Origin of the sequence: Naasia lichenicola (assembly GCF_004801885.1) — a bacterium.
GTDB lineage: Bacteria > Actinomycetota > Actinomycetes > Actinomycetales > Microbacteriaceae > Naasia > Naasia lichenicola.
This window is the reverse complement of the sequence record NZ_SSSM01000006.1, coordinates 1-57,671: the sequence shown is the minus strand read 5'-3', so window position 1 is coordinate 57,671 and position 57,671 is coordinate 1. Positions and strand designations below refer to the sequence as shown.

Sequence of the window (57,671 nt, the reverse complement as noted above, 5' to 3'; positions counted from 1 at the left end):
GAGGCGGAGCCACCGCTCGGCTCTTCCGGTTGCTTCGCAGCGCGCTCGGGGGCCGGTGCCGGCTGGTCCACCCGCGGCCCGTACTCCCCGTAGCGGGGTGCGGGACCCGACGTGGGACGATCGCTCACTGCTGCTCGCCCGAGGCCGCCGCGCTCGCAGCAGCCGCCTCGGCCGCCCGCCCCGATGCGGTGGTGCGGATCCGTCCACCGACCCCACGGGCGTCGGTGTTCCCGTTGAGGTCGCGGCGCAGCTCCTTGGGCAGGGAGAAGATGAGGTCCTCCTCCGCCGTCTTCACCTCTTCGACGTCTCCGTATCCGGCGCCGGCCAGCAGCCCGAGGACCTCGTCGACCAGCTCTTCGGGCACCGATGCGCCACTCGTGACCCCGACCGTGCGGACTCCGTCGAACCACTCCTGCTTGAGCTCGCTCGCGTAGTCCACGCGGTAGGCGGCCTTGGCGCCGTGCTCGAGGGCGACCTCGACGAGGCGGACGGAGTTGGACGAGTTGGCGGAGCCGACGACGATGACGAGATCCGAGTCGCGAGCCACCTTCTTGATCGCCACCTGCCGGTTCTGGGTGGCGTAGCAGATGTCGTCGCTCGGCGGATCCTGCAGGTTCGGGAAGCGCTCGCGGAGGCGTCGGACCGTCTCCATGGTCTCGTCGACGGACAGCGTGGTCTGGGACAGCCAGACGACCTTGTCGGGGTCCTTGACCTCGATGGTCGCGACGGCGTCGGGAGAAGTCACGAGGGTGATGTGCTCGGGCGCCTCGCCCGCAGTGCCTTCAACCTCTTCGTGGCCCTCATGGCCGATGAGCAGGATCTCGAAGTCGTCGCGCGCGAAGCGCACCGCCTCGCGGTGCACCTTAGTGACCAGCGGGCATGTCGCATCGATGGCGTGCAGCCCGCGATCGGCGGCGCCCTGGACGACGGTCGGCGCGACACCGTGCGCGCTGAAGACGATGGTGGAGCCGGTCGGCACCTCGTCGACCTCGTCGACGAAGATCGCGCCGCGCTTCTCCAGCTCGGTGACGACGTGGATGTTGTGCACGATCTGCTTGCGGACGTAGACGGGCGATCCGTAGTGATCGAGGGCCTTCTCGACGGCGATGACAGCGCGGTCGACGCCGGCGCAGTAGCCCCTCGGCGCGGCCAGCAGGACCCGCTTGCGACCGATGACGGGGGTATCCTCTAGCCTGCTCTGCACACCGCTCTGCGTGCCCGGAATCCGGGGCATGCCGAGGCCGATGGTCGTGTCTGTCACCCCCTGATCCTACTTCGGGCCGGTTCCGAGTCCGTCGGGAGCCCATCCCCGCGGCGGACCGCCTCGACGCGGCGCCCAGCCGTACCGCCAGTACCCGCCCTCAGCACCCGCCCTCAGCACCCGCCGATCGGAGAGGCACCGCATGACCGACTCCCCCGCCACCCTCGAGACGCCATGGCCGGTCCGACTGCTCTCCAGCAAGCTCAAGGGCTGGATCGATCGACTCGGCACGGTCTGGGTCGAAGGCGAGATCACCCAGTGGGGCGTCTCGGGCGGCAACGTCTACGGCAAGCTCAAGGACCTCGAGCAGCCCGCCACGGTCAGCTTCCAGATCTGGTCGTCCGTCAAGGCCAGGATCCCCTCCGACCTCAAGCAGGGCGATCGGGTGATCGCGCTCATCAAGCCCGACTTCTGGGTCAAGGGCGGATCGCTGACCATGCAGGTCTACGAGATGCGGCACGTCGGGCTGGGCGACCTGCTCGAGCGCCTCGAGCGCCTCCGCGCCGCCCTTGCGGCCGAGGGGCTCTTCGCCGCGTCGCGGAAGCGCCCGCTGCCCTTCCTGCCGCGGATGATCGGCCTGGTCACCGGTCGCGACTCCGATGCGGAGAAGGATGTGATGCGCAACGCGCAGCTGCGCTGGCCCTCCGTCGAGTTCCGCACGATCTATGCGATGGTCCAGGGCGACCGAGCAGCGAGCGAGGTGACCCGCGCCATCCGCACGCTCGATGCCGATCCCGAGATCGACGTGATCATCGTGGCCCGCGGCGGCGGCGACTTCCAGAACCTGCTCCCGTTCAGCGACGAGCAGCTGGTGCGCGCCGCGGCGGCGACCACCACCCCCCTCGTCAGTGCGATCGGCCACGAAGCGGATCGCCCTCTGCTCGACGAGGTGGCCGACCTGCGCGCCTCGACTCCCACCGACGCCGCCAAGCGCGTGGTCCCCGACGTCTCCGAGGAGCTCGCCCGGGTAGACCAGGCGCGATCCAGGATCCGCAGTCGTGTCACCCACAAGGTGTCGATCGAGGTCGATCGGATCACCGCGCTCCGCTCCCGGCCGGCGCTGGCACGCCCCTCGTGGCTCGTCGATCAGCGCGCCGATGAGCTCACCCGGTGGGTTTCGCGCGGCGAGGAGGTCACGATGCGTCTGGTCGAGCGCGGCGAGACCCAGACGATGCAGCTGGCGACCCGCGTGCGCGCGCTGTCACCGCAGAGCACGCTCGCGCGGGGGTACTCGATCGCGCAGCGTGCCGACGGCAGGCTCGTGCGAACCGTCGACGATGCGCCGGAGGGCGAGGTGCTGGCGGTGAGGCTGGCCGACGGCTCGATCGGCGCCGTCAGCACGGGCGCCCACGGGGCGGATCAGGCGCACGGCAGCGTCGTCGGAGGGGCGGAATAGAATGCCACCCGTGAGTTCAGACAGCCCCGCGACCGCTCCGTCGATCAGCGAACTCAGCTACGAGCAGGCGCGAGACGAGCTGATCCGCGTCGTCGGGCAGCTGGAACAGGGCGCCGAGACGCTCGAGCACTCCCTCCAGCTGTGGGAGCGCGGCGAGGCTCTCGCGCAGCGCTGCGAAGAGGTGCTCGTCGGTGCGCGCAGCCGCCTCGACGCCGCCCGCGCCGCCAAGGCGCCCGCCGGCGAATGAGCAAGCCCGTGCCGACAGCGGAGCGACCCGACCACGTGTGCCAGCCGACGGTCGCCGCGTGAGCCCCAAGCAGAAGCAGCCCGCGATCGTCGCCGAGCTCGGCCGCCCGGAGACGGCGGAGGAGACAGCGGCCCGCAAGGCCGAGGACAGCCGCAAGCACCGCTCGAAGCAGACCTCCACCAACCTCTGGCTGTCGCTCCTGGCCACGCTCGCGATCGCCGTCGTGCTCGTCCTCCTGGTGCCGCGCAGCGATTCCCCCGCCGATCCCGACATCGATTACACCGCCCTGGCCGTCGACGCCCAGGAAGCGGTCGACGCTCCGCTCGCGGTGCCTGTCCTCCCCGACGGCTGGAAGGCGAACGCCGCCGAGCTGCGCACCAGCACGACCGGCGGCGTCACCTCCTGGTACGTCGGCTTCATCACGCCCGAGCGCGACTTCCTCGCATACAGCCAGGGCGTCGACGGCAACAGCACCTGGCTCGCGAACCTCCTCGACGATCACCGTGTGACAGGTCAGACGACCATCGGCGGCCAGCAGTGGGACGTCTACGACGATCGAGACGACTCGGATGCCGGCAACCTCGAGTACGCCCTCGCGACCGACGTCGACGGGCAGTTCTATGCGGTCTACGGCACCGCCGAGGATGCGGAGTTCACGACCCTCGCCACCGCCCTCGCCGAGCAGATCGGAGCACCGTGACCGCCCAGAAGACCCCCGCCTCCGTGTGGGCCGAGATGGTGCGCGGCAACGAGCGCTTCATCGCGGGCGCACCCCAGCATCCTCGCCAAGACATCGAGCGCCGCGCCGAGCTCGCCCACATCCAGCAGCCCCAGGCGGCGCTGTTCGGCTGCAGCGATTCGCGCCTGGCGGCCGAGATCATCTTCGACAAGGGACTCGGCGACCTCTTCGTCGTTCGCAATGCCGGACAGGTCATCTCCGACTCGGTGATCGGCTCGCTCGAATACGCCGTCGCGGTGCTCCAGGTGCCGCTCATCATCGTGCTCGGCCACGACGAGTGCGGCGCGGTCCGCGCGGCGATCGACTCGCAGGGTCCCGATGCCCCGGCGCTGCCCGTGCACATCGAGAGGCTCGTCAGCCAGATCGTGCCGGCGGTGCGCGCCTCCGCCCCTGTGAGCGATGACGGCACCATCGACACCCGGCTGATCGATGCGCACGAGGTGGGCAGAGTCCATCTCCGCGACACCGTCAAGGCGCTGCTCGAGCAGTCCGAGCTCATCTCGGGGGCCATCGCCGACGGTAGCCTTGCCATCGTCGGCGCCAACTACCGGCTCCTCGAGGGCCAGGCGCAGCGCGACCTCGTCGTCGGCATCGTCGACTGAGGCGCTCGCACGGCACATTTCGCACGACACGTTCGCACGACCAGTTCCGCAAGATTCTCACCCCTCACCGATCAGGAGGACCACGCAGTGGTGGACACGGAGTACCGCACCGAGCACGACACGATGGGCGAGGTGCGGGTTCCCCTGAACGCGCTCTACGCCGCGCAGACCCAGCGGGCGGTGGAGAACTTCCCCATCTCGGGTGCCGGCCTCGAAGACGCGCAGATCGTGGCGCTCGCCCGCATCAAGCGCGCTGCCGCGATCGTGAACACCCAGCTCGGCCGCCTCGACGCCGACATCTCCCAGGCGATCGTCGGCGCCGCCGACCAGGTCATCGCCGGCGGCTACTTCAGCGAGTTCCCGATCGACGTCTACCAGACCGGCAGCGGCACCTCCTCGAACATGAACATGAACGAGGTGCTCGCCACCCTCGCGAGCACGGCGCTCGGCTCCCCCGTGCACCCCAACGACCACGTCAACGCCTCGCAGTCCTCCAACGACGTGTTCCCCACCTCGGTGCACATCGCCGTCACCGAGGCGCTGCTGACCCAGCTGGTCCCCTCGCTCGAGCACCTCGCGGAGTCGCTCGAGACCAAGGCCGAGGCCTGGAAGTCCATCGTCAAGTCGGGCCGCACCCACCTGATGGATGCCACCCCGGTCACCTTCGGCCAGGAGTTCGGCGGCTACGCCCGGCAGATCCGGCTCGCCATCGACCGCGTGCAGGCCACCATCCCGCGCGTCGCCGAGGTGCCGCTCGGCGGCACCGCGACGGGCACGGGCATCAACACCCCGCTCGGCTTCCCGCAGAAGGTCATCCAGGTCCTCGCCGAGGACACCGGCCTGCCGATCACCGAGGCCCTCGACCACTTCGAGGCGCAGGGCGCCCGCGATGGACTGGTGGAGGCCTCGGGAGCGCTGCGCGTGCTCGCCGTGAGTCTCACCAAGATCTGCAACGACATCCGCTGGATGGGCTCGGGCCCCAACGCCGGCCTCGGCGAGCTGCACATCCCCGACCTCCAGCCCGGCTCGTCGATCATGCCCGGCAAGGTCAACCCGGTCATCCCCGAGGCGGTGCTCATGGTGAGCGCCCGCGTCATCGGCAACGACGCCACCATCGCCTGGTCGGGAGCATCCGGCTTCTTCGAGCTGAACGTGGCGATCCCCGTGATGGGCACCGCACTGCTCGAGTCGATCCGCCTGCTGGCGAGCGCCACGCGACTGCTCGCCGACAAGACCGTCGATGGCCTCGAGCCGAACGTCGAGCACGCGCTCGCCCTGGCCGAGTCGTCGCCCTCGATCGTGACCCCACTGAACAGGATCATCGGCTACGAGGCAGCAGCCAAGATCGTCAAGCACGCCGCCGCGCACAAGCAGACGATCCGGGAGGCGGTTCTCGACCTCGGATACGTCGATCGCGGCGAGCTGACCATCGAGCAGCTCGACACTGCGCTCGACGTGCTTTCGATGACCCGTCCCGGCTGAGCTCCGCTCGCCGCGGTATGAAGTGGCTCCCCGCTGCGGATCTTTCCGTAGCGGGGAGCCTTGTTTCATAGCGGCGAGGAGCTGAGCAGCACCGCTGCCCAGAAGCCCAGCAGCAGATAGGGCCCGAACGGCATGCGGGTTCCGCGGCGTCGACGGACGACCAGCAGCACGATGGCGGCGATCCCGCCGCTGAGGAACGCCAGCATCGGGCCCAGCAGAGCGGCGTCGACGGAGATGGCGCCGAGGACGAGGCCGAGCACTCCCCCGAGCTTGACGTCGCCCATGCCCATGCCGCCGGCGAGGTTGAGCAGCAGCAGGAAGCCGAACCAGGCGGCGCCCGCGATGAGCGCCGCAGCGGGCAGACCGCCGTCGGCCACCCAGGTCAGGACGACGCTCACACCGGCGGCGGCATACCCGGGCAGCACGAGGACGTTCGGCAGCCGGTGCACGGTGAGATCGATTCGGACCAGCGCCGGGGTCACGGCCGCCAGGTAGAGCACGCCGACCAATGCGGGCGACCATCCGACAGCGATGAGCCCCACCACGGCCAGCGCCATGCCTGATCCGACCTCGAGCGTGGGGACGGCCCAGCGGCGGACCCCACGGCGACGGAGCCGAACGGCGGTGCCCGCCGACGAGTCGGTCGATTCGGATGCGGATGCGGATGCGGATGCGTCAGCTGATGCCCCGGCGGACGAGGACTCGGAGACCCGATGCGCGATCATGCCCGCACGGTAGCCGGACGACGACGTCGAATGCGGGAGTTATCCACAGCCCCGGATGCCGAACTGCCCAGTTCTGCCGCTCGCAGAGCACGTCAGGCGGCAGAACTGGGCAGTTCAGGTGGTCGGGTCGGCGGTCGCGGCTAGGCGAGCTCGTTCGACTCCAGCATCTCGGTCACGAGCGCGGCGATGGCGGAGCGCTCCGAGCGGGTCAGCGTGATGTGACCGAACAGGCCGTGGCCCTTGAGCGTCTCGATGACCGATGCGACGCCGTCGTGCCGACCGACGCGCAGGTTGTCGCGCTGCGCCACGTCGTGGGTGAGCACCACCCGGGAGTTCTGGCCGATCCGGCTGAGCACCGTGAGCAAAACATTGCGCTCGAGCGACTGGGCCTCGTCCACGATCACGAACGCGTCGTGCAGAGAGCGACCTCGGATGTGGGTGAGCGGCAGCACTTCCAGGATGCCCCGCTCGACGACCTCCTCGACCACGTTGGGCGAGACGATCGCGCCGAGGGTGTCGAAGACGGCCTGACCCCACGGGTTCATCTTCTCCTGGGCGTCGCCCGGCAGGAAGCCGAGCTCCTGGCCGCCCACCGCGTAGAGCGGGCGGAAGACCATGATCTTGCGGTGCTGCTGCTTCTCGAGCACGGATTCGAGTCCGGCGCAGAGCGCCAGCGCCGACTTCCCGGTGCCCGCGCGTCCGCCGAGCGAGACGATGCCGATTTCGGGGTCGAGGAGCATGTCGATGGCGAGCCGCTGCTCGGCGGAGCGACCGTGCAGGCCGAAAAGCTCGCGGTCGCCGCGGACGATCCGCAGCTCGTTCTTCGACGTCACTCGGCCAAGAGCCGATCCGCGTTCCGACGAGATGACGAGCCCGGTGTTGATGGGCAGGCCGTTCACGGCGTCGGTCGTGAGGCGCTCGTGGTCGTAGAGGTCGGCCACCTGGTTGCCGGAGAGGGCGATCTCGGCGATGCCGGTGTAGCCCGAGTCGACGGCGAGCTCGGCGCGGTACTCCTCGGCAGGGATGCCGATCGAGGAGGCCTTGACGCGCATCGGCAGGTCCTTCGAGACGATGACCACGTCGAGGCCGTCGTTCTTGAGGTTCATCGCGACCGCGAGGATGCGGGAGTCGTTGTCGCCCAGCTGCAGACCGGACGGCAGGGCGGACATGTTCGAGTGGTTGAGCTCCACCCGGATGGATCCGCCGTCGTCGCCGATTGGGATGGGGAAGTCGAGCCGTTCGTGGTGCACGCGCAGATCGTCGAGATTGCGCAGTGCCTGGCGTGCGAAGTACCCGATCTCCGGGTCGTTCCGCTTGGCCTCCAGTTCCGTGATGACGATCACCGGCAGCACGACGGCGTGCTCGGCGAACCGGAGGATCGCCTTGGGATCGGACAGCAGGACGGATGTGTCCAGCACGTAGGTTCGCTCACCGGTCGAGCTGCGTCCGGAGACGTGCCCCATGCTCTCGGTGCTGCGATTGGTGCCGGACGTCGAACGGGCCTCAGATGCCACAGTCTCTCCCACCCCGGGGTGCGAGCTGCTCGCACTCCGTGTATTCGAGACGGCCACGGTGGAGACGTCAACGAAACGTACTTATGTGGCCGTTTCGATCGAGTCACTTACTCGATGAGGGAACGTTACGACACGTTGGTCCATGTCGGGTACTCCCACGCGTTTCGGCACGTTACGAGAAGATTAACGATTGACCTCGGGCGCGGAATGCGCCGCTGACCTGGGATTCATCTGCGCCGACGTCCGCGCAAGCCCTCCCGACCTGCCGACAGCGGTCAGCGCATCCGGATCGCGGAGCCGTAGCTGGTGAACGCGGCGCGCAGCATGTCGAGGGTCTCCTGGCCGGTCGCAGCGTGCGGGGCGAGACGCACCCTGCCCTGGCGCACGGTGGCGGCGACGCCGTGGTTGAACAGCGACGCGGTCATCACCGTGAGGTGCTCGGCGGGCGGTTCGACGATGACGATGCCGGCGCGCTCGTTGGGGGCCCGCGATGAGACGATCGGGATGGCGAACTCGTCGGCCAGGTCGATCACCCGGCTGACCCGATCGGAGACGGCCTCGTTGATCGCCGGGATGCCGACCGATGCCACCTCCTCGAGCGCGGTTGCGAGCCGGCCTGCTGCGAGGGGGTCGCTGCTCGTGACGCGATAGGCCGCGGCGCCCTGCACGGGGTCGAGCACCTCGTCCCACGGCGTGAGATCTGTCCGCGATGTGCCGCGGTAGCCCGAGAAGACCGGGGTGAGCTGGTCGACAGCGCGATCGCTCATCGCCAGGTAGCCCGTGCTCCACCCGGCGCGCAGCCACTTGTGGCCGCCGCCGACGATGATGTCCGCCACGCCCCAGGGCGCATCGACCACGCCGAAGCCCTGGATCACGTCGACGATGAGCAGCCGGTCGCCGATCACCTGGCGGATGCCGTCGATGTCGGCGAGGTATCCGGTCCGCGGATCGACGAGGCTGACCGCAACGGCCACGGTGGTGGAGGTGAGCTGCTCGCGGATCCGGCCCGGGGTGACCCTGCCGTGATCGGTGTCGAGCCAGACGGGCGCCACGACGCCGAGGGTCTGCTCGGCGCGCACCGCCGCGAAGGTCAGCGCCGGGTAGTCGGCCGGCGAGAGCAGCACTCCACCGGTGAGGCCGAACATGGCGTGCATGAGGCCCGTGCTGGTGTCGGGCTGCAGCACGACCTGGTCGGCGCGGAAGCCCGTGAGCCCCGCGAGTGCCGCTCGCGCCCGCTCGTCCTCGTCCGCGAGCTGGTCGACGGCACCGAATCTGGCGCGGCCCACCAGCTCGTTCAGGGCATCGGCCTCGGCGGCGACCGCGGCGGACAGCGGACCGAACGATGCGTAGTCGAGGAAGCCGGGTTCCTCTCGGAATCCTGCGGCGAAGTCGTCGATGGTCGTCGTCATGGCACCCGACAGCCTACGGGGGCCCGACACGCCGGTCCGGAGCGGCCACCCTCTGCGGCGGATCCGGGCTGTGGGTCAGGCCTGAAGATCAGGGCTGCAGGTCAGCTGCCGTAGCGGCGGTGGCGCTTGCCGTAGTCGCGGACGGCACGGAGGAAGTCGACCTCGCGCAGGTCGGGGCCGAGCGCCTCGACGAAGTAGAGCTCGCTGTGTGCGCTCTGCCAGAGCATGAAGTCCGACATCCGCTGCTCGCCGGAGGTGCGGATGACGAGATCCGGATCGGGCTGACCGCCGGTGTAGAGGTGCTCGCTGATCAGCTCGGGGGTCAGCACGGCCGCGAGGTCCTCGATGGTGCCGCCCTGCAGATGGTGCGACGCGACGATGCTGCGCATCGCGTCGGCGATCTCCTTGCGCCCGCCGTAGCCGACGGCGAGGTTGACGTGCAGCCCGCTGTGGTCCGCGGTGGCCAGCTCGGCGGCGGCCAGCTTGGCCACGAGCTCGTCGGGCAGGCCCGCATTGGAGCCGACCTGCTTGACCCGCCAGTCGCGGAACTTGGACAGGTCCGCTGCCAGATCGCCGATGATCTCGAAGAGCGCGTTGAGCTCGGCCGGATCGCGGCCGGTGAGGTTGTCCGTGGAGAGCAGGTAGAGAGTGGCCACCTCGACGCCGAGATCGTCGCACCAGACGAGGAACTCGCCGATCTTGTCGGCGCCCGCGCGGTGGCCGTGCGCAGCGGTCTCGAGACCGAGCTGCTTGGCCCAGCGGCGATTTCCGTCGAGGATCATGGCGATGTGCCTCGGGACGGTCTCCGGGCTCAGCTGCTTGCGGATCCCGCGCTGATAGAGCGCGTAGATCGGATTGCGCGGCGTCTGCGCTTGGCGTGCGAGCACGCCATCACGTTAGTCGCAAGCATCGAGCCCCGCCGCCCACCACGTCGGGGACCTGCGAGTGCCGGGCGGGCGGCCTCCATGACGGCCCGAGTTCCAGCGTGTCTGCGAGAGCCCCAAGTACAGTGTCCGGGTGAACAGCCCCCGCCCCGACTCCGACGGCCGGTCCGGACGCGCGCGCGTCTCCTCTCAGTCGGCGCAGGGTGCGGACGCCGCGACGGGCGACGGCGACCGGGAGACCCGAGGGGGGTCGCTCCTCGAGCCGGTGGGCGACGGGGCAGATCTGCCACAGATCCCTCTGCTCGAGGACGAGCTCGACCACGCTGTTCCCGAACAGCGGCCCACCTGGCGAGGCTGGATCCATGCGGGGATGTTCCCGCTCGCCATCGCAGCCGGGATCGTGCTGATCACCCTCGCCGACGGCGCCGTCGCGAAGACGGCGAGCGCGATCTTCGCCGTCACATCACTGCTGCTGTTCGGCAACTCCGCGCTGTACCACCGCTTCGACTGGAAGCCGAAGGCGAAGCGGCTCCTCAAGCGGATCGACCACTCCAACATCTTCCTGCTGATCGCCGGAACGTACACTCCGCTCGCCCTCCTGGCGCTCCCACCGGCTAAGGGCAATCTGCTGCTGACGCTCGTGTGGGTCGTCGCGTTCCTCGGCATCCTCTTCCGGGTGCTGTGGATCGGTGCGCCGCGCTGGCTCTACGTGGCCCTGTACCTCGGTCTGGGCTTCGTCGCCGTGATGTACACGGGCGACCTGTTCGCGGCGAACGCCGTCATGATGGCGCTCATCTTCATCGGCGGACTGCTCTACACGGTGGGCGCGCTCTGCTACGGCTTCAAGCGGCCCAACCCGTTCCCCGGCAGGTTCGGCTTCCACGAGATCTTCCACGCCTGCACCGCGCTCGCGTTCGGCTGCCACTGGACGGCGACGCTGCTCATCGCGCTGAATCCCGCCTTCAACGGCTGAGGGCCTTTCGCGAGTTGCCCGGTTCTGCCGCTCAGGGAGCCTTCGAGTCCCCGGCGCCGCGACCGTCACCGCTGGCCTGGCCGTCACCGCTCGCGCGGCCGTCACCGCCGACGCGGAGCTCGTTTGCCATCCGCGCCTCGGTGGCGAGACCGTCGCGGAGCCGCACGCGGCGCACGCGGCGCACCATGTCGAGGATGAGCAGCACGGTCAGCAGCGCGATCGCGAAGATCACGATGAATCCTGCGGGCCCAGGCGTGACGATGGTCTCGTCGAACTCGGGGGCCGGCGAGGGCGTCGGCGTCGCCACCGTGCGCAGTGCGGAGTCGACGTGGACGCTGATCGCGAGCACTGCTGTTGCGAGGTCGAGCACCGGAATCCTCCTGGTCGACCGACTCGGCGCGTCGCTGCGATGTGCGCAGCGCCATGACGAGGGCCGGTGGGCTCCCGGGCGAGCGCCCGGGATTGAGCTTGTAGCGTTGCATTCAGAGTAGTTGGCGCACGACGGGAGCTTCGTGGCAGGGACGGCATCGCCGAGCACCCCGACGACGGAATCGTCGCCGGGCGGGGAGCTCGACGCGCGCTACGGCCGATCCACCGGACGACGGAAGCGCTCGCGCCTGCTGGTGCTGGGCGCCGCGATCGTCTTCGTGGCGCTGTTCGCGGCCTGGGTCGTCTGGGGCGGACTCGACGGCACCACGGCGGACATCGACGTCCGCGACACCGGCTACGTGCTCACCGACAGCACCGCCACGGTGCGATTCGAGATCACCATGGACCCCGGCACCGCGGCCACCTGCGCCGTCCAGGCCCTCGACGACAGCTTCGAGATCATCGGCTGGAAGATCGTCGAGATCCCCGCCTCGACCGAGCGCACCCGCGGTTTCGTCGAGACCGTTCGCACCGTGATCAGGCCGAACACCGGCTTGATCTACCGCTGCTGGCTCGCGTAGGCTCACATATTCGCCATCCGGACCTCCGCTGTCCGGCCCGGCCCGAACGCCGGCGAAGAGGCAGCTTCACAGCGGCTCCCTCCCCCGTTCCGATCGCACCATTCCGTCCCGCCACCCCGATCCATCCCCCAGGAGCAGTCATGCCGCAGGAAGCCCAGGTCACCTGGCTCACGCAGGAAGCCTTCGACCGTCTCTCCGCAGAGCTCGAGAACCTCAGCGTCGAGGGTCGCGGCGAGATCGCCAAGAAGATCGAGGCGGCGCGCGAAGAGGGCGACCTCAAGGAGAACGGCGGCTACCACGCCGCCAAGGAGGAGCAGGGCAAGATCGAGGCCCGCATCCGCCAGCTCACCCAGCTGCTGCGCACGGCCGAGGTCGGGCACGCGCCCACCTCTTCCGACACCGTGCAGCTCGGCACCGTCATCACCGCGACGATTGCCGGTGACGAGAGCCAGTTCCTCATCGGCAATCGCGAGATCGCCGGGGACAGCGACCTCGATGTCTACAGCGAGCAGAGCCCGCTCGGCCAGTCCATCCTCGGCCTCGCCGTCGGCGCCAAGACCTCCTATGTGGCACCGAACGGCCGAGAGATCGCCGTCGAGGTCCTGCGCGTCGACCCCTACACCGGCCAGTAGCACGTACGTTCCAGCTTGATACCTACGAAATTCCGTAGGTATTCGGCCGGAACGTACACACTCCTCCTCTACCCCGTTCACAGGGTGCGTGGATACGGTGAGCAGGTGCGATCCAGCAAGGACCGATCCCCACGGGGACGCAGATTCCTGCTGAGCGCGATCGGGGCCCTCGGCATCGCGGCGTCGGTCTCGTTCGCTGCTCCGGCGTGGGCCGAGGATCCGGTCGAATTCGGCGGTGCCGACATCGTGGACACGGCGAACGCGCTGAGCGGCACGGAGACCTCGCAGGTGCAGAGCGCCATCGACGAGCTCCAGCAGAAGACCGGCACGACGCTCCTGGTCGCCTACATCGACACCCCCACCAGCCCGTCCGACATCGAGGACTGGAGCAACGAGGTCGTCGACAGCAACGGGCTCGGCACCGGCAACGCCCTGCTCGTGGTAGCGGTCGAGGCCCGCCAGTACTGGTTCTCCGCCGACTCGTCCGTCGAGCTCTCGGACACCCAGCTGCAGGACATCGAGAGCGACGACATCGTGCCGTACCTGGCCGACGACGACTGGGCGGGTGCCGCCATCGGAGCGGCGACCGGCATCGCCAGCGGTCTGGGCAGCTCGCTCTCGGGGTCCACCGGATCGAGCACCGGTTCCGGAACAGGATCCGACACGGGATCGGACGGCGGGTCCGGAGGTTTCAACCTGCTGCCGACCGTGCTCATCCTCGGCGGCTTCGCCGCGCTGATCGTCATCATCGTCGTCTCCGTCAGCAGGCGCCGGCGTCGCACCCAGCCCGACGCGGTGGCGGGTCCGAGCCAGCGCGACCTCGACCTGCAGTCGGGCAAGCTGCTCGTCGAGCTCGATGACGCGGTCAAGACCAGCGAGCAGGAACTCGGCTTCGCGGTCGCCGAGTTCGGCGAGCAGCAGACCGCTGCCTTCAGCGCCGCGCTCACCTCGGCACGCGGGAAGCTGCGTGAGGCGTTCCGGCTCAAGCAGCAGCTCGACGACGCGCATGCCGACACCGACCAGCAGAAGCGCGAATGGACGACGCAGATCATCGCGCTCTGCGAATCGGCCGATGCCGAGCTCGACGCCCAGACCGATGCGTTCGACAAGCTGCGTGAGCTCGGACGCAACGCCCCGGCGGCCCTCACCGCGGTGACGGGCGACCTCGAGCGGACCACGGCACGGATCGACGCATCCGAGGCGCAGCTGACGGTCCTGGCCGCCCGCTACGCGCCCAGCGCACTCGAACCCGTCGCCCAGAACGTGGCGCAGGCCAGGAAGCTGGTGGGCTTCGCCACGGCGGAGAGCAGTCGCGCAGCCGCCAGCCTCCGCTCGGGTGCCGCGGGCGAGGCGGCCGTCGCGGTCCGCAACGCCCAGCAGAGCGTCGCGCAGGTCGGACAGCTGCTCGACACCGTCGACCGCACGGGGCCGGATCTCGAGGCGGCCACCGGAAAGCTCGACGACGCCGCCCGCGAGCTGACCTCGGATCTCGACGAGAGTGCCGCTCTGACCCCTGCCGCGAAGGCGCTGACACCACCCGAGCTGGACGCACTGGTCGCCGACGCCCGGAAGACGCTGGCCGCAGCCGGCAGCGGCGGCGATGCCCGTCGCGATCCGGTCGCCGCCCTCACCGCCATGGTGGCCGCCGAGGCGCGGGTCGACGCGGCCCTCGCACCCGCGCGGGAGAACGCCAAGCGCATCGAGCGGGCACGCGCCACCCTGGAACGAGCCATCGCGGGCGCGCGCAGCCAGATCGACACCGCGAACGACTTCATCACCACGCGCCGCGGCTCGGTCGGAGACGGAGCACGCACCCGGCTCGCCGAAGCCCAGCGGCATCTGGATCAGGCGATCTCGCTCGGCTTCAACGACCCTGAGGCCGCCATCGCCGATGCTCAAGCCGCGTCATCGCTCGCCGTGAGCGCCCTCAACTTCGCCAAGACCGACGTCGGCGACTTCTGGACCAGCGGGTCAGGTGGGTACGGCAGCGGCTCGAGCTGGTCCGGCGGATCCCGCTCCAACTCGTCTTCGGGCGATGACGTCGCTGGCGCGGTGCTGGGCGGGATCATCGGCGGCCTGTTCTCCGGCGGCGGCTCGGGCGGCGGCTATCGCTCCAGCGGCCGCAGCAGCGGCGGCTTCGGGGGGTTCAGCGGCGGGAGCAGCAGCCGGCGCAGCGGAGGCGGCGGCTCGTTCGGCGGCGGATCCCGGAGCTTCGGCGGATCCCGCAGCGGCGGCGGACGACGCGGCGGAGGCGGCCGCTTCTAACTCCCCCACCTGACCCATTCGATCAGCACGCATCACCACCCGAATCCGCAACCCAGAAAGAGAAGGAACCATGGTCAAGCAGTCGATCTTCGGTCGCATCGCCCAGCTCACCCGCGCGAACATCAACGCGCTCCTCGACAACGCCGAGGACCCCCAGCTCATGCTCGACCAGCTCGTGCGCGACTACACGAGCAGCATCGCCGAGGCGGAGAGCGCCGTCGCGCAGACGATCGGAAACCTCCGACTGCTCGAGGACGATCACCGCGAGGATGTCGAGAACGCCGCCACCTGGGGCCAGAAGGCGCTCGCCGCCAGCCGCAAGGGCGACGAGCTGCGCGGCGCCGGCAATGCCGCCGACGCGGACAAGTTCGATGCGCTCGCCAAGGTGGCGCTGACTCGCCAGCTCCAGTCCGAGAACGAGGCGAAGCAGGCCGAGCCGACCATCGCCTCGCAGACCGCGGTCGTCGACCAGCTGAAGTCGGGCCTCACCAAGATGCGGGAGAAGCTCAACGAGCTCTCCTCGAAGCGCGACGAGCTGATCGCCCGCCAGAAGACCGTCCAGGCGCAGAGCCAGGTGAACGACGCGCTGAAGAGCGTCGACATCATGGACCCGACCAGCGAGGTGAGCCGCTTCGAGGACAAGATCCGCCGCGAGGAGGCCAAGGTCCGCGGGCAGCAGGAGCTCGCGGCGTCCAGTCTCGACGCCCAGTTCGAGGACCTCGAGGACATCGGAGAGCTGACCGAGGTCGAGGCCCGCCTCGCTGCGCTGAAGGCCGGCAGCGCCGCCCCGAAGGCCGTCACCTCCTAGGCCTTCATTCCCCCCGGCTGCACCCTTCACGGATCAGGCGATCCTCACCGTTCAGGCGATTCTGCGTTTTCGCCCATGGATCAGGTGATTTTCGCCTGATCCGTGTTCAAGGACCTGTTACGTGAAGTTTCCCCGCCAGGATGAACAGATGAGCCAGCACGTCGACCTGATCCTCACCGCCGCCACCGTGCACACCCTGCAGGAGGAGGTGGATGAGGCGACGCCGGTCACCGCGATCGCCATCGCCGACGGCAGCATCGTCGCCGTCGGCTCGTCCGTGGACGCCGCCGCGTGGGGCGACGCGCGCACGGAGCGGATCGACTTCCCCGGCGCGACCATCACGCCTGGTCTGATCGACGCTCACTCTCATGCGATCTCCGGGGCTACGCACACCGCGCGCGGCGTCGACCTCTTCGGCCTGCTGACCCTCGACGGCATCGTCGATCGCCTTCGCGAGTACGCCGCGACGATCCCCGAGGACGAATGGGTGCTGGGCTGGGGTCTGGACCCCAACGCGTTCGCGGGCGCCACCCCCACCGGCGAGATCGTGAGCCGCGCCATCGGCGATCGCCCCGGCCTGGTCCGGATGTTCGACGGCCACTCGGCGCTCGTCACTCCCGCCGCCCTGGCCGCGGCAGGCATCGACGGCCCCGTGGAGTTCCCGACCCGATCGGAGGTGGTCTGCGATTCCGATGGAGTCCCGACCGGTCTGCTCCTCGAGGCGGAGGCCGAGTTCGCCGTCCTCGGCGCGGCTCCCGCGTTCGACGCCGCTGCCGCTGCCGCCGCCGCGCACCGCGTGCTCGCCGGCATGGCCGCGTCCGGCCTGACCTCCACCTACATGCTCGACTTCCAGATGGACTCGATCGAGGTGCTCGAGCGGATGGAGCAGCTCGCTCCCCTGCCTCTCCGCCTGCGCGCCTCCCCGGTCTTCAGCTCAGGGCTCGACTTCGAGGCCGAGCTGCAGCGCGTGCTCGACCTGCAGGGCACGGGCGGCGAGCGCTGGATCATCGACGGCGTCAAGCTCGTGCTCGATGGCACCGTCGACAACGGAACCGCGTGGCTGCACGAGCCTGACACCCACGGCGAGTCGACCGACAGCCTGTGGTTGGACATCACGGAGTACCGCCGAGCCGTGCATGCTCTGGCCGAGCGCGGCATCGCCACGGCCACGCACGCGATCGGAGACGCCGCGATCCTCGAGGCTGTCACCGTGATCTCCGAGATCCCGGCCGAGCAGCGCGCGCTCGCCCGGCATCGGATCGAGCACATCGAGACGATGCCCGCCGGCACCATGGAGAAGATGATCGCGGCGGAGATCGTCGCGAGCATGCAGCCCACGCATTCGACGCTGTACGTCTGGGGCGATCACACCGACAACTGGAGCGAGCGCCTCGGACACGAGCGGGCTGCCGTGAACGGCTGGCGGATGCGCGAGCTCTACGACTCAGGCATCACGGTGGCTCTCGGATCCGACTGGCCCATCGCGCCGTACGATCCGCGCACGATCATCGCGGACGCCCAGCTGCGCCGCCCGCATGACCGTCCCGAGCTGCTCAAGGTCCTCCCCCAGCAGGCGCTGACCGCCCGCATGGCGCTGGAGGGCTACACGACCTCCGCCGCGTTCGCGGTCGGCTGGGACGATCGCACGGGCCGGATCGCCGAAGGCCTCGACGCCGACTTCACCGTCTGGGCCGCCGACCCGCTGACCACTCCGGCCGAGGATCTGGCCGACACCGCGATCCTGGCGACTTTCATCGCCGGCACCCGCGTCTAGCCCAGCGTCGAATTGCCAGATTCGGCTCTCAACACGGCGATTTGAGAGCCATAAGTGGCAATTCGGCGCTTCGACAGGGCGGGTCAGGAGCCGACGACGTGCGGGTCGTAGCCCGCAGCGCGTAGGGTCGCGACGACGAGCTCACGATGCTCGAGGCCGCGCGTCTCGATGCTGACCTCGAGCTGGACCTCGCTGATCTGCAGGCCCTTGCCATGGCGGGTGTGCAGCACCTCGACGACGTTGGCGTTGGCCTCGGCGATGAGTCGCGAGATCTCTGCGAGCTGGCCGGGCCGATCGGGTAGGCCGATCCGCAGGCTGAGGTAGCGATCGCCCGCGGCGAGACCGCGGCTGATGACGCGCTCCATCATGAGCGGATCGATGTTGCCCCCCGACAGCACCACGACGGTGTTGCCGAGGTCGCCGGCGATCTTCCCGGCGAGCATCGCCCCCACGCCCACCGCTCCGGCGGGCTCGACGACGAGCTTGGCGCGCTCGAGCAGCACGACCAGCGCGCGGGCCGTCTCGTCGTCGGTGACCGTGACGACCTCGTCGACGGCGTCGCGGATGATCCCGAAGTTCAGCGCGCCCGGACGCGCCACGGCGATGCCGTCGGCGATCGTGGCTGTCACTTCGACAGTGGTCGGCGCCCCGCTCGCGAGCGACACCGGATACGCGGCAGCGTTAGCCGCCTGCACGCCGATCACCCGGATGGTCTTGCCGACGGTCGCCGCCTTCTGCTTCATGGCACTCGCCACGCCGGAGATCAGGCCTCCGCCACCGATCGGCACGATCACCGTGTCGACCTCGGGCATCTGCTCCCAGATCTCGAGTCCGAGCGTGCCCTGGCCCTCGACCACGTCCATGTGGTCGAACGGCGGGATGAACACGGCCCCGGTGCGCTCCGCATACGCGGCGGCGGCGCGCAGGGTCTCATCGAAGATGCGCCCCTCGAGCACGACCTCGGCTCCGTAGTCGCGGGTGGCCTGCAGCTTGGGCAGCGCGACTCCGAGCGGCATGTAGATCGTGGCGGTGATGCCGAGCTCACGCGCCGCGAAGGCCACGCCCTGGGCATGGTTGCCGGCTGAGGCCGCCACGACGCCGCGCGCCCGCTCCGTCTCGGAGAGCTTGGAGAGGCGGTTGTAGGCTCCGCGGATCTTGTATGAACCGGTCCGCTGCAGGTTCTCGCACTTGAGGTAGACGGGGCTGCCGAGCACCTCGGCCAGGAACCGCGAGCTCTCGAGCGGGGTCTTCTGGGCGACGACCGCGACGGTGTCGCGGGCGAGCTCGAAGTCCGCCAGCGACGGGCCCCCGTAGGTCGGCGCTGTCTGCGACAATGCGGGCTGGGCACCCGCGATGGTGGTGACGGAGTCAGGCATCTGGGACGACGTCCTCGAGTTGTGGTTTCGGCTTCTCTCGCCAGTCGCCCTGGGCGATGTACTTGATCATCACATTGAGCGCGGCGACCACGGGAACGGCGAAGAACGTGCCCGGGATGCCCGCAAGTATCGCACCACTGCCTACGGCGAGCACGACGGCGAGCGGATGCACTTTGACCGCGGTGCCCATGATCAGGGGCTGCAGCACGTGGCCCTCGATCTGCTGCACGAGGATCACGACGCCGAGCATGATGAGCGCCACGACCGGCCCGTTGTAGACGAGGGCGATGAACACGGCGAGGACGCCGGTGAAGAGCGCCCCGAGGACCGGCACGAACGAGCCGAGGAACACGAGCACGGCGATGGGGATCGCAAGCGGCACCTGGAGGATGAGCGCGCCGATCCCGATGCCGATCGCGTCGATGAACGCCACCAGGATCTGCACGCGGACGAAGTTGCCGACCGTGAGCCAGCCGGCCTGACCTGCGCCGTCCACCGCCCTGCGCGCCCGTCTCGGGAACAGCCCCACCACCCAGGCCCAGATGCCGCGCCCGTCGATGAGGATGAACAGGGTGCTGAACAGCACGAGCAGCAGCCCGGTGAGCACATGGCCGAGGCTCGACCCCACCGAGAGGGCACCCGAGACCACGACCTGGCTGTCCTGCTGGATGGCGTTGCCGATCTGGGTGATCGCGTCGTTGAACTGCGCCTGGGTGATGTGGAACGGTCCATTGAGGAGGTAGGCCTGCAGGTCGGAGTACGACTGCATCGCCTTGTTCCTGAGCTCGCCGAAGCCCCGCGCCACCTGGGTCACCACGAGGAAGACGAGGCCGGCGATCGCCGCGAGGGTGCCCAGCTCCGCGACGAGGATGGCCAGCCATTTCGGCCAGTGGTGCCGGATCAGGAAGTTCACGAGCGGCACCAGCAGCGCCGCGATGAGAACCGCGATCAGCACCGGGATGACGACGAGATAGAGCTGGACGATGAGGAACAGCACCAGGGCCAGTACCGCCGTGACCACCAGGATCCGCCACGACCAGGCGCCGGCGATCTGCATGCCCGGTGGGACCGCGCCGGGCAGCGCGCGTCGATCGGAGGGGGATCCGCTGTCCAGCGGCACGCTTCTGCTTGTCGTGCCGTCCTGCACCGTGCTGTCCTCGGCCCCGTCGGGCTCGTGCGCCATAGGCGGAAGTCTACGGAGGGCTGGCTGAATCCCTGATGTCCGCGGCAATCGCTATCGTCAGTCGGGTGAGCGGTGTCGACGAGCTGAGCGCGGCCCAGGCGCGCAGGATGGCGCTGGCCGCACAGGGGTTCGGCCGTCTGCGGCCCGCTGCGATCGGCACCCGACAGCTCAAGCTGACCCTCGACAGGCTCCAGATCCTGCAGATCGACTCGGTCAACGTCTTCGAGCGCAGTCACTATCTCCCGTTGCATGCCCGGCTCGGCGGCTACGACCGTGCGCTGCTCGACCGGCTGCTCTTCTCCCCCGCTCACGGCTACATCGAGTACCTCCCGCACGTCGCGTGCTTCATGCCGGTCGACATGTGGCCGCTCTTCCGGTGGCGGATGGACGCCTACCGCGAGAAGCACACGCGCCAGGACGCATGGGTGCAGCAGAACGGCGCCATGCTCGACTGGCTGCGCACCGAGCTGGCCGCCCGTGGGCCGCTCGCGGCCAGCGAGATCGAGCACGAGTCCAACGTGCGCCGCGGGCCATGGTGGGGCTGGTCCGACGTCAAGGAGGGTCTCGAGTACCTCTTCTGGTGGGGCGAGGTCGCGAGCGCGGGGCGCAGCCGCTTCGAACGCCGATACGCGCTCGCCGAGCAGGTGGTCCCGGCCGAGATCAGGGAGATCGAGGTCGCTCGACCCGACGCGATCCGGGAGCTCCTCCGCCGCGCGGCCGTCTCCTACGGGGTCGGCACGCTGCGCGACTTCGCCGACTACTACCGGCTGAAGGGCCCCGAGGTCGCCGTCGCGGCAGCGGAGCTCGAGGACGCCGGAGACCTGGTCCCGGTGCGCGTCGCCGGATGGGAGCGCAACGGCCGGCCCATCCCGGCCTGGCGCCACCGCGATGCCCGCCTTCCGCGCCGGATCTCCGACGGCGCCCTCCTGTCTCCGTTCGACCCGATCGTCTGGGAGCGCAGCCGGACGGAGCGGATGTTCGGCTTCCACTACCGGATAGAGATCTACGTCCCGCAGCCCAAGCGCGTGTACGGCTACTACGTGCTGCCTGTGCTCCTCGATGACGAGATCGTCGGGCGGATCGACCTGAAGAGCGACCGCCAGGCCGGCGTGCTGCGCGCGCAGGCATCGTGGTCCGAGGGTTCAGCCGGCCATCGGCAGGTCGAGCGAATCGCCGAACTGCTCAGGTCGGCGGCACGGTGGCAGGGTCTCGAGGGAGGGGTGGTCATCGAGCCGCGCGGCGACCTCGCGGCTCCCCTGCGTGCCGTGATCGGCGGCTCCTAGAAGGAGCCGCCCATCTTCTCGAGGCGGGCGACGCGATCCGCGATCGGCGGATGCGTGCTGAACAGCCTCTCGAGCGCGCCCTTCTTCAGCGGATCGGCGATCCACAGATGGGCCATCGACGAATTCTGCTTGCGCAGCGGCCGGCCGTAGCCTTCGAGCTTCTCCAGCGCGCTGGCCAGGGCGTCGGGGTGACGTGTGGTCAGGGCCCCGGTCGCATCCGCGAGGTACTCGCGCTGCCGGGACACGGCGAGCTGGACGAGGGACGCGACGATCGGCGCGAGCACCGCGGCGACGAGCCCGACGACCAGCAGGATCATCCCGCCGCCGTCGTTGCTGTTCCCGCCGCGGTTGCGGCCGCCGCCGAAGAAGGCCATCCGCAGCAGGATGTCGGAGATGAGGCCCACGGCCACGACCAGTCCGTAGACGACCATGGAGACCCGGATGTCGTAGTTGCGCACGTGCCCGAGCTCGTGCGCCATGACGCCCTCGAGCTCGGCGTCGTCCATCAGGGCCAGCAGACCGGTCGTTGCCGCGACGACCGCGTGCTCGGGGTCGCGTCCGGTCGCGAAGGCGTTCGGAGCAGGATCGTCGACGATGTAGACCTTCGGCATGGGCGTGCCGGTGGCGATCGACAGGTTCTCGACGATGCGGTACAGGCGCGGGTTGTCGACCTTCTGGATCTCGACCGCGCCGGCCATGGCGAGCGCCTGCCGGGTCGCCATGAAGTACTGGAACCACGCGTAGAGAGCCGCGCCGACGACCACGACGATGGCGATCGTGTAGTTGCCGGGACTGTAGAGGTAGCTGACGACCAGACCCAGGACGCCGATCAGGATGAAGAAGAACACCATGATGAAGACGGTGTTGCGCTTGTTCTTCGCTATTGCGGAGTACACGGGGCCTTCGGTCTATGGAGCGGTGCGATAACAGGAGCTGAGAGGACGAGGAGCTACACGGTCAGCGACTCTGCGCCGTCGGCGGCCCTTCATGGTTCGATACGCCGCGCAAGCGTGCGCGGCTACTCACCATGAAACCCTGCGGCGCTGGCGCGCCGCGGGCGGATCAGAACTGGACGCGGGGCGGTTCGGCGATGGCGGCCGGCTCGGAGACCTCGAAGAAGTCGCGCTGGGTGAATCCGAGACCTCGGGCGAACAGGTTGTTCGGGAATATCTTGACCTTGGTGTTCAGCTCCCGCACGCCGCCGTTGTAGAACCGCCGCGAGGCCTGGATCTTGTCCTCGGTGTCGACCAGCTCGCTCTGCAGCTGGAGGAAGTTCTGGCTGGCCTGCAGCTGCGGATACGCCTCGGCGACCGCGAAGATGCTCTTGAGCGCGGACTGCATGTGATTCTCAGCCTCGCCCGCCTGGGCGGGGGTGCTGGCGCTCAGCGTCTCCGCTCGCGCCCGGGTGACCGCTTCGAAGACGCCCTTCTCGTGCGCGGCATAGCCCTTCACCGACTCGATCAGGTTGGGAATCAGATCGGCACGGCGCTTCAGCTGGACCGTGATGTCGCTCCACGCCTCATCGACCCGGACACCCAGCGTGACGAGCGAGTTGTACGTCGCCCACAGGTAGATTCCGACGATGACGACGAGCGCGACCACGATGAGAATCGGGATCAGGATTTCCATGCGGCCACTATAGCTGTGCGTTTCTCAGCTACTGAGGCAACTCAGCGGGCTCGAAGGACAGCCGTAGGAGACATCGATCCCACGATCAGCATTCAGTCGCCCAGGACCCGATCCAGATAGCCGTTGGCGAAGGTCCGCGACGGGTCCAGGCGATCGCGGGCGGCCGTGAACTCGTCGAAGCGGGGGTACAGCCGACGGAGCGATTGCGCGGTCTGGGTGTGCAGCTTCCCCCAGTGCGGACGCCCGCCGACCGCGCGGCAGATGTCCTCGACGCCGGCGAAGTATTCGCGATGGTCGTCCCGGTAGTAGCGATGCACCGCGACGTAGCCCGTGGCTCGCCCGGAGGCGGTCGACAGCATCAGCTCGTCGGCGGCCGTGAAGCGCAGCTCGACGGGGAATGAGATCCGCAGGTCACGGCGGTCGATGAATGCACGGATCTGGCGGACGACCTCGGGAAGCGATTCGGCGGGCACCGCGTACTCCTGCTCGACGAATCGAACGGTCCGGGAGGCGACGAAGACCCGGTGCGACCAGTCGCTGTAGGTGCGCTGGGCGACGGCCGCATTCGCGAGCCGATTCATCCCCGGGATCAATCCGGGAGCCACGGTGCCGAGCGCGCAGACCGCACGGAAAACCTCATTGCTCAGCAGCTCGTCGTCGACGAAGCTGCGCAGCCGCGACGGCGGTTCGGGGATCGCCCCGGGTTCGAGCCGGGTGTTCGTCTTCACGAGCGCGGCGGATGTATGCGGAAACCAGTATGCGTCGAGGTGGTCGACGAGTCCGGCTCGCTCGACGATCGATTCCAGCAGCTCGTCGAGCGGCTCGGGACGCTCGTCGGCGCGCAGGACGAGGGCCGGAACGCAGCGGAGCGTGACCTCGACGATGATCCCGAGAGCACCGAGGCCGAGGGCGACCGCGGGCAGCAGCTCGGGGTTCTCCTGCTGCGAGACGCGGAGCAGCGATCCATCGCCGATGACGAGCAGCACGGCGCTGACCTGGGTCGAGATCCCGCCGAACCGGGTGCCGCTGCCGTGCGTGCCCGTCGAGATGGCGCCGCTGATGCTCTGCCGGTCGATGTCGCCGAGGTTCTGCATGGCCAGGCCGTGCGGGGCGAGCAGAGCGGGGATCTGGAACAGCCGGGTGCCTCCGGCGAAGGTGGCCTCACCGGTCGCCCGATCGACACCTAGGAGGCCGTCCAACCCGTCGAGCTGCAGCTGGATGCCCGGCGCCACGGCGATGTCGGTGAAGCTGTGTCCTGCTCCGACCGCCTTGACCCGCTGACCTCGGGCGGCCGCATCGCGGACGATCTCCTGCACGGCGTCGACAGTGATCGGACGGGCGACCGCCTGAGGCACCACGCTCTGGTTGCGACCCCAATTGCGCCATCGGACGCCACTCGTCGTCCGCGGCGACGCCACGCTCGTCACAGGAACGCCGTGCCTTCGCCGCGGTAGGTCGGCACCACGTCGACCACCGCTCCGCCGTCGACGATGTGGAACTCGTCGATGTGCTCGCTGAGCTCACCCGACTTCGCGTGACGCAGCCACACCCGGTCCCCCAGAGCGAGGTCGGCGGCGGCCTCGCCCAGCACCGGCGTCTGCACCTCTCCCGCCATCTCGTAGCGGGCGAAGTGCAGCCCTCGCGGCCACTCGATCCGAGGGAGCCGGTCCGCGGCGGGCGGCCCGGAGGCGACCCAGCCGCCGCCGAGGAGCGTCGCCGATCCCGGCTCGGCCTTGCGCACGACCGGAAGGGCGAACGCCGCGGCCGGGGCCGGCGAGAAGCGGGTGAAGTTGTCGAAGGTGTGCCCGCCGAGCAGTCCGCTGCCCGCGCCCAGCTCGGTGACCGACGGGTCCGCGGAGGTGAGTTCGAGTGACCCGGTCCCTCCGCCGTTCACGAAGCGCAGATCGGCGACGGTGCGGACGGCGGAGACCACCTCTCCGCGGCGCTCGAGCAGCTCGGCGAACGAGGCCTTCTGCATCCGCCGCACAATGCCGGCACGGGCGCGCTGACCGGGCGGATCATCGGGCAGGCCGGCGATCTGCGACTCGTACGCCATCATGCCGACGAGGGCGAAGCCGCGCCGCCCCGAGATGGCACGGGCGAGTTCCACCGCTCCTGCAGCGTCGTGGATCGGCGAGCGCCAGACGCCCATCCGGCCGAGCACGGGCGCGGTGAACGACGTGTCGAGCTCGATGGCGACCTGGAGCACAGGACGACGGTCAGGGGGCAGCACCGCGTCGATGAGGTCGAGGTGGGCGACGGAGTCGACCATCAGGGTGACTCGTGCGGCCAGCAGCTCGGACTCCATCAGGCGGCGCAGCGCGCCGCGATCCACTGTCGGATAGGCCAGCACGACGTCGTCGATCGTCTCGGCGAGCCACAGCGACTCCGCGAGGGTGTAGCTGAGCACACCCGCGAATCCGGGCAGAGCGAGCACGGAGTCCAGGACCGAGCGCACTCGGACCGACTTCGAGGCGACGCGGATGGGCATCCCATTCGCCCGTCGCAGCATGTCGAAGGCGTTGGAGGCGAGCGCTTCGAGCGAGATCACCCCGAGCGGCGGGTCCAGGTGGGCCGTCGCTGCCGTCAGCCCCTCCCAGTAGCGGTCGTCGCCGAAGGAGACGCCGGCTGCGGGCCGCTCCAGGCTGATGGTTCTCATCGGACTCCTTTGACACGGAAGACGGCTGCCGCTCCGATGATCGAGAGCGCAGCGGAAGCGAGGAAGAGGCCGGCGAAGCCGCCGGTCGCGGCGACGACGCCCGCTCCGACGAGCGGGCCGAAGGCTTGGGGAACGGCGACGGCGATGTTCATGATGCCGAGGTCCTTGCCATGGGAGGCGGGATCGGGCAGCACCTGCGAGGCCAGCGCCTGGTCGACGGCGAGGAAGCATCCGTAGCCGAGGCCGAGGAAGCCGGCGCCGACGATGGCGGTCGGCAGGCTGGGGACGACGGCGAGGAGCACGGCGGCGATGCCCTGCAGCACGGCCGAGACGCCGACGAAGGCGCGCCGGCGTCCGAGGCGGTCCGACAGCCGCCCCGCGCCGAGGCTGGCGATGACGATGAAGACGAGGTAGACGAGGCTCAGCAGCACGAGGTCGTCCTCGGCGTCGGCATCGCCCAGTCCGAACATGAGGAAGTAGAGCAGCAGGGTCGTGCCGAGGGCGTTGCCCAGGTTGACCAGCACCCGGCCGGCGAGGGTCCAGCCGAAGTCCGGATACGCGCGCGGGCTGATCCAGAACCCGGCCACGACCGCGCCGGGAGTGAGGCGCGGGCGCTCATCGGCCGCGAGCACCTGATCACCGGTGGTCAGGAGGAACGGGATCACGAGGACCACCAGCAGGACCGCGACGGCGAGGTAGCCGAGGAACTGGCCGGTGATCAGCATGGTGACCAGCACCAGGCCGAGGATGGTGCCGATCGCCTGCGGCGCGGAGAGCCAGCCCGAGACGATGCCCCGCTGGTCGACCGGGACCCGGTCCGAGATCATCGCCGTCAGAGCCGAAGCGGTGACGCTGAAGCCGGTGATGGCGAGCGCCCAGAAGATGCCGATGCCGACCATCGACGTCTGGAGCCCGAGCAGCGCCAGCGCTGCGGCGAAGAGGACGGCGCCGCCGGCTATCCATGGTCGACGACGACCGAAGCGGGAGGTGGTGCGATCCGACAGCGCTCCGGTGATCGGGAAGGCGAAGAAGGCGCAGACTCCTGCGATGCCGGAGATCACTCCGTAGGCGACGACCGAGTCGACCCAGTAGGTGGAGGCGAGCTGGGCCTCGACCTGGACGGGCAGCAGGAGCTGGATGGGCGTGAGCTGCGCCATCCAGACGCCGAGCCATGCGGCGGCGAAGGCGGCGATCCATCCGCCGGAGACTCGAGAGGCCGGCTCACGGAAGACGGAGGCCCGGTCCTGCTGCATGCTCATCTGCCCTCCCCCTCGACCATGCTCACGAGCAGCTCGGCGGCGGCATTGGCGAGACGCAGCGCGAGCGCATCGTCGCGGGTGGACAGCCAGGCGAGGCCGATCCCGTCGTTCATCGCGACCATGACCTCGGCGACCTCGCGCAGCGGGCGGCTCCACCGCACCCCGAGGGCGGCCGTGGCCTCCGACAGCAGGGTCTCCGCCGCCGCGTAGTAGTGGGCGTAGACGTTGACCGAGACCTCGGCCATGTCGGTGCTGCGCAGGCCGTAGAGGATCAGCTCGAACAGTCCCTGTTCGATGTCCGGCCGCTGCCGCAGATAGTCGACGTAGGCGTACATCGCGCTGCGGGCAGCCTCGAGGATCGGCAGCTCCGGGTCGAAGGATGCCCGGATCATCTCGAGCTCGACCTCGAGGCCGGCGCCGAGCACCTCGGCCAGCAGCGCGTCCCGCGATTCGTAGACGTAGTGGAAGCTGGCCAGCGACATGCCTGCTTCGGTGGTGATGGCGCGGGTGGTGGCGCCCGCGACCCCGTCGCGGGCGATCACGGCGAATGCGGCGATCCTCAGCTGGTCGCGGCGCGCGTCGGGCGAGATCCGCTGCATGCGACCCCGTCCGTATGAAGTGGGTCAGGTGACCCACTTCGTACATCCTCGCCTACCCGGCGGCGCAGGCGAGGAGCGACACCCGTCGGTGCCCCCGCTGGGACTCGAACCCAGACTGAAACGATTTTAAGTCGTCTGCCTCTGCCATTGGGCTACGGGGGCGATGCCCTCATACGCAGAGGTCCCCAGCGCACGAGTGCGCCGGGGACCTCTGCGTATGAGGAAGACCTGCTACTTCTTCGCCGGTTCGCTGTACACCTGCGGGATCGGCTTGTTCTCGGCCTGTGCAGGTGCGGCGGCTGCCGGAGGCTTCGGACGCGAAGCGTAGGTCTCGAACGCCAGCCTGGGCTCGGTGCGCGCCTCGATGGAGACGATGTCGCGGCCCAGGAAGAATCCGAGCACCCAGTTCCAGATCACCCGGATCTTGCGCTCCCACGTCGGGATGGCGAGACCGTGGTAGCCGCGGTGCATGATCCAGGCCGGGAATCCGGTGATGCCGAGCTTGCCCGACTGGAACGCGCCGTAGCCGGGGCCGAGGCCCGCGACGGCGCCGAGGCCCTTGTGGTAGTAGTCCTTCGGCGCTTCGCCGCGGATGGTGGCGGTGATGTTCTTGGCGAGGCGCTTGCCCTGGCGGACGGCGTGCTGCGCGTTCGGCACGCAGAATCCGCCGACGCCCGCACCGGTGAGGTCGGGGACGGCCGACACATCGCCCGCGCCCCAGGCATCGGGAACGATGCCGTCGTCGCCGATGACGCGCAGATCGGCCTGGACGCGAAGACGTCCGCGCTCCTCGATGGGCAGGTCGGTGTTTTTCAGCATCGGAGTGGCCATGACGCCTGCGGTCCAGACGATGACGTCGGACTCGAAGCTCTCACCGGTCGACAGCTCGATCACGCCGCCGACGGCGGACTTGAGCTGGGTGTCGAGGTGCACCATGGCGCCGCGCTGAGCGAGGTTCTTGAGCACCCAGTGGCTGGTCTTGAGCGAGACCTCGGGCATGATCCGACCCATGGCCTCGATCAGGTGGAACGAGGTGTCATCGAAGCGCAGCTGCGGATAGAAACGGAGCAGGGCGCTGCCGAGGGAACGCATCTCGGCGAAGACCTCGATGCCGGCGAACCCGCCGCCGACCACGACGAAGGTCAGCAGACGCTGGCGCTCCGGTCCGGGAGGCAGGTTGGCGGCCTTGTCGAAGTTGGTCATGATCCGGTCGCGGATCTCCATGGCCTCTTCGATCGCCTTGAGGCCGATCGCCTCGTCGGCGACTCCCGGGATCGGGAAGGTGCGGCTGACCGAGCCAGCCGTGACGACGATGATGTCGTAGGTGATGTCCCACGGGTCGCCGACCTCAGGAGTGAGGGTGGCGGTCTTCTTCGCGTGGTTGATCTGGGTGACGCGCGCCGTGATCATGGTCGCCCGCTTGAGGTGACGGCGCTGCGAGACCACCGCGTGCCGGGCCTCGACGTTGCCGCCGACGACCTCGGGCAGGAACGGCTGGTAGGTGAGGTACGGAAGCGGATCGACGACGACGATCTCGGCCTCGTTCTTGCCGAGCGCCTTCTCCAGCTTCCATGCGGTGTAGAAACCGGCGTAGCCGCCGCCGACGATGAGGATCTTGGGCACCGTCAGGAATCTCCTTGGCTCTGTGTGACTTCGTATTGGTCACGGTGGAACAGCACTGGCACCGCGGATATATCGGCACAAGATTACTACCTGCGTCGCGAGCGCCCCGCCGCCCGCACCGTGCCCACGATTCCCGCGGCGAGGAAGGCCCCGAATCCGAGGAGGAGACCGAGGGGCAGCACGGCGTCCGTGAGCACCGACGTGTGCGGGATCAGGCTGCGCAGCCAGCGCGGGATCAGCTCGGGCAGCGACGGCGGACGCTGCGGGATTGCCTCCGGCGAGGCGCTCGGCACCACGGTCTCCGGGGTCGGCGAGCTCGTGGGAGCGGGCGCTGCATCCGCGCGCCGATAGATTCTGATCCACTCCGCGAGGTCGTATGGCACGGCGAGCGGATTGGAGGTCACCGGTGCGATGTCCGCGCGCACGGCGGCGTCGGCATCGACGAGCCCGTAGCCGTAGAGCGGATCGGGAACAGTGCTGGACTGGGGCTTGGCGGTCGCGATCAGGCGCTGGATGACGCTGTTCGCGTCGAGCTCGGGGTGGGCGGCGCGGATCAGTGCGACGATTCCCGCCACGATCGGCGCGGCACCGCTGGTGCCGGACCAGTAGACGGGCTCGCCGTCGGGCTGGATGCCGATGAGCTGCTCGCTGGGCGCCGCGACCGCAAGGGTGATGCCCTGGCTGGAGGCGTCGGCGCTGGCATCGCCGTCCTTGTCCACGCCCGCGACGGCGACCACGCCGGGGATCGTCGCCGGGGCGCCGACCTCCGCGGTGCCCGCTCCCCTGTTGCCCGCCGCCGCGACGATGACGACGTCGTGCTCGAAGGCGTAGAGGAAGGCGTCATCCCAGCTGGTCGGCCAGTCGAGAGTGTTCGTGGTGAGCGACATGTTGATGATGTCGGCCCCGTTGTCGACGGCCCAGCGCACGGCGTTGGCGATCTGGTCCTCGGTGCCGACCGGTCCCTCTCCGAAGGCGACGGAGATGGAGAGCAGCTCCGCGTCGGGTGCGACACCGATCACTCCCGATCCGCCGTCGCCGCGACCGGCGAGGATCGAGCCGACGAGCGTGCCGTGCTCCGAGCCGTCGCCGACCGGGGTCCGGCCGTCGGGTGATCCGAGGCCCGACTCGTCTGTGCCGCCGACGACCGCTCCGCGCAGCTCGGGCACGTCCGCGATCCCGGTGTCGATGACCGCGATCCGCTGACCGGCGCCTCGAGTGATGTCCCAGGCGTCCGAGATGCCGTAGTCGTCGAGCCAGTACTCGAGGTCTCGGACGTAGTCGGCGCGGGCCGGCGCGGGGACCGCGATCACGAGCGACGCGGTGAGCGCCGCTGCCACGATTGCGCCGATACGACGACCGAACGCACGGCGTCCTCGACCGCGGGCACGGCGCGCGTGCTGCCCTCGGGCGGAGTCAGCCGGCTGAGCCATCGGCACCGCTGGCGGCTCCTTCGGGCACCGCGTCGTCGTCGGGCGCTGCATCGTCATCGGGCGACCACGTTGCGAGCTCGAGGGCGATGTCGCCGATCGGATTCACACCCGGGCCCGCCGCGAGCGAGTGGGCGGCAAGGGCGTGCAGGCACTTCACCCGGGTCGGCATGCCGCCCGCGCTGACTCCGGCGAGCTCGGGCACGACGGCGATCGACTCGCGATCGGCGATGTACGCCTCGTGCGCGGTGCGGTAGGCCGCGGCGAGCTCGGGCTCGGCTTCGAGTCGGGCGTTGAGCTCGCGCATCACGCCGTCTGCCTCGAGGTGCGAGATGGCGGCGGTCGCAGCCGGCGAGCTCAGGTAGTAGAGAGTGGGGAAGGGAGTGCCGTCCGCAAGCCGCGGCGCGGTGGACACGACGGTGGGATCGCCGGCGGCGGTGCGGGCGGAGATGCCGATCACATCGCGCGCCGGACGGCCGAGCTGCTCGCTGACCCGCGCGATGTCTGCGGCCGTGGGCGCGTCGAAGGGTGGGGTGGTCATCATCCGCCTGCCGTGTTCGGGTCGGTCTCGGTGGTCAGTCCGGCGATCAGATAGGAGGACCAGAGCGTTCCCGCCCAGTCCACCTCAGCCGCCTGCTGGGCGGCGTCCGTCGCGTCGGCGGAGTCGGTGGCCGCAGGCGGGGTGTCGTCGATGATCAGGTAGGAGTACTCCCCCGGCATCACGTAGAACAGCCGATCGCGGGCCTGGGCCTTGATGTAGGCCGGATCGTCCCAGCGGGCGCGTTCCGTGGTCAGATCGGCGACCTGATCCCGCTGCGCCGCGACGGCGGCCTGGAGCTCGGCGATCTGCTGGCGCTGTTCGAGGAGGACCTTGAGGCTGGGCGCGAGCACCACGATGAAGAGGACGATCAGGCCGAGCACGAGGATGGAGAAGCCGGACAGGCGCACGCTGCGCAGCCATGATCCGGTCGTGGTCTCTGCGACCGCGATCTCGATCTTGTCGGGGGCACCCGGCCGGGACGGCGTCACCCGCGCGACGACGCTCGGAGCGCTTGCGCGCGAGGCGCGGGCACGGGGAGCGTGCCGGTCGGCGGCGGCCGAGGTCGACGACGCTCCGGTCGGTCGCTTCTTCGGAGTCGCGCGGGCAGCGGACGTGGCGGTACTCCGGCGGGCGGGCAGCTGATCCGTTGCGGAGTCGACGGTGGTCGGCTTCTCGACGCGCGCGGTCGATGGCTCGGAGGTGCGGGTTGCCGGCTTGTCCGTTGCCTTCTCGAGTGGCTTCCGGGCCGCCTTCACGACCTTCGGCTTCTCGACCTTCGGCTTCTCGACACCGGGCTTCTCGGCCGAGCGCTTCGTGATCGCCGACTTCGCGGCTGCTGGATTCGCAGCCGCCGACTTCGCGGAGTCCGAGGTCGACTCAGGCGCGGAGGCCGACGGCTTCGCCGCTCGGGCGATGGTCGACCGCGCGGCCTGCGCTCCCCGACCCGTCGGCTGAACAGGGACGGCTCGGGTGACGGGCCGCTTCACCGGAGTGAAGGGCACGTCCCCCGAGTCGTTGCGCGGAGAGACCCCGGGCGGGCGACGCGGCGGCGTCGCCGGCTTCATGGGCTCGTCAGGCGAGGAGGGACCGGGCACGCTGCCCCTCCTCGAGTGCGCTCAGGCTGTCGCGCCCAAGCTCATCGCTCAGGCCGTGTAGCGAGGGAAGGCGGAGCTTCCGGCGTAGATTGCGGCCTCGCCCAGCTCCTCTTCGATCCTCAGCAGCTCATTGTATTTCGCGACCCGCTCGCTGCGAGCAGGCGCACCGGTCTTGATCTGGCCGCAGTTGGTCGCCACCGCGAGGTGCGCGATGGTGGTGTCCTCGGTCTCACCGGAGCGGTGTGACAGGATCGCGGTGTAGCCGTTGCGCTGCGCGAGCGAGACGGCGTCGAGCGTCTCGGTGAGCGTGCCGATCTGGTTGACCTTGACCAGGATCGAGTTGGCGACGTTCTCGGCCAGGCCGCGCGCCAGGCGCACCGGGTTGGTCACGAACAGGTCGTCGCCGACGATCTGCAGCTTGCTGCCGAGCTCCGCGGTGAGTGCCGCGTAGCCCTCCCAGTCGTCCTCGTCCAGAGGGTCCTCGATGGTGACCAGCGGGTAGTTCGCCGCGAGTCCGGCGAAGTACGCCGTCATCTCGGCGGAGCTGAGCGACTTGCCCTCGAACTGGTAGGCGCCGTTCTCGAAGAATTCGGAGCTCGCCACGTCCAGGCCGAGCGCGATGTCGGATCCGGGGGTGAAGCCGGCCGCCGAGATCGCCTCGAGCAGCAGGTCGAGCGCTTCGGCGTTGCTGGCGAGCTCGGGGGCGAAGCCGCCCTCGTCGCCGAGACCGGTGGCGAGGCCCTTCTTCTTCAGGATGCCCTTGAGCGTGTGGTAGGTCTCGACGCCCCAGCGGAGGCCCTCGGAGAAGGTCTCCGCGCCGTGCGGGACGAGGAAGAACTCCTGGATGTCGACGCCCGTGTCGGCGTGCGATCCGCCGTTGATGACGTTGAGCAGCGGCACGGGCAGGACATGCGCATTGGGTCCGCCGAGGTAGCGGAAGAGCGGCAGGTCGGCCGAGTCCGCCGCGGCCTTCGCGACCGCGAGGCTGACGCCGAGCAGAGCGTTGGCGCCGAGGCGCTGCTTGTTCTCGGTGCCGTCGAGGGCGATGAGGGTGGCGTCGAGGACGCGCTGCTCGGTGGCGTCGATGCCCTCGATGGCGGGGCCGATCTCGTCGAGGATGCCCTCGACGGCCTTGGTGACGCCCTTGCCGAGGTAGCGGTTCTTGTCCTCGTCGCGCAGCTCATAGGCCTCGAAGGCGCCGGTGGATGCGCCGGAGGGCACGGCGGCCCGGGACACGGTTCCGTCTTCGAGGAGGACCTCGACCTCGACGGTGGGGTTGCCCCGGGAATCCAGGATCTCGCGAGCTCCTACAGCGTCGATTGCTGCCACGGGACGTCTCCTTCTGTCGATGCGGTTCTTCGTGCGTGATGTCGTGCGGATGTCGTGCGGATGTCGTGCGGATGTCAGCGGGATGCATCGTCCGCATCCGATCCACGAGTCTAGTGACGCCTCTGACGGCCCATCAGACCGGCCTCTGCGAAGGGTTGTCGACCGCCCGGTGAACGGTGCAGGATGCTCTCGAACCGGCCGCACGGGTCGGCCGGACGAGCAGGACGCGGAAAGCGGGGAACGCGATGGAGCACCCGCAGATGTTCCGCGAGGGCGACTTCGGGCTGGACGAGGTCCGGGATCTCGCGCTGGGCTTCCCCGACGCCGAGGAGAAGGTCACCTTCGGCCGGCCGATGTTCCGAGCTGGCAAGCTGTTCGCGGTCTACGGCGGCGGTACCAAGGGACCGGAGAAGCTCTTCTTCCCGCACTCGCTGCTCTTCCATCCGGACGAGGACACCCGCCGCGCTCTCGTCGAGCAGGACCGCTTCTTCGTCCCCGGCTACTTCGGGCCGGCGGGCTGGCTGGGCCTCGACCTCGATGCCGAGTCGGTCGACTGGCAGGAGGTCGCCGAGCTGATGGACGAGTCGTACCGCAACGCCGCCCCGAAGCGACTGATCGCCCGTTTGGACGCGGAGGGCGGCCCGGCCACCCGCCGCTGAACGCCGCTCGGCCACCCTTACGTTCCGCCCGGCCACCCTTCCGTCCGCTCGGCCACCCCTTCGTTCTGCTCGGCCACCCTTTCCGCTGACGGCCACCTTTACAACCCGTGCCGTCGACGCGAAAGGTGGCCGTGGGAGCGAAAGGTGGCCGCACGTGGCCCGGTTAGCGGAGATCGCTGAGCCCTCGCGAGTCTTCCGCATGCCGTGCGATGGGAGGCTTGATCCCGATGCCCTCCTCCTCCGCCTTCGACTCCGCGATCATCTGGCACGTCTACCCGCTCGGCTTCGTCGGCGCCTATCCCGAGACGGCTGCGACCTCGCACGACGGCCATTCACTGCGACGGATCGCCGACTGGCTCGACTACGCCCGCGATCTGGGCGCCTCGGTGCTCCAGCTGGGGCCGATCTTCGCCTCGGAGACCCACGGCTACGACACGGTCGACCACCTGAGGATCGACTCCCGCCTGGGTGACGAGGCGGACTTCGATCATCTGGTCAGCGAGGCGAGCGAGCGCGGCATCCGGATCGTGCTCGACGGCGTCTTCAATCACGTGGGGCGCTCGTTCGGGCACTTCCGAGAGGCCGAGGCGGATCCGCGATCGCCGGCTGCGGGCTGGTTCCGCCGCACCGAGCGCGGCTGGGCCGACTTCGAGGGCCATTCGGCACTGGTCGCCCTGAACCACGACTCCCCCGCGGTCGTCGACTACATCGCCGACTTGATGAAGCACTGGCTGGATCGTGGCGTCGCCGGGTGGCGGCTCGACGCGGCCTACGCGGTCCCGACCGCGTTCTGGCGAGCGGTCACCGACCGGGCACGCGCTGCGCATCCGAATGCGTGGTTCGGTGCCGAGGTGCTGCATGGCGACTACACCGCCTTCGTCCGCGACTCCGGAGTGGACTCGATCACCCAGTACGAGCTGTGGAAGGCGATCTGGAGCAGCCTGAATGACGCCAATCTGTGGGAGCTGGCCTGGGCGCTCAAGCGGCACGACCAGATGCTGGACGGCTTCGTGCCGATCACCTTCCTCGGCAACCACGATGTGACGCGGATCGCGAGCAAGCTGACCGACCCTCGGGATCTCGGCGCCGCGCTCGCGCTGCTGCTCTCGATCGGCGGCCATCCGGCCATCTACGCCGGTGACGAGCAGGGCTTCCTCGGTGTCAAGGAGGATCGCGCGGGCGGCGACGACGCGGTGCGTCCCGCCTTCCCCGACTCCCCCGCGGAGCTGTCCCCGCGCGGCTGGGACACCTATCGGCTGCATCAGCGCCTGATCGGCATGCGTCGGAGACACCCCTGGCTGGTGCGGGGCCGTTCCGCCGTCGGAACGCTGACGAACACCACCATCGCGATCCGGACCACCGCTCCGGTCGGCTCCGCTGACGACGGAGCGTTCGTCCTCACGCTGATCAACCTCGGCGACTCCCCCGCGTTCTTCGACGAGGCCCCAGGACTGCGCCTCCTCGAGGGCTCGGACGGCAGCTCCGCCGGCGCGGTCGCCGCGCACGGCTGGGCCATCCTGGCTCCCGCCTCCGACGACCTCACCCCGCTGCCCTGAGTTCCTACGTTCCGGCCGAATACCTACGGAATTGCGTAGGTATTAGGCCGGAACGTAGGAGAAGAATGGGGATGTGCCCGAGCTGCCCGAAGTGGAGGCCCTGGTCAGAGACCTCGGAGGTCGTCTGACGGGGCGCACAGTGCAGCGCTTCGAGCCGGTGTCCTTCGCCGCGATGAAGACCTTCGACCCGCCGCCCTCATCGCTGGCAGGCCAGACGGTGGATGGTGTGACGCGGCACGGCAAGTTCCTCGACTTCGAGATCGGCGGCGTGCACCTCGTGCTCCACCTCGCACGCGCAGGCTGGATCCGCTGGCGCGACGGGGCACCTCCCCCGCCGACCCGACCCGGCAAGGGTCCGCTGGCCGCGCGCCTCGTGCTCGACGAGGGCGACGGCCTCGACATCACCGAGGCGGGCACGAAGAAGAGCCTGGCGATCTACCTCGTGCGCGATCCGCAGGAGGTGCCCGGCGTCGCCCGACTCGGTCCTGACCCTCTCAGCGACGCGTTCACCGAGGACGTCCTCGCCGAGATCCTCGGTCGATCCGGGCGCCAGCAGATCAAGGGGGTGCTGCGCAGCCAGTCCAACATCGCCGGGATCGGCAACGCCTACTCCGACGAGATCCTGCACGTGGCGAAGATGTCGCCCTACAAGCCCGCCTCGATGTCGGATGAGGAGCGCTCCCGACTCTTCACGGCGATCCAGTCGACGCTCCGCGAGGCGCTCGGCCGCGCCGACGGTCTCGCCGCATCCGAGCTGAAGAGTGAGAAGAAGTCGGGCCTGCGCGTGCACGGCCGCACCGGTCAGGCCTGTCCCATCTGCGGGGACACCATCCGCGAGGTGATCTTTGCGGACTCGACCTTCCAGTACTGCCCCACCTGTCAGACCGGTGGCAAGCCGCTGGCGGATCGGGTTCTCTCGCGGCTGCTCAAGTAGCGGTCCGCAGCTCAGCCGGCGTACCTCCTGCGTACCGGATCGCGGAACCGGTGCCCGATACGGCCCATTCGACCCACTTTTCGGCCGCGAGTCCGCTGTTCGGTACAGCCGATCCGCTGTTCGGCACGCGGATGGTCGGCCGGCTCAGGACAGCGGGCGCGGCTCCAGCTCCGTCGTGTCCGGGCCGACGTGCGCGAAGGAGGTCCAGCCGGCCGCGGCGAGAGAATCCAGCAGACCCTTGAGGTTGCGGGGGCGCCTCTCGAGCCGCACCCTGCCGAACCGCTCGAGGGCCAGGGCGCCGCGCTTGAGCTCGGCCAGTCGCGCCGGCTCGAGAGCCGGGTCGTAGACGAGCACCAGGCTGTCCGACTCCGCCTGTGCAGCCTCGGGAACCACCTCGAGGATCCGCTCGAAGCCGATGGAGAAGCCGACGGCCGGAACGTCCTGGCCCAGGAAGCGGCCGATCATCCCGTCGTATCGACCGCCGCCGGCCACCGAGCTGCCGGACTCGGGGTGGGCGATCTCGAAGATCGTGCCCGTGTAGTAGCCCATGCCGCGGACCAGCGTGGGATCGAAGACGACCTCGACTCCCGGCAGCGCGTCGCGCAGGGCGAGCAGTTCTCGATAGACATCCGCATCCAGCCAGGCCGGGGCGCCGTTCGGCAGCTCGAGCAGATCCCAGCCGCCTGCACCGATCTCGCCCAGCGCTTCGGCGACACCGGCGGTGTCGATTCCGAGCTCGCCGAGCTCCGTCACGACGCCGTCGACACCGACCTTGTCGAGCTTGTCGATCGTGATCAGAGCGCGCTCGCCGAGGTGCTCGGCGACGCCCCACGAGGCGAGGAGGCGGGTGAGGATCCGGCGATCGTTGATGCGCACGGTCGCTCCCGTGACGCCCAGGGCGTCGAGCGCGGACAGGGTCGCCGCGACCAGCTCGATCTCGGCGATCGGCCCGGCCTCGCCGATGATGTCGATGTCGCACTGCACGAACTGGCGGTATCGGCCCTTCTGCGGTCGCTCGGCCCGCCAGACCGGGCCGGTCTGCAGAGCTCGGAAGACTGCGGGAAGCTCCGACCGGTGCGACGCGTAGTAGCGGGCGAGCGGCACGGTGAGGTCGAACCGCAGACCGAGATCGGTCAGGCTCGCGGTCTCATCCGCCTCGGCCGCCGCGCGGAGGTCGTCCTGCGCGAGGCCGCGCTTGAGCACGCTGTAGGCGAGCTTCTCGTTGTCGCCGCCGAGGCCGGAATGCAGTCGGGCGTACTCCTCGACGACAGGCGTCTCGATCTCGTCGAAGCCGTGCCGCGCATACACCCGCTTGATGGTCGCCAGCGCGCGCTCACGGCGGGCCTTGTCGGCGGGGAGGAAGTCACGCATGCCACGGGGCGGATTGACGGGTGCAGCCACGCCCCCATCCTCCCAGGTGCGCCGGCAGTCATCCGTCCGGGCGCCTCGTACCCGGTGGATCCGCCGATCCCGCCGCTGCGGCGCCCCGCGATCGGAGCCGCTAGAGCTGCGGCTCCTCCGCGCGGATCTCCGCCGACAGCGCCCGCACGGCATTGCGCAGCGCGCGTTCGGCGTCGACTCCGATCGTCTTCGCGGACATGACGATGGCCATCAGCATGGGGCCGAGCTCGTCCTCGTTCTCGAAGCCCAGCGATTTTGCCGAGATCGCGTCATCTGCCGTGAGAAGCCCCGCTTGAGCGGCACGGCCGAGCACCTTGTCGGCCAGCGCGAGCGCGGGCAGGCCCTTCGGGATGCCGTCGAGCACGCTGGTGCGCTCCGACTTCTCGACCTTCTTGATCGCGAGCCACTGCTCGCGGATCTCGTCCGTCGTGGTGGCAGAGGACTCTCCGAAGACGTGCGGGTGACGCCGACGCATCTTCTCGGCGACTGTGCGGGCCACGTCGTCGATGTCGTATCCGTCATGCTCGGCGGCGATGTCGGCGTGGAAGAGCACCTGATAGAGCACGTCGCCCAGCTCCTCGCGGACCTCGACCGGGTCGCCCGCTTCGATCGCGTCGACGAGTTCGGCGCTCTCCTCGATGAGGTAGGGCACGAGCGACTCGTGGGTCTGCTCCGCATCCCACGCGCATTCCGCGCGGAGACGGTGCATGACGGAGACGAGTTCATCGAGGCCGGCGCTCATGCGCTCATCCTGCACTGCGCCGCAGCGATCCCGACGGAGGCATCCCGGTCAATCTGCAGAGGCCGAACTGCCGACTTCTGCCACTCGGGGCTCGCCGTATGCGGCAGAACTGGGCAGCTCCTCTTTGAGCGCAGCGACAGGCGGAGCCGACCCGACGGGCTAGCGGTGCTTCCAGACGGCGGCGGCGAGCAGGGCCACGATGACGGATCCGCCCTTGGTCGGCTGCTCCCCCACGCGGGCGAACTGCAGACGGGCGTGGAAGGCCAGCGACCCCGGGTTGGGCGGATCGAGGTTGACCTCGCAGGTGACCTCGTCGCGCCCATCCGCGCGCGCACGGTCGAAGACGGCGGAGTAGAGCAGCCGCCCGGTCCCGCGACCGCGGTCGTTGACGTCGATGACGACCCGGTCGACGTAGAGGCCGGTCAGGCCGGTGTCAGCGGCCCGCTCGGTGAAGAAGGTGTAGTTCTCGCTGGTGTAGGCCGATCCGGGATCGATGGCGAGCACGAATCCGATGACCCTGCCCTCGTTCTCCGCGACGACCTGGAGGCTCGCCAGCTCGAGGAGCTCGGCCATCTCCTCGATGGTGGTGACCGGGACGGCGGGATACGCCTCGTTGTTCAGCTCGACGATGCGCTCGAGGTCGGTCGGGACGAGGGGGCGGAGCGTGGGCACCACCAGACACTACCGGCCAGGACCGCGGGCACCGATCCGTGTGGTGGTGCCAGGTGTGTCGGGAAGTCTCGTCGACGTCTTGTCGAAGACCCTCAAGGGTCGCCCGGGAGGTCTACTGGGCGGACGCCTTCGCCGGCTCGGTCACGAAGATCGATCCGAGCAGGTCGCCGACCCACTTGATCAGATCGGCGTCGCCCGGGAACTCGCCGTTGATCACCGGCAGGGGAACCAGCGCGGTGTTCGCCTGCTGCAGGATGCGCGCCTTCGGGTACATCCGCTGCAGGCGCACCTGACGCGAGTCGGGCAGGTCAGCGGGCGCGATCCGCAGATTCGGTCCGACGACGACGACCTCGGACAGGCCTGCCTTCTGGGCGACCCGACGCAGGCGAGATACGGCGAGCAGGGCCTGAACCTCGATCGGCGGCTCGCCGTAGCGATCGGTGAGCTCCTCGAGGACCATGTCGATCGCGTCGTCGGCCGCGGTGGGCGAGCTGGCGGCCGAGAGCTTCTGGTAGGCCTCGAGCCGCAGGCGCTCGCTGTCCACGAACGACTCGGGGATCCGCGCATCGACCGGGAGCTCGAGCCGGAGCTCGGTCTGCCCCTCGGCGACATCGCCGCGGAAATCGCTGACCGCCTCGCCGATCATCCGCAGGTAGAGGTCGAAGCCGACTCCCGCGATGTGACCCGACTGCTCGCCGCCCAGCAGGTTTCCCGCGCCGCGGATCTCGAGGTCCTTGAGCGCGATCTGCATGCCGGAGCCGAGCTCGTTGTTGGCGGCGATCGTCGCGAGGCGGTCATGCGCGGTCTCGGAGAGCGGCTTCGTCTCGTCGTAGAGGAAGTAGGCGTAGGCGCGCTCGCGACCTCGGCCGACACGACCGCGCAGCTGATGCAGCTGGCTGAGGCCGTACTTGTCGGCGCGGTCGATGATCAGCGTGTTCGCGTTGGCGATGTCGAGGCCGGTCTCGATGATCGTCGTCGAGACGAGCACGTCGAATTTGCGCTCCCAGAAGTCGATGATCACCTGCTCGAGCACCGCCTCGGACATCTGGCCGTGCGCGACCGCCACGCGCGCCTCGGGCACGAGCTCGGCGAGATGGGCGGCGACCCGGTTGATGCTCGTGACCCGGTTGTGCACGAAGAAGACCTGGCCCTCGCGGAGCAGCTCGCGCCGGATCGCGGCGGTGATCTGCTTGTCGGAGTCGGGCCCGACGAAGGTGAGGATCGGATGCCGATCCTCGGGAGGTGTCGCCAGGGTGGACATCTCGCGGATGCCGGTGACCGCCATCTCGAGCGTGCGCGGGATCGGGGTCGCGCTCATCGCGAGGATGTCGACGTTGGTCTTGAGCTTCTTCAGGGCGTCCTTGTGCTCTACGCCGAACCGCTGCTCCTCGTCGATGATGACGAGCCCGACGTCCTTGAAGGTGATGCTCTCGGACAGGATGCGGTGGGTGCCGATGACCACGTCGACCGAGCCGTCGGCCAGGCCCTTGATGGTCTCGCGACTCTCCTTGGGTGACTGGAAGCGGCTCAGCGAGCGGATCTGGATCGGGAAGCCGGCGAAGCGCTCGGTGAACGTCTCGGTGTGCTGGCGGACGAGCAGGGTCGTCGGCACGAGCATGACCACCTGCTTGCCGTCCTGCACGGCCTTGAAGGCGGCGCGCACCGCGATCTCGGTCTTGCCGAAGCCGACGTCACCGGAGATGAGGCGATCCATGGGGATCGGCCGCTCCATGTCGGCCTTGACCTGATCGATGGTGGTGAGCTGATCGGGGGTCTCGGCGAACGGGAAGGCCTCCTCGAGCTCGCGCTGCCAGGGGGTGTCCGGCGGGAACGCGTGCCCCTTCGACGCCATCCGAGCGGAGTACAGCTTGACGAGCTCGATGGCGATGTCGCGCACGGCCTTGCGGGCGCGGCCCTTCGCGGCGGCCCAGTCGCTGCCGCCCATCTTGCTGAGTGCAGGCGCCTCGCCGCCGACGTATCGGGTCAGCAGGTCGAGCTGGTCGGTCGGGACGTAGAGCTTGTCGCCGGGGTAGCCGCGCTTGCTCGGCGCGTACTCGATCAGCAGGAACTCGCGGCTCGACTTGACCTTGTTGCGTCCGCCGGTGCTGACCTCGCGGGACACGAGCTCGAGGAAGCGACCGATGCCGTGCGTCTGGTGCACGACGTAGTCGCCGGCCTTGAGCTGCAGCGGATCGACGACGTTCTTGCGCCGGCTGGCGAGCTTCTTGACCTGGCGGGAGTCGTATCCCGACGAGCGACCGAAGAACTCGCGCTCGCTGATCAGCGCGATCCGCGACTCCGCCTGCTCGAATCCGGTGTCGATGCTGCCCTGCACGAGGTAGGCGACGCCGGCCTCGGGCTCGTCGGGGAACGAGTCGGTGAGGCGTCCGGCCAGCTCGCGATCGGCGAGCACGTCGCGGCTGCGCTCCACCAGTCCCTTTCCCGCAGAGACCACGGCGACCGACCAGCCGGCGGCGAGGAGCTGGGCGACGTGGTCGAGTGCTCCCTCCGCGTTGCCCTGGTTCGCCGGCACGGATTCGCCCCGGACGCGCTGATAGCCGTCGGCCGCACGCTCGATGCGCGCCTGATCGTCGAGCTCGCTGTCCTCGGGATAGTCGGGGCCCGACTCGAAGGAGCTGAGGGTCCACCACGCGCGGTTGCCGGCCGCGTGACGGAGTTCGGTCACGGTGAGGAAGTCGCCGGCGGCGAGATCGATGGGCGCGGCTGCTCCGACCGTCGCGGCGCTCCAGGCTGCGTCGAGGAACTCGCGGTTCGTCTCGGCGAGGTCGACGGCGCGGCTGGCGACCCGCTCGGGCGAGACGACGGCGATCGCCGAGTCTTCAGGCAGGTAGTGCGCGACCGGCACGAGCTTGTCGACGAGTGCAGGGGTGAGCGACTCCATGCCCTCGACGGGGATGCCTTCGGCGATCTTGGCGAGCATGCCCGCGAGGCTCGGGAACTCGTGCAGCATCTCGGCGGCGCGCTGACGGACGGGCTCGCTGAGCAGGAGCTCGCGGCTCGGCGGCAGCTCCACGGAGTCGAGCGGGGTCTCGAGCGAGCGCTGGTCGGCCACCGAGAACCCGCGGATGCCGTCCACCTCATCGCCGAAGAAGTCAACCCGGACGGGGTGCTCTGCCGTAGGCGGGAAGACGTCGAGGATGCCACCGCGGACGGCGAACTCGCCGCGGCGGGTCACCATGTCGACGCGGGCGTAGGCGAGCTGCGGCAGGCGGGTGGCGAGCTCGGAGAGACCCACTCCGCGGCCGCCCATCTTCAGCTCGATGGGCGCCAGATCGGTGAGGTCGCCGGCGAGCGGATGCAGCGCGGCTCGGACCGAGGCGGCGATGATCAGCGGGCGGCTGCCCTCCCAGTCGCGCAGGCGACGGAGCGCGTGGATGCGGCGGCCGACGGTCTCGGCGCTGGGGCTCAGCCGCTCGTGAGGGAGGGTCTCCCAGGCCGGGAAGTCGAGGATCTCAGCGTCGGGGATCAGGCAGGTCAGCGCATTGCGCATGGCCTCGGACTCGCGTCCGGTCGGCAGGATGACCAGCAGGACGGGCGCCTTGCCCGCCTCCTGACGGGCGTCGAGCAGGCTGGCGAGCAGTGCCGGCTGGAGGCCCGGGGTGAGGGAGAAATCCGCGTCTCGCGAGGACGATCGGAGGGCGTCGGCGAAGGTCGACGACCGTCGGAGGGCGCGCGTCATCCCATGCAAACTCACGAATACCAGGGTAGTCGAGCCGTCCGACACCGCTGTCGCTCAGCCCGGTGGCTGATCCGGCGCGAAGCGACGGGTCGAAGCCCGCCCCGTCCGTCACGTCACGGGGTCTGCCGGACTCCAAGGCGCTGGGGATGCGGGTGAATGGGCCGGGCGGGCAGTCGCACGTCGGTGAGGTGGCCAGTTGGACGTGACCTGACGCAAGTGGTGGGTGTCCGAGCCGCGAGTTGACCCAAGTGGCGGGTGCGCGGCCCCGCAACCCACCATTCGGGTCAACTCACCGGCGTCCCGGTGCAACGCGACGCCGAGTTGACCCAAACCACCCTTGTCCGGCACCCAAAGCGGCGGTTTGCGTCATCTCGACCCCGATTACGCGACGGATGCTTCCAACGGAGGGTCCACACACCATCCCCAGCGCTCTGAAGCCGCGGCAGACCCCGCAACACACCTGTACCCGCTCAGCCGGGCTCCGACACGGCGCTTCGCGCCGGCTCAGCCACCGGAGATCGCCGGCCCAGCCACCGGCTCTCCAGCGCCTACTCCCCGGCGGTGTGGAACTTCAGCTGGGCTGCTTCGACGCCCTCGGCGGCGATCATCTGAATGGCGTCGGCGGCCTCGTCGAGCAGGTTGGGGAGCACCTCGCGCTCGGCACCCGCGAAGTCCTGCAGCACGAAGTCCGCTGCGGCCTTGCGACCGGGCGGCCGCCCCACGCCGACCCGCACCCTGGTGAAGTCGCCGGTGTCGGTGGCCGCGATGATGTCGCGGATGCCGTTATGGCCGCCCGCTCCCCCGCGGTTCTTGATGCGAATGGTGTCGAAGGGGATGTCGAGCTCGTCATGCACGACGATCAGCCGGTCGGGCTCGAGGTCGTAGAACGCGAGCAGCTGGGCGACGGGGCCGCCCGACAGGTTCATGAACGAATTCGGCTTCGCCAGGATCAGCCGCGGCCCAGCGGGATAGCTGCGACCCTCTGCGACGACGGAGTTGGTCTTGTGCGTCTTGAAGCGGGCGTCGATCCGGTGCGCGAGCGACGCGAGCACCATCTGCCCGACATTGTGCCGATTGCCGGAGTACTGGGCACCGGGGTTGCCGAGACCGACGACGAGCCAGGGATCTGCCATAGGAGGGACCACACTAACGGGGAACGCCGGCCCCGGCACCCGCCCTCCCGGCACGGATGCAGGAGGGCTGGGCCGAGGCCGGCGTCGATCCGCTGGTGGCTACTCCGCCGCCTCGGCGGGGCCGGTCGCGGCGTCGCCGGCGCTGAGCGAGTCGCCCAGGTCCTGCTCGGCCGGGATCGAGACGGCCACGATGAGCAGCTCGGGGTCGGAGACGAGCGATGCGCCCTCGGGCAGCTTGACGTCGGCCGCGGTGATCTGCGTGCCGTCCTCGGCGCCCTCGATGTCGATCGTGACGCGCTCGGGGATGTGGGTGGCCTCGACCTCGAGCAGCAGGGTCGTGGTCTCGAGCATCATGACGGTGCCGGATGCCGGCTCGCCCTCGATGTGCACGGGGATCTCGACCTGGACCTTCTCGCCGAGGCGGACGGAGATGAGGTCGAGGTGCTCGATGATCTGACGCACCGGGTCCTTCTGGATGTCCTTGACCAGCGCGAGCTGCGTCTTGCCGCCGAGGTTCAGCTCGAGCACGGCGTTCGCCTTGCGGACGATGAGGCCGAGCTCGTGGGCGGGCAGCGCGACGTGCTGGGGGTCTCCACCGTGGCCGTAGAGAACGGCGGGGATCTTGCCGGCGGCGCGAAGCTTGCGAGCCGCTCCCTTGCCGAACTTCTGTCGGATGTCGGCAGCGATCTTCTCGGCCATGGTGCACTCCTCTCGGACCCGCAGGTCCGCATCTGGTCCGCACCGGGTGGCGCGGTTAGTCGTGGTCGGCGAGAGCGCGACCGCTGTGAGCGGTGGCTCCCGAGCTGGAGGCGGTGGACTCGTCGTCCGGCGCATGACAGCTCCGGAAGCACACGAGCGCGAGGACGCCGTAGCCATCCACCGCGTCGATCACGGATGCAGTGCATCCCTCGCCGAAGTTCAGTCGGAGAGCCTACCTCATCCGCGGCGCGCGCACTCCGATCCCTTATCGCCTGCTCTCTGGCAAACGGGCGCCCAGGGAGGGTCAGTCCTCGTCGAAGGTCTGCAGCGCAGCGACGGCCGCGTCCACCATCGATGCGGGGTTGTCCGCGATCCCGACGACGATGCCGAGCTCATCCGACTGCAGCGGCTCGAGGGTCGCCAGCTGCGAGTCGAGAAGAGTGGGCGACATGAAATGCCCAGATCGTGCGCTGAGCCGCTGCGCGAGCAGCTCGCGACTGCCGTCCAGATAGAGGAACTCGACGCCGGGAGCAGCCGACCTGAGGATGTCGCGGTAGGCGCGCTTGAGTGCAGAGCAGGCCACCACCACCTCTCTGCCGGCGTCGACCTCTGTGGCGATGGCGCGGCCGACCAGGTGCAGCCAGGGCGAGCGGTCCTCGTCGGTCAGCGGGATGCCCGCGTGCATCTTCGCCTTGTTGGCATCGGGATGCAGGTCGTCGGCATCGACGAAGTCGCACGCCAGACGATCGGCGAGCAGCCTGCCGATCGTGGACTTGCCGCTGCCGCTGGCACCCATGACGACGACGGCGGATGCAGGCACGTGCCGAGGGTAGCGAAGCATCCGACCCTGGCGCTCGATGTCCATTGACGGCCGGTCGGGGAACGACCGCGCGCACTAGTTTTGAGGGGTAGCCCTCGACAGGAGAAGAACCGTGGCAGCTGAGACCGTGACCCAGGCCAACATCGGCGTCGTCGGGATGGCGGTGATGGGATCCAACCTCGCCCGCAATCTCGCCAGTCGCGAAGGCAACACGGTCGCCATCTTCAACCGCTCGTACGAGAAGACCCAGACCGTGCTCGACGAGCACCCCGAGGCCGAGTTCCTTCCAGCGAAGTCATACGAGGAGTTCGCCGCGTCGCTGACCAAGCCGCGCACGGCGATCATCATGGTCCAGGCCGGCAAGGGCACCGATGCGGTGATCGACGCGCTGACCGGCGTCTTCGAGCCGGGCGACATCATCGTCGACGGTGGCAACGCGCTGTTCACCGACACCATCCGTCGCGAGAAGGCGGTCCGCGAGACGGGCATCAACTTCGTCGGAGCCGGGATCTCGGGAGGCGAGGAGGGCGCGCTGCTCGGCCCGTCGATCATGCCCGGCGGCTCCGCCGAGGCCTGGGAGACGCTCGGCCCGATCCTCAAGTCCATCGCCGCGGTCGCCGAGGGCGAGCCGTGCGTCACGCACGTCGGCACCGACGGCGCCGGCCACTTCGTGAAGATGATCCACAACGGCATCGAGTACGCGGACATGCAGCTGATCGGCGAGGCATACGACCTCATCCGTCGCGGCACCGGCAAGACCCCGGCAGAGATCGCGGACATCTTCGCCGAATGGAATAAGGGCGAGCTGGAGAGCTACCTGATCGAGATCACCGCCGAGGTGCTCCGGCAGGTCGACGCCTCGACCGGCACGCCGCTCGTCGACGTCATCGTGGATCAGGCCGGCTCGAAGGGAACAGGCGTCTGGACGGTGCAGACCTCCCTCGACCTCGGCATCCCGGTGTCCGGGATCGCCGAGGCGGTGTTCGCTCGATCCGTCTCGTCCAAGCCCGCGCAGCGTGCCGCAGCCGCGGACCTTCCCGGCCCGACCGCATCGCCGGTGAAGGATGTCGACGCGTTCATCGAGGGCGTCCGGCAGGCGCTCTACGCCTCGAAGGTGATCGCCTACTCGCAGGGCTTCGACGCGATCGTCGCCGGCGCCGAGCAGTACGGCTGGGACATCAAGAAGGGCGACATCGCGAAGATCTGGCGCGGTGGCTGCATCATCCGCGCCCGCTTCCTCAACCGGATCACGGAGGCGTACGCCGAGAACCCCGGGCTCGTGTCGCTCGTCACGGCGCCGTTCTTCACGGACGTGGTCGCCACGGCGCAAGACTCCTGGCGCAACGTGGTCGCCGACGCCGCTCACGCGGGCATCCCTGCACCGGTGTTCTCCTCGTCGCTGGCCTACTACGACAGCCTTCGCGCCGACCGGCTGCCCGCCGCGCTCACCCAGGGACAGCGCGACTTCTTCGGCGCCCACACCTACAAGCGGATCGACAAGGAGGGCACCTTCCACACCCTCTGGAGCGGCGACCGCACCGAGATCGAGGCCGCCGACTCTCACTGAGGCGTCTCCTCGGCTCGGGAATCCATGCTCGAGACCCGGGTATCCGGGAGGAGCGTCGTTCGGATTCCTGGGTTACGGTGAGGCTTCCTGATTTCGGAAGAGGATGTCCTGGTGAGCATGCCGGATGAACCCGAGCTCGCCGGCTACCAGCCGGGCGACGGCACTCCCCTGCGCGGACGTCGGATGCGCCGAGCGGCGCAGGTCGTCGTCGTCCTGGGTGTCGCGGGTCTCGTGCTGCCGGGCGTCGTCACCACGGTGTCGGTCGGCACGCGCACGGCCAACGCCCTCTGCGCCAACATGGTCACCTACTACGTCGGCGAGGGCACCTCATCCGTCGCGCGCTGGGAGTTCTTCGGCCCGGGCGTCATCGGCTGGGAGTGCTACTCCGAGGGCTTCGGCGGCGAGAAGCACGTCGCGTCGCTCGGAATGATCCCGACCTACCGCGAGATCCACCCCGCCCGCGCGGCCTGACCCGCGTCCCGGGCGGGCACGCGACGGCCACCCTTCGGCGCGACGGCCACCCTTCGGTACCTTCGGCCACCTTTCGAAAGGTGGCCGAAGCGGCCCAAAGGTGGCCGAGCCCGTACCAAAGGTGGCCGAGCGCGCCCCACGAGGAGGCGAAACAGGCGGACGGGTCAGGCTGCGCCGTCGAACATCGACGTCACGGAGCCGTCATCGAAGACCTCGTGGATCGCGCGGGCGATCAGCGGGGCGATCGGCAGCACCGTCAGCCTCTCGAATCTCTGCGACTCGTTGAGCGGAAGCGTGTCGGTCACGATCACCGAGTCGATGTCGGGGTTGGCCAGCAGGGTCGACGCCGGGTCCGAGAACACCGCATGTGTCGCTGCGACGATGACGCCGACAGCGCCGTTCGCCTTCAGTGCGGCGGCGCCCGCTGCGATGGTGCGTCCGGTGTCGATCAGGTCATCGACCAGCAGGCAGACCCGCCCCCGCACGTCGCCGACGATCTCGTGCACCGAGACCTGGTTCGGCACCCGCGGGTCGCGACGCTTGTGGATGATGGCGAGCGGGACGCCGAGCTTGTCGCTCCAGATGTCGGCCACCCGCACGCGGCCCATGTCGGGCGACACCACGGTCAGATTCGAGGTGTCGACGGTGTTCTGGATGTGCTCGAGCAGCACCGGCATGGCGAAGAGGTGGTCGACGGGACCGTCGAAGAAGCCCTGGATCTGCGCTGCGTGCAGGTCGACGGACATGATCCGGTTCGCGCCGGCGGCGGCGTAGAGGTCGGCGACCAGGCGGGCCGAGATCGGCTCGCGTCCACGGTTCTTCTTGTCCTGTCGGCCATACGGATAGAACGGCGAGACGACGGTGATCCGCTTGGCGGAGGCGCGCTTGAGGGCGTCGACCATGATCAGCTGCTCCATGAGCCACTGGTTGATCGGCGCGGTGTGCGACTGGATGACGAAGGCGTCGCAGCCGCGGACGCTCTCGTCGTAGCGGGCGTACAGCTCGCCGTTGGCGAAGGTGCGCGCGTCGGTCGGCACGACCTCGGTGTCGAGTTCGGCGGCGATGCTCGCGGCCAGCTCGGGGTGGGCACGACCGCTGACGATGACGAGGCGCTTCTCACCGGCGATCTTGATCCCGTGCGGCACGGACTCGCTCAACTGTTCCCGCTCTCCGCTGCCGCTCGGGCAGCATCGGTGCCCGCCCTGTTGGCGGCCACCCAGCCTTCGATGTTGCGTTGCGGGGCCACGCTGAGGGCCAACGAGCCTGGCGGCACATCCTTGCGCACCACTGTCCCCGCCGCCGTATAGGCTCCGTCGCCAATCCTAACCGGGGCCACGAAGACGTTGTGCGAGCCCGATCGGACGTGAGATCCGACCACCGTCTTGTGCTTGTTCACCCCGTCGTAGTTGGCCGTGATGGTGCCGGCTCCGACGTTGGATCCGGTGCCGACGGTGGTGTCGCCGATGTACGACAGGTGAGGCACCTTGGAGCCGTCGCCGATCGTGGAGTTCTTGGTCTCGACGAAGGTGCCGATCTTGCCGTGCACTCCGAGGATGGTGCCGGGACGGAGGTAGGCGAAGGGGCCGACGGAGGCATCCGCGCCGATGACGGCGAGGGTCCCATCCGTCCGCTTGACGACCGCCCGCTCGCCGATCTCGCAGTCGACGAGAGTCGTGTCGGGGCCGATGACAGCGCCGGTCTCGACCTTCGTCGCCCCCTTGAGCTGGGTGCCGGGGAGGATCTCGACGTCGGGGGCGAGCGTCACGGCGAGGTCGATCCAGGTGGTCGCCGGATCCTGGACGGTGACGCCGGCGAGCTGCCAGCCCCGCACGATCATCGCGTTGAGCCGCGCGGCGGCCTCCGAGAGCTGCGCCCGATCGTTGATCCCCGCGACGAGCCACGGCTCGGAGACCGGGACCCCGACGACATCGGATCCGGCGGCGCGCAGCGCGGCGACCATGTCGGTGAGGTACTTCTCGCCTTGAGCGTTGTCGATGCTGAGTCCGGCGAGGTGGTCGCGAAGCGCGGCGACGCCGAACAGGTAGATCCCCGCGTTCACCTCGGTGAGCGCGAGCTCGTCGGGGTCGGCGTCCTTCTGCTCGACGATCCGATCGACGGAGCCGTCGGATCTGCGGACGATCCGGCCGTATCCGGTGGTGTCGTCGGGGGTCATGGTGAGCAGCGAGGCGGCGGATGCGCCGGCACGGTGCGCCGCGAGGAATCCGGTCAGCGTCTGCGCATCCAGCAGCGGGACGTCGCCGTTGAGGACGAGCACATCGCCGTCGAAGTCGGCCGGAAGTGCGCCGACGGCCTGCTCGACCGCGCGCCCGGTGCCCGGCAGGTCGTCCTGGTCCACCACGGTCGCGCCGGGCAGCGCTGCGTCCACGACGGCGACCACCCGATCGCGCTCATGCCGGACGACGGCGATCGTATACGCGGCCCCCAGCGCCTCGGCGGTGGCGAGGACATGCCCGACGATGGGGATGCCGGCGAGCGAGTGCAGGAGCTTGGGAGTGGCGGATCTCATCCGCGTTCCCTGTCCGGCGGCGAGGATCACGATGGCGAGGCGCGCGTCGGTCACAGAGCTCCTTCGGGTGTGCTGCGGGCCTTGGTCCGGCTCCTTCGTCGAGCCCTTCAGGCCCGGGAGACGCCGCACCGGATCGGTCCGCGGACCAGATGCGATGAGCTCCGCCTCCAGGATTCGAACCTAGTCCTAACAGCTCCAAAGGCTGTCGTGCTGCCGTTACACCAAGGCGGATCGGTCGCTCGGCGCGGTGGCGGAACGAACCCGACAAGTCTGCCACCCGCGATCCGCCTGCGTTGTCCGCTCGAGTTCTCCGGGTCAGTGGGCCGGTCGGCGGTTCGCGTCGGCGTGACCTCGCGAGCGAGCCGAGAACGGGCCAGCCGATCAGCGGAGGAGGCGGATCGAATCGCGGACTCGACGGCGGGATCGGCGACGGATGGCGTGCCCGAGACCTCGGATCCGCTGATCGGCACGGGTAGAGTGCGCCCGGCGCGCGGCGGAGGCATGACGAGCGACAAGGCGCACGCGCCGTAGGGTCGAGGGGTGCCAGGCGAGTTCGGGATCTACTTCATGATCGTCGGCGTGGTCGTGCTGGGCATCGGCAACGTGCTCTACCTGCGCGGGATGCGCCGCCAGAAGACACCGCTCGGCAACGAACGACCCCCGGTCCACTACGTGCTGGCCGGCCTGGTGATCGGCGGAATCCTGCTGCTCGTCGGCTTCCTCGTCGCCAACAACGGCACCGCCTGACGGGCGTCGACTCGCGTCACTCGGCGTCGCGTGCCTTCAGTGACTGCTGACGGAGGCGACGAGCGGCCAGGGCGCGTGACATGCCCAGGAAGAGCGCGAGCAGGACGAAGAGCATGAACATCGCGTTGACGACCAGCGGCACGTTGATCGCGACGGGGCCGGCGTAGACGACGGTCGCATCGTCGAGCGAATCCGATGCGCTGACCGCCTCGGTCGGAAGCTGCTTGTCCTCGGTGGAGAGCATCTTCGGAGCGGCCGAGACCTGCGAAGCTGCGTCAGCCGTCGTGACGCCGGTGGTCCGCTCCGTGCCGCCGGTGAGCGGGCTCGAAAGAGCAGCCTGGTCTGACGTCGGTGCGGGCGCGTCCACGGCGAGCACGACCTGGGCCGGGCTGGAGTTCGGCGTGGAGCCGGCTGCCTCGGTCGTCGGTTCCGTCGTCGGCACCGCCGGGACGCTGGGCGTCACCGGAGTGGTCGGAGTCGTCGGAGTCGTCGGAGTCGTCGGCCCGGGGTCAGCCGGGGCCGGATCGACTGGAGTCGTCGGAGTCGTCGGCCCAGAGTCGGCCGGTGCCGGTGCCGGATCCGCGGGAACGGTCGGCGTCGTGGGCGGCGTGGGATCGGTGGTCGGCGTGGGATCGGTGGTCGGCGCCGGGTCGGTCGAGCCCGCGGACAGGAACTCCACGGCGTACTTGTGGGTCTCGTCGTAGTCGGCGAACTTGCCGTCCGCACGCGGGCCCTCTACTGCCTTCACGCACTCGATGTAGCGGGAGACCACCTTGGAGTCGGCGGCGCCGTAGCCCTCGGCTGCCACCTGGATGCGCTTCAGCATCGATTCGCGATCGCTGGTCGCGAAGATGCGGTCGAGATCGGCGGAGGTCGACTCCCGAAGGATCAGCGCGGAGAACTCTCCGGCCGCGGTCGTGGTGGGCTCGCTGCCCGAAGCCGGCACCGTGCTCTTGGTGGGTTGAGCCGTCGTGGTCGGCTCGGATGCGTCCGCTGCGCTCGCCGCAGTGCTGGCGGCGACAGGTTCGGTCCGGATGGCGGCGAATCGCGCCCGGCGCTCCTGGGTTGTGAGCATGGTCTTCTGCGCGGTCTCCATGCGCGGTTCCGCAGCTGCGGGTTCAGCAGCAGCGGGCTCCTCAGCAGCTGGATCAGCAGCCTTCGGATCGGCTACCGGGGTGGTCGCGTCGAGCGCGTTCCATTCGAGGCGCAGGTACAGGCTCAGCACCGTGAGGTCGAGCGCCGCGAAGTCGTCCGATTCCTCCTTCGGCGTGTAGCCGAGGTCGTCGAACGCGGCGAGGCAGGCGCGGACTGCCCAGCTGGCAGCCGTGTAGACGGCACCGCTCTGGGTCTCATCTGAGGCGATGATCTGCCCGTCCACGACGTAGCGCGCGACGATCTCGTCGGCGCGCCGGGAACCGCTGTCCGCGTCGAGGCCGTCGTTCTGGCGTGCGCTGTCGAGCTCGATCACGCAGATGTCGAGGACCTGCTCCGCATCCGCGGGCTGCTTGGCGACACCCGCCTGGATGGCGGCGAGGTCGGCGACGATGAGGCTCCGGGCCTCTGGTGACATGCCGAAGAGTTCGGTGCGGACCTCATCCGGCTGCGCGAAGGCATAGAGCACGTCGGCGGCGAACTGCTCGGCGGCACCCTCGGCCTTCAGCTTGTCGTAGGCCTCGCGCTGCTCGGGCGGGAGCAGACTGAGCGCCTTCTCGAGGCGTGCGGCATCCTCCGGGGTGCTCGATCCCTGCTTGGCGCGGAGCTCGTCGACCGATGCCGCGCGCTCCTCGATCTGCTGGGCGAGCAGCTGGTCGCGGACCTTCTCGTCGCCGAAGGTCACGGCGAAGACGAGATCGTCCTCTGCCGCGGTCCGCCCGGCCTCATCGAAGCTCTGGATCTTCTCGGCCTGTCCGGCATCCAGCCATCCGTAGGCCTGCTTGAGCGCCTGCTGATACTCCTCGTCGCTCAGCTCGGCCGGCGAGTCAGGTGCGGCGGGCGCGACGACGGGAGCTCCGCGTTCGGCGGCCTCGAGGTAGATGCGCCAGGACTCCGCGCGGTACTTCGCAGCGGTCAGGTCGCCCGTGTGCTGCTCGGCGAGGGAGCTGAAGCAGCTCTCGGTCTCCCATCCGACCTCTGCGGCGGATGCGGGCGCCAGGGGCGCGAAGGCGAGAACGGCGCCGGCGAGCAGCGAGACGGCGAGTGCGCCGGCGCCCGTCCGTCGCACGAAGGCGCTGTGAGCTGGGACGCCGCGCCGTGAGCCGCGGTGCCGAGCTGTGCCGGGTCGATCGGCATGGTCTGAGATCTTCATGGTGCTCACTGCTGTTCTCTCCCCCGAGATGCGGTGTAGCCGTGTCCCCCACGCGTCCGTGCTAAGGGGGACCTGGGTACAAGTGTGTCGGCAGAAGGGGGGACTCCGCGCTCCCCACTGAGGGCGCCACACCGACGGGTGCTACCAGAAACTGAGCACCGGACGCGGCGTGGCCGGTGAAGGCCCACGAGCCGTTGACGCTCGCGTCGGATAATGGGCCTATGACCGACCGCGATGAAGTCGATCGCATCGTCGCGTCGTGGCACGAGGTGCGGCCCGACCTGGACTTCACTCCCCTGATGATCCTGTCCCGCGTGAAGCGGCTGGCACGCCACCTCGAACGGGCACGGAAGGCGTCCTTCGCCACCGCCGGGCTGGAGTCATGGGAGTTCGATGTGCTCTCCGCCCTGCGCCGGTCGGGCGACCCGTTCGAACTCAGCCCGACGAACCTCGTGCAGCAGACGCTCGTCAGCTCGGGCACGATGACGAACAGGATCGATCGGCTCGTCCATCGCACCCTGGTCGAGCGACGCGGAGATCCGAAGGACGGCCGCGGCGTGCTCGTCCACCTCTCCCCCGAGGGCCTCATCCGCGTGGATTCGGCCATCGAGCACCTGCTCGTGGCCGAGGCGGAGCTGCTCGAGGGTCTCGGACAGGGCGATCAGGAGCGGATGGCCAAGCTCCTGCGCAAGCTCAGCGGCGCCTTCGACGGCGGCTGAGTCCGCGTCCCACGTCGCAATCCGGCCCCTAGCCGCCGAGCGGAGAACACCGACGGACGGCGACGGCCTCAGTCTTCGAGGTCGGAGGTGAGCTCGAGCCAGCGGTCTTCGAGCGTCGACTCCCGCTCATCCAGCTCGGCCAGCGATGCCTGCATCGCACCCAGGCCGGCGAAGTCGGACTGGTCGTGAGTGGCGAAGCGGTCGAGCAGCCCCACCCGATCGGAGCGGAGCTTGACCAGCTTGCGCTCGATGGAGCCGACCTCCTTCTCCGCGGCCCGACGCTCGGCGCCGGTCTGGGTCGGCTTGTCGGACCGCGCGTGGCCCGGCTCTCCGACGCTCGGCGCGGAGCCGGCGCCGTCCTGGGCCTTGCGGAGCTCGAGGTACTGGTCGACACCGCGGGGCAGGTGACGGAGCTTGCCGTCCATCACCGCGTACTGCTGATCGGTGACCCGCTCCATGAGATATCGATCGTGCGAGACCACCAGCAGGGTGCCCGGCCAGGTGTCGAGGAGGTCCTCCATGGCCGCGAGCATGTCGGTGTCGAGGTCGTTGGTCGGCTCGTCGAGGATCAGGACGTTGGGCTCCTCGAGCAGGATCAGCAGCAGCTGCAGTCGTCGCCGCTGACCTCCTGACAGGTCCTTGATCGCCGTCGACAGCTGTGCCGTGGTGAAGCCGAGGCGCTCGAGCAGCTGCCCGGGTGACATCTGCACCGCGTTCGATCCCGTGCCGGTCGTGTATTCGGTCCGCAGCCGGCCGACGACCGTGCTGACCCGCTCTCCGGCGACGGCGTCGAGATCGTCGAGCTGCTGAGTGAGGGTCGAGATGCGCACTGTCGTGCCGCGCTTGACCCGACCGGAGGTGGGCTCCAGGACTCCGGTGATCAGGCCGAGCAGGGTGGATTTGCCGACGCCGTTGGCTCCCAGGATGCCGGTGCGCTCGCCGGGGGCGATCCGCCATTCGATGTCGGTCAGGGTGTTCTCGCCGGTCGGGCCGCCGTAGCTGAACGACGCGTTCTCGAGATCGACGACGTCCTTGCCGAGTCGTGCGGTGGCGAGCCGGGCGAGGCCGATCGGGTCGCGGACGGGGGGAACGTCCTCGATCAGCTGGGTGGCCGCCTCGATGCGGAACTTGGGCTTCGCGGTGCGAGCCGGTGCACCACGGCGGAGCCAGGCGAGCTCCTTCTTCATCAGGTTCTGCCGCTTCGCTTCGCTCGTTGCCGCCATCCGGTCGCGCTCGACCCGCTGGAGCACGTAGGCCGCGTAGCCGCCTTCGAACTCCTCGACCGTGCGATCGTGCACCTCCCAGGTGTCGAGGCAGACCTCGTCGAGGAACCATCGATCGTGGGTCACGACGATGAACGCACCGTTGCCCGGGGTCCAGCGGCGCTTCAGATGGTCGGCGAGCCAGGCGACGCCTTCGACGTCGAGGTGGTTGGTGGGCTCGTCGAGCATGAGGACGTCCCAGTCCCCCACGAGCAGCGCGGCGAGTGAGGCCCTGCGGCGCTGCCCGCCGCTGAGGGAGTCGAGCTCGGCGTTCCAGTCGAGGTCCGAGACGAGGCCGGCGATGACGTCGCGGATCCGTCCGTCGCTCGCCCACTCGTACTCGGGGGTGTCGCCGACGATCGCCTGGGCCAGGGTGCGGTGATCGCCGAAGTCGTCGCGCTGCGCGAGCACTCCGATGCTCACTCCGCTTCGCCGGGTGACGCGTCCGGAGTTCGGCTCGATGCTGCCGGCGAGCATGCCCATCAGCGAGGACTTGCCGTCGCCGTTGCGGCCGACGATGCCGATCCGGTCCCCTTCGTCGATGCCGATGGTGATGTCTTCGAGGACGATGCGGGTGGGGTACTCGAGCGTCAGGCGCTCGGCTCCCAATAGGTGAGCCACCCCGAAACGCTACTGCCCGCAGATGGGCGCGAGGTCCGGGGCCGACTTCGGGGAGGCGCGAATCCATGGGCTGCGGGCGTCGTGGAAGACTGTTGGCGCCGCATCGACGCAGGCAGTTTCCGCTCTGGGAGGGCATCCGCGTGTCAGGCAGCATCGAATACACAGGCACCGACTCCGCTGAGACAGAACCGGCTGGCACGGGATCCACACGCACAGAGTCCGCCGGCACGGTGCTCGTCACCGGTGGAGCGGGCTTCATCGGCCGGGCCGTGGTCGACGCGGCGCTCGGGCGGGGCTGGGCGGTGCGCGTCCTCGACTCGCTCCGTCGGGATGTCCACGGCGATGAGCAGCCCCTCCCCGAGGGAGTGGAACTCGTGCGCGGCGACGTCACGTCGCTCGATGACGTCCGCAGTGCGCTGGTCGGTGTCGATGTGGTCTGCCATCAAGCGGCCAAGGTGGGCCTCGGCGTGGACTTCGCTGACGCTCCCGATTACGTGGCGAGCAACGTGCTGGGCACCTCTGTGGTCCTCGCCGCCATGACGGAGCTGTCCGTCGCGCGGCTGGTGATGGCGTCGTCCATGGTCGTCTACGGAGAGGGCCGCTACCGGGGAGCGGGCGGCGCGATCCAGCCACCGCCCCGTCGGGTCGAAGATCTCGAGGCCGGTGCCTTCGAGCCCGTCGATCCGACCACTGGACTGTCCCTCGAGCCCCTCCTCGTGCACGAGGACGCGGATCTCGACCCGCGCAACGTCTACGCCGTCACCAAGCTCGCCCAGGAGAACCTGGCCTCCGCGTGGACCATCGCGACCGGTGGGTCGGCGGCCGCGCTGCGCTATCACAACGTCTATGGACCGGGAATGCCGCAGAACACCCCGTACGCCGGGGTCGCGTCGCTCTTCCGATCCGCACTGGAGCGGGGCGAGGCGCCGCGGGTCTACGAGGACGGCGGTCAGCGTCGCGATTTCGTGCATGTGCGCGATGTCGCCGGGGCGAACCTCGCCGCGATCGACTGGACGGCGGATCATCCGCGCAGCTTCCGCGCCTTCAACGTCGGCAGCGGCGTCGTGCACACGGTGGGCGATCTGGCCGACCGGCTGAGCCGCTATACCGGTGGCGCGGCCCCCGTGACGACCGGTCAGTACCGGCTCGGCGACGTCCGGCACATCACCGCGTCCTCGGCGCGGATCCACGCAGAGCTCGGCTGGCGCGCATCAGTGGACTTCGAGGACGGCATGCGCGAATTCGCCACCGCTCCCCTGCGCGCCGCCGTGCGCTGAGGCCGATGGTCGGTCTGCGTGAATGCAGTATTCGGGGGCGATCGGCTATTGGCGAAGAATGCGCCGTTTCCGGCCCGGATTCTTCACATCTCCTGCATTCGCAGTCAGTGCGGGAAATGAGTTGGGGCATACGAGAAAGGGGATCCGCCGTGTGGCGGATCCCCTTTTCGTTGATCCAGGCTTGGCTGGATCGCCA

Annotated in this window: 51 protein-coding genes and 2 tRNA genes (1 of these 53 running past the window's edge); 20 read left to right on the top strand and 33 right to left on the bottom strand. The window is 69.3% G+C overall.

From position 1 onward, the window contains the following. Together E6C64_RS16515 and E6C64_RS16510 are read right to left on the bottom strand one after the other, a co-directional pair. Positions 1–128, bottom strand: partial view of a DUF6264 family protein gene (locus E6C64_RS16515; protein WP_136428792.1) — the 5' end (the start) only. Its footprint begins 436 nt before the window's first position; the window shows 128 of its 564 coding nt (coding positions 1–128); it begins with the start codon at positions 126–128; the stop codon falls past the left edge of the window. Next, on the bottom strand, positions 125–1,234 hold the full coding sequence (locus E6C64_RS16510) for a 4-hydroxy-3-methylbut-2-enyl diphosphate reductase (RefSeq protein ID WP_136429291.1): 1,110 nt from the start codon (positions 1,232–1,234) through the stop codon (positions 125–127). The genes E6C64_RS16515 and E6C64_RS16510 overlap by 4 nt, the downstream gene beginning before the upstream one ends. Before the next feature lie 169 nt (positions 1,235–1,403). On the opposite strand from E6C64_RS16510, the gene xseA reads away from it, so the two are divergent. The 5 genes from xseA to E6C64_RS16485 all read left to right on the top strand — a co-directional run bounded on the left by xseA (position 1,404) and on the right by E6C64_RS16485 (position 5,727). Further along, complete coding sequence (gene xseA, locus E6C64_RS16505) at positions 1,404–2,657, top strand: exodeoxyribonuclease VII large subunit (protein WP_136428791.1); 1,254 nt, start codon at positions 1,404–1,406, stop codon at positions 2,655–2,657. A gap of 1 nt (position 2,658) precedes the next feature. Continuing rightward, positions 2,659–2,904: an exodeoxyribonuclease VII small subunit gene (locus E6C64_RS16500; RefSeq protein ID WP_136428790.1), complete on the top strand. Its 246-nt coding sequence runs from the start codon at positions 2,659–2,661 to the stop codon at positions 2,902–2,904. A 58-nt stretch (positions 2,905–2,962) separates the two neighbouring features. Further along, a complete protein-coding gene (locus E6C64_RS16495) occupies positions 2,963–3,604 on the top strand; it encodes a DUF4245 domain-containing protein (protein WP_136428789.1) in 642 nt (213 codons plus the stop codon). Between the two features lie 35 nt (positions 3,605–3,639). After that, positions 3,640–4,245: a carbonic anhydrase gene (locus E6C64_RS16490; protein ID WP_136429289.1), complete on the top strand. Its 606-nt coding sequence runs from the start codon at positions 3,640–3,642 to the stop codon at positions 4,243–4,245. Between the two features lie 87 nt (positions 4,246–4,332). Then, complete coding sequence (locus tag E6C64_RS16485; RefSeq protein WP_136428788.1) at positions 4,333–5,727, top strand: class II fumarate hydratase; 1,395 nt, start codon at positions 4,333–4,335, stop codon at positions 5,725–5,727. A gap of 65 nt (positions 5,728–5,792) precedes the next feature. On the opposite strand, the gene E6C64_RS16480 is transcribed toward E6C64_RS16485, so the two are convergent. From E6C64_RS16480 to E6C64_RS16465, 4 genes are all read right to left on the bottom strand, one after another. Further along, positions 5,793–6,452: a prepilin peptidase gene (locus E6C64_RS16480; protein WP_136428787.1), complete on the bottom strand. Its 660-nt coding sequence runs from the start codon at positions 6,450–6,452 to the stop codon at positions 5,793–5,795. Positions 6,453–6,592: 140 nt separating this feature from the next. Next, on the bottom strand, positions 6,593–7,915 hold the full coding sequence (phoH2, locus tag E6C64_RS16475; protein WP_136429287.1) for an RNA 5'-3' helicase PhoH2: 1,323 nt from the start codon (positions 7,913–7,915) through the stop codon (positions 6,593–6,595). 326 nt (positions 7,916–8,241) lie between these two features. Continuing rightward, on the bottom strand, positions 8,242–9,375 hold the full coding sequence (locus E6C64_RS16470; protein ID WP_136428786.1) for an aminotransferase class V-fold PLP-dependent enzyme: 1,134 nt from the start codon (positions 9,373–9,375) through the stop codon (positions 8,242–8,244). Positions 9,376–9,476: 101 nt separating this feature from the next. Further along, complete coding sequence (locus tag E6C64_RS16465; protein ID WP_136428785.1) at positions 9,477–10,262, bottom strand: isoprenyl transferase; 786 nt, start codon at positions 10,260–10,262, stop codon at positions 9,477–9,479. Between the two features lie 262 nt (positions 10,263–10,524). Here E6C64_RS16465 and trhA point away from each other — a divergent pair, with 262 nt between their 5' ends. Continuing rightward, positions 10,525–11,232: a PAQR family membrane homeostasis protein TrhA gene (trhA, locus tag E6C64_RS16460; RefSeq protein ID WP_438941875.1), complete on the top strand. Its 708-nt coding sequence runs from the start codon at positions 10,525–10,527 to the stop codon at positions 11,230–11,232. A 31-nt stretch (positions 11,233–11,263) separates the two neighbouring features. On the opposite strand, the gene E6C64_RS19295 is transcribed toward trhA, so the two are convergent. Next, the gene (locus tag E6C64_RS19295; protein WP_199241079.1) at positions 11,264–11,602 is read right to left on the bottom strand and encodes a hypothetical protein; all 339 of its coding nucleotides are present in this window, start codon (positions 11,600–11,602) and stop codon (positions 11,264–11,266) included. A gap of 142 nt (positions 11,603–11,744) precedes the next feature. On the opposite strand from E6C64_RS19295, the gene E6C64_RS16450 reads away from it, so the two are divergent. The 5 genes from E6C64_RS16450 (at position 11,745) to E6C64_RS16430 (ending at position 17,661) form a co-directional block, all read left to right on the top strand. Continuing rightward, complete coding sequence (locus E6C64_RS16450; RefSeq protein ID WP_158437909.1) at positions 11,745–12,182, top strand: DUF4307 domain-containing protein; 438 nt, start codon at positions 11,745–11,747, stop codon at positions 12,180–12,182. 140 nt (positions 12,183–12,322) lie between these two features. Then, complete coding sequence (gene greA, locus E6C64_RS16445; RefSeq protein ID WP_136428783.1) at positions 12,323–12,814, top strand: transcription elongation factor GreA; 492 nt, start codon at positions 12,323–12,325, stop codon at positions 12,812–12,814. Positions 12,815–12,919: 105 nt separating this feature from the next. Next, positions 12,920–15,079 carry a TPM domain-containing protein gene (locus tag E6C64_RS16440; RefSeq protein ID WP_158437908.1) on the top strand — a complete coding sequence of 720 codons (2,160 nt, stop codon included), beginning with the start codon at positions 12,920–12,922 and terminating at the stop codon, positions 15,077–15,079. 70 nt (positions 15,080–15,149) lie between these two features. After that, a complete protein-coding gene (locus tag E6C64_RS16435; protein WP_136428781.1) occupies positions 15,150–15,887 on the top strand; it encodes a PspA/IM30 family protein in 738 nt (245 codons plus the stop codon). Positions 15,888–16,035: 148 nt separating this feature from the next. Further along, positions 16,036–17,661 (top strand): amidohydrolase, encoded by a 1,626-nt coding sequence (locus E6C64_RS16430; protein WP_136428780.1) that lies wholly within the window; start codon positions 16,036–16,038, stop codon positions 17,659–17,661. 83 nt (positions 17,662–17,744) lie between these two features. On the opposite strand, the gene ilvA is transcribed toward E6C64_RS16430, so the two are convergent. Together ilvA and E6C64_RS16420 are read right to left on the bottom strand one after the other, a co-directional pair. Beyond that, entirely contained in the window at positions 17,745–19,037 is a 1,293-nt protein-coding gene (gene ilvA, locus E6C64_RS16425) for a threonine ammonia-lyase (protein WP_136428779.1), read from the bottom strand. Then, positions 19,030–20,220 (bottom strand): AI-2E family transporter, encoded by a 1,191-nt coding sequence (locus tag E6C64_RS16420; protein WP_136428778.1) that lies wholly within the window; start codon positions 20,218–20,220, stop codon positions 19,030–19,032. The genes ilvA and E6C64_RS16420 overlap by 8 nt, the downstream gene beginning before the upstream one ends. Positions 20,221–20,285: 65 nt before the next feature. Here E6C64_RS16420 and E6C64_RS16415 point away from each other — a divergent pair, with 65 nt between their 5' ends. Continuing rightward, the gene (locus E6C64_RS16415; RefSeq protein WP_332908237.1) at positions 20,286–21,503 is read left to right on the top strand and encodes a winged helix-turn-helix domain-containing protein; all 1,218 of its coding nucleotides are present in this window, start codon (positions 20,286–20,288) and stop codon (positions 21,501–21,503) included. Here E6C64_RS16415 and htpX read toward each other — a convergent pair. From htpX to eno, 12 genes are all read right to left on the bottom strand, one after another. Next, complete coding sequence (gene htpX / locus E6C64_RS16410) at positions 21,500–22,399, bottom strand: zinc metalloprotease HtpX (protein WP_136428777.1); 900 nt, start codon at positions 22,397–22,399, stop codon at positions 21,500–21,502. The two genes, E6C64_RS16415 and htpX, sit on opposite strands and share 4 nt — an antisense overlap. Before the next feature lie 166 nt (positions 22,400–22,565). Then, positions 22,566–23,132, bottom strand: coding sequence for a LemA family protein (locus E6C64_RS16405; protein ID WP_136428776.1), 567 nt, complete (start codon positions 23,130–23,132; stop codon positions 22,566–22,568). A gap of 92 nt (positions 23,133–23,224) precedes the next feature. Then, the gene (locus tag E6C64_RS16400; RefSeq protein WP_136428775.1) at positions 23,225–24,550 is read right to left on the bottom strand and encodes a D-arabinono-1,4-lactone oxidase; all 1,326 of its coding nucleotides are present in this window, start codon (positions 24,548–24,550) and stop codon (positions 23,225–23,227) included. Positions 24,551–24,555: 5 nt separating this feature from the next. After that, entirely contained in the window at positions 24,556–25,791 is a 1,236-nt protein-coding gene (locus E6C64_RS16395) for a type III PLP-dependent enzyme domain-containing protein (protein WP_136428774.1), read from the bottom strand. Then, positions 25,788–27,050 (bottom strand): MFS transporter, encoded by a 1,263-nt coding sequence (locus tag E6C64_RS16390; RefSeq protein WP_136428773.1) that lies wholly within the window; start codon positions 27,048–27,050, stop codon positions 25,788–25,790. The genes E6C64_RS16395 and E6C64_RS16390 overlap by 4 nt, the downstream gene beginning before the upstream one ends. Next, entirely contained in the window at positions 27,047–27,649 is a 603-nt protein-coding gene (locus E6C64_RS16385; RefSeq protein ID WP_136428772.1) for a TetR/AcrR family transcriptional regulator, read from the bottom strand. The genes E6C64_RS16390 and E6C64_RS16385 overlap by 4 nt, the downstream gene beginning before the upstream one ends. Positions 27,650–27,738: 89 nt before the next feature. Continuing rightward, a tRNA-Leu gene (locus tag E6C64_RS16380) sits at positions 27,739–27,811 on the bottom strand. Positions 27,812–27,880: 69 nt separating this feature from the next. Next, the gene (locus tag E6C64_RS16375; RefSeq protein ID WP_136428771.1) at positions 27,881–29,272 is read right to left on the bottom strand and encodes an NAD(P)/FAD-dependent oxidoreductase; all 1,392 of its coding nucleotides are present in this window, start codon (positions 29,270–29,272) and stop codon (positions 27,881–27,883) included. Positions 29,273–29,358: 86 nt separating this feature from the next. Beyond that, positions 29,359–30,609, bottom strand: a complete 1,251-nt coding sequence (locus E6C64_RS16370; RefSeq protein ID WP_233255688.1) for a S8 family serine peptidase — start codon at positions 30,607–30,609, stop codon at positions 29,359–29,361. 76 nt (positions 30,610–30,685) lie between these two features. Then, positions 30,686–31,240 carry a DUF501 domain-containing protein gene (locus tag E6C64_RS16365; RefSeq protein WP_136428769.1) on the bottom strand — a complete coding sequence of 185 codons (555 nt, stop codon included), beginning with the start codon at positions 31,238–31,240 and terminating at the stop codon, positions 30,686–30,688. Beyond that, positions 31,240–32,334 carry a septum formation initiator family protein gene (locus E6C64_RS16360; RefSeq protein ID WP_233255687.1) on the bottom strand — a complete coding sequence of 365 codons (1,095 nt, stop codon included), beginning with the start codon at positions 32,332–32,334 and terminating at the stop codon, positions 31,240–31,242. Before E6C64_RS16360 ends, E6C64_RS16365 begins: the two co-directional genes overlap by 1 nt. 48 nt (positions 32,335–32,382) lie before the next feature. After that, on the bottom strand, positions 32,383–33,663 hold the full coding sequence (eno, locus tag E6C64_RS16355; protein ID WP_136428768.1) for a phosphopyruvate hydratase: 1,281 nt from the start codon (positions 33,661–33,663) through the stop codon (positions 32,383–32,385). A 245-nt stretch (positions 33,664–33,908) separates the two neighbouring features. Between eno and E6C64_RS16350 the strand changes: the two genes are divergently transcribed. From E6C64_RS16350 to E6C64_RS16340, 3 genes are all read left to right on the top strand, one after another. Then, positions 33,909–34,322: an MmcQ/YjbR family DNA-binding protein gene (locus E6C64_RS16350; protein ID WP_136428767.1), complete on the top strand. Its 414-nt coding sequence runs from the start codon at positions 33,909–33,911 to the stop codon at positions 34,320–34,322. A gap of 227 nt (positions 34,323–34,549) precedes the next feature. After that, positions 34,550–35,878, top strand: coding sequence for an alpha-amylase family glycosyl hydrolase (locus tag E6C64_RS16345; RefSeq protein ID WP_136428766.1), 1,329 nt, complete (start codon positions 34,550–34,552; stop codon positions 35,876–35,878). Positions 35,879–35,951: 73 nt separating this feature from the next. Further along, entirely contained in the window at positions 35,952–36,812 is an 861-nt protein-coding gene (locus E6C64_RS16340) for an Fpg/Nei family DNA glycosylase (protein WP_136428765.1), read from the top strand. Between the two features lie 144 nt (positions 36,813–36,956). On the opposite strand, the gene hisS is transcribed toward E6C64_RS16340, so the two are convergent. From hisS to E6C64_RS16305, 7 genes are all read right to left on the bottom strand, one after another. Next, positions 36,957–38,213: a histidine--tRNA ligase gene (hisS, locus tag E6C64_RS16335; RefSeq protein ID WP_136428764.1), complete on the bottom strand. Its 1,257-nt coding sequence runs from the start codon at positions 38,211–38,213 to the stop codon at positions 36,957–36,959. 100 nt (positions 38,214–38,313) lie between these two features. Continuing rightward, complete coding sequence (locus E6C64_RS16330; RefSeq protein WP_136428763.1) at positions 38,314–38,955, bottom strand: nucleoside triphosphate pyrophosphohydrolase; 642 nt, start codon at positions 38,953–38,955, stop codon at positions 38,314–38,316. 159 nt (positions 38,956–39,114) lie between these two features. Beyond that, entirely contained in the window at positions 39,115–39,627 is a 513-nt protein-coding gene (locus tag E6C64_RS16325) for a GNAT family N-acetyltransferase (RefSeq protein ID WP_158437907.1), read from the bottom strand. 112 nt (positions 39,628–39,739) lie between these two features. Next, the gene (gene mfd / locus E6C64_RS16320) at positions 39,740–43,327 is read right to left on the bottom strand and encodes a transcription-repair coupling factor (RefSeq protein ID WP_438941872.1); all 3,588 of its coding nucleotides are present in this window, start codon (positions 43,325–43,327) and stop codon (positions 39,740–39,742) included. A 548-nt stretch (positions 43,328–43,875) separates the two neighbouring features. Next, on the bottom strand, positions 43,876–44,460 hold the full coding sequence (gene pth / locus E6C64_RS16315; protein WP_136428760.1) for an aminoacyl-tRNA hydrolase: 585 nt from the start codon (positions 44,458–44,460) through the stop codon (positions 43,876–43,878). A 99-nt stretch (positions 44,461–44,559) separates the two neighbouring features. Next, the gene (locus tag E6C64_RS16310; protein WP_136428759.1) at positions 44,560–45,159 is read right to left on the bottom strand and encodes a 50S ribosomal protein L25/general stress protein Ctc; all 600 of its coding nucleotides are present in this window, start codon (positions 45,157–45,159) and stop codon (positions 44,560–44,562) included. 304 nt (positions 45,160–45,463) lie between these two features. Continuing rightward, the gene (locus E6C64_RS16305; RefSeq protein WP_332908236.1) at positions 45,464–45,979 is read right to left on the bottom strand and encodes a gluconokinase; all 516 of its coding nucleotides are present in this window, start codon (positions 45,977–45,979) and stop codon (positions 45,464–45,466) included. Positions 45,980–46,091: 112 nt separating this feature from the next. Here E6C64_RS16305 and gnd point away from each other — a divergent pair, with 112 nt between their 5' ends. Further along, positions 46,092–47,546: an NADP-dependent phosphogluconate dehydrogenase gene (gene gnd, locus E6C64_RS16300; RefSeq protein WP_136428758.1), complete on the top strand. Its 1,455-nt coding sequence runs from the start codon at positions 46,092–46,094 to the stop codon at positions 47,544–47,546. 111 nt (positions 47,547–47,657) lie between these two features. Then, complete coding sequence (locus E6C64_RS16295; RefSeq protein ID WP_136428757.1) at positions 47,658–48,017, top strand: hypothetical protein; 360 nt, start codon at positions 47,658–47,660, stop codon at positions 48,015–48,017. A gap of 164 nt (positions 48,018–48,181) precedes the next feature. Here E6C64_RS16295 and E6C64_RS16290 read toward each other — a convergent pair whose 3' ends face one another. The 3 genes from E6C64_RS16290 to E6C64_RS16280 form a co-directional block, all read right to left on the bottom strand. Continuing rightward, complete coding sequence (locus tag E6C64_RS16290; protein ID WP_269846388.1) at positions 48,182–49,174, bottom strand: ribose-phosphate diphosphokinase; 993 nt, start codon at positions 49,172–49,174, stop codon at positions 48,182–48,184. Continuing rightward, a complete protein-coding gene (gene glmU / locus E6C64_RS16285; protein ID WP_136428756.1) occupies positions 49,171–50,598 on the bottom strand; it encodes a bifunctional UDP-N-acetylglucosamine diphosphorylase/glucosamine-1-phosphate N-acetyltransferase GlmU in 1,428 nt (475 codons plus the stop codon). The genes E6C64_RS16290 and glmU overlap by 4 nt, the downstream gene beginning before the upstream one ends. A gap of 105 nt (positions 50,599–50,703) precedes the next feature. After that, positions 50,704–50,775, bottom strand: a tRNA-Gln gene (locus tag E6C64_RS16280). A 309-nt stretch (positions 50,776–51,084) separates the two neighbouring features. Here E6C64_RS16280 and E6C64_RS16275 point away from each other — a divergent pair. Then, positions 51,085–51,291, top strand: coding sequence for a hypothetical protein (locus E6C64_RS16275; protein WP_136428755.1), 207 nt, complete (start codon positions 51,085–51,087; stop codon positions 51,289–51,291). A 16-nt stretch (positions 51,292–51,307) separates the two neighbouring features. Here E6C64_RS16275 and E6C64_RS19145 read toward each other — a convergent pair whose 3' ends face one another. Next, positions 51,308–53,596 carry a hypothetical protein gene (locus E6C64_RS19145; protein WP_158437906.1) on the bottom strand — a complete coding sequence of 763 codons (2,289 nt, stop codon included), beginning with the start codon at positions 53,594–53,596 and terminating at the stop codon, positions 51,308–51,310. A gap of 221 nt (positions 53,597–53,817) precedes the next feature. Here E6C64_RS19145 and E6C64_RS16265 point away from each other — a divergent pair, with 221 nt between their 5' ends. Continuing rightward, positions 53,818–54,315 carry a MarR family winged helix-turn-helix transcriptional regulator gene (locus E6C64_RS16265; protein WP_136428754.1) on the top strand — a complete coding sequence of 166 codons (498 nt, stop codon included), beginning with the start codon at positions 53,818–53,820 and terminating at the stop codon, positions 54,313–54,315. A 68-nt stretch (positions 54,316–54,383) separates the two neighbouring features. Here E6C64_RS16265 and E6C64_RS16260 read toward each other — a convergent pair whose 3' ends face one another. Further along, positions 54,384–56,198 carry an ABC-F family ATP-binding cassette domain-containing protein gene (locus tag E6C64_RS16260; RefSeq protein ID WP_136428753.1) on the bottom strand — a complete coding sequence of 605 codons (1,815 nt, stop codon included), beginning with the start codon at positions 56,196–56,198 and terminating at the stop codon, positions 54,384–54,386. A gap of 230 nt (positions 56,199–56,428) precedes the next feature. Here E6C64_RS16260 and E6C64_RS16255 point away from each other — a divergent pair, with 230 nt between their 5' ends. Next, positions 56,429–57,475, top strand: coding sequence for an NAD-dependent epimerase/dehydratase family protein (locus tag E6C64_RS16255; RefSeq protein WP_233255726.1), 1,047 nt, complete (start codon positions 56,429–56,431; stop codon positions 57,473–57,475). Positions 57,476–57,671 lie beyond the last annotated feature (196 nt).

Coding starts and splice junctions, on each gene's coding strand:
- E6C64_RS16500 (WP_136428790.1), top strand. CDS start 2,659: ATGCCACCCGTGAGTTCAGACAGCCCCGCGACCGCTCCGTCGATCAGC.
- E6C64_RS16420 (WP_136428778.1), bottom strand. CDS start 20,220: ATGGCGCACGAGCCCGACGGGGCCGAGGACAGCACGGTGCAGGACGGC.
- E6C64_RS16265 (WP_136428754.1), top strand. CDS start 53,818: ATGACCGACCGCGATGAAGTCGATCGCATCGTCGCGTCGTGGCACGAG.
- E6C64_RS16405 (WP_136428776.1), bottom strand. CDS start 23,132: ATGGAAATCCTGATCCCGATTCTCATCGTGGTCGCGCTCGTCGTCATC.
- E6C64_RS16390 (WP_136428773.1), bottom strand. CDS start 27,050: ATGAGCATGCAGCAGGACCGGGCCTCCGTCTTCCGTGAGCCGGCCTCT.
- xseA (WP_136428791.1), top strand. CDS start 1,404: ATGACCGACTCCCCCGCCACCCTCGAGACGCCATGGCCGGTCCGACTG.
- mfd (WP_438941872.1), bottom strand. CDS start 43,327: ATGACGCGCGCCCTCCGACGGTCGTCGACCTTCGCCGACGCCCTCCGA.
- E6C64_RS19145 (WP_158437906.1), bottom strand. CDS start 53,596: ATGAAGATCTCAGACCATGCCGATCGACCCGGCACAGCTCGGCACCGC.
- E6C64_RS16395 (WP_136428774.1), bottom strand. CDS start 25,791: ATGAGAACCATCAGCCTGGAGCGGCCCGCAGCCGGCGTCTCCTTCGGC.
- E6C64_RS16470 (WP_136428786.1), bottom strand. CDS start 9,375: ATGACGACGACCATCGACGACTTCGCCGCAGGATTCCGAGAGGAACCC.
- E6C64_RS16385 (WP_136428772.1), bottom strand. CDS start 27,649: ATGCAGCGGATCTCGCCCGACGCGCGCCGCGACCAGCTGAGGATCGCC.
- E6C64_RS16330 (WP_136428763.1), bottom strand. CDS start 38,955: ATGAGCGCCGGCCTCGATGAACTCGTCTCCGTCATGCACCGTCTCCGC.
- E6C64_RS16350 (WP_136428767.1), top strand. CDS start 33,909: ATGGAGCACCCGCAGATGTTCCGCGAGGGCGACTTCGGGCTGGACGAG.
- E6C64_RS16310 (WP_136428759.1), bottom strand. CDS start 45,159: ATGGCCGAGAAGATCGCTGCCGACATCCGACAGAAGTTCGGCAAGGGA.
- pth (WP_136428760.1), bottom strand. CDS start 44,460: ATGGCAGATCCCTGGCTCGTCGTCGGTCTCGGCAACCCCGGTGCCCAG.
- E6C64_RS16510 (WP_136429291.1), bottom strand. CDS start 1,234: ATGCCCCGGATTCCGGGCACGCAGAGCGGTGTGCAGAGCAGGCTAGAG.
- E6C64_RS16345 (WP_136428766.1), top strand. CDS start 34,550: ATGCCCTCCTCCTCCGCCTTCGACTCCGCGATCATCTGGCACGTCTAC.
- E6C64_RS16435 (WP_136428781.1), top strand. CDS start 15,150: ATGGTCAAGCAGTCGATCTTCGGTCGCATCGCCCAGCTCACCCGCGCG.
- E6C64_RS16365 (WP_136428769.1), bottom strand. CDS start 31,240: ATGACCACCCCACCCTTCGACGCGCCCACGGCCGCAGACATCGCGCGG.
- ilvA (WP_136428779.1), bottom strand. CDS start 19,037: ATGCCTGACTCCGTCACCACCATCGCGGGTGCCCAGCCCGCATTGTCG.
- E6C64_RS16480 (WP_136428787.1), bottom strand. CDS start 6,452: ATGATCGCGCATCGGGTCTCCGAGTCCTCGTCCGCCGGGGCATCAGCT.
- E6C64_RS16490 (WP_136429289.1), top strand. CDS start 3,640: ATGGTGCGCGGCAACGAGCGCTTCATCGCGGGCGCACCCCAGCATCCT.
- greA (WP_136428783.1), top strand. CDS start 12,323: ATGCCGCAGGAAGCCCAGGTCACCTGGCTCACGCAGGAAGCCTTCGAC.
- E6C64_RS16430 (WP_136428780.1), top strand. CDS start 16,036: ATGAGCCAGCACGTCGACCTGATCCTCACCGCCGCCACCGTGCACACC.
- phoH2 (WP_136429287.1), bottom strand. CDS start 7,915: ATGGGGCACGTCTCCGGACGCAGCTCGACCGGTGAGCGAACCTACGTG.